General features: G+C 64.5%; 56 protein-coding genes and 4 tRNA genes (2 of these 60 running past the window's edge). 33 read left to right on the top strand and 27 right to left on the bottom strand.

The genetic code is table 11. The annotated features are described in order from the left end of the window. The 3 genes in view from tolB to ybgF are tightly spaced (at most 52 nt apart) and all read left to right on the top strand, a layout consistent with a single transcriptional unit that may run on beyond the window. Positions 1–383, top strand: partial view of a Tol-Pal system beta propeller repeat protein TolB gene (gene tolB / locus JVX91_RS26145; RefSeq protein WP_205336950.1) — the end only. The gene continues 916 nt to the left of window position 1, outside the view; 383 of the gene's 1,299 nt are visible here — the last part of the coding sequence; the start codon falls outside the window, past its left edge; the stop codon is at positions 381–383. A gap of 52 nt (positions 384–435) precedes the next feature. Next, positions 436–942, top strand: coding sequence for a peptidoglycan-associated lipoprotein Pal (pal, locus tag JVX91_RS26140; RefSeq protein WP_017522099.1), 507 nt, complete (start codon positions 436–438; stop codon positions 940–942). 6 nt (positions 943–948) lie between these two features. Further along, positions 949–1,791, top strand: a complete 843-nt coding sequence (gene ybgF, locus JVX91_RS26135; RefSeq protein WP_205336949.1) for a tol-pal system protein YbgF — start codon at positions 949–951, stop codon at positions 1,789–1,791. Positions 1,792–1,866: 75 nt separating this feature from the next. Here ybgF and JVX91_RS26130 read toward each other — a convergent pair whose 3' ends face one another. After that, complete coding sequence (locus JVX91_RS26130) at positions 1,867–2,070, bottom strand: DUF1508 domain-containing protein (RefSeq protein WP_205336948.1); 204 nt, start codon at positions 2,068–2,070, stop codon at positions 1,867–1,869. Positions 2,071–2,392: 322 nt separating this feature from the next. Here JVX91_RS26130 and queE point away from each other — a divergent pair, with 322 nt between their 5' ends. From queE to nadA, 4 genes are all read left to right on the top strand, one after another. Then, positions 2,393–3,040 carry a 7-carboxy-7-deazaguanine synthase QueE gene (gene queE / locus JVX91_RS26125; RefSeq protein ID WP_205336947.1) on the top strand — a complete coding sequence of 216 codons (648 nt, stop codon included), beginning with the start codon at positions 2,393–2,395 and terminating at the stop codon, positions 3,038–3,040. A gap of 38 nt (positions 3,041–3,078) precedes the next feature. Beyond that, positions 3,079–3,753, top strand: coding sequence for a 7-cyano-7-deazaguanine synthase QueC (gene queC / locus JVX91_RS26120; protein WP_205340105.1), 675 nt, complete (start codon positions 3,079–3,081; stop codon positions 3,751–3,753). Between the two features lie 59 nt (positions 3,754–3,812). Then, positions 3,813–3,888, top strand: a tRNA-Lys gene (locus JVX91_RS26115). A 158-nt stretch (positions 3,889–4,046) separates the two neighbouring features. Next, the gene (gene nadA / locus JVX91_RS26110) at positions 4,047–5,105 is read left to right on the top strand and encodes a quinolinate synthase NadA (RefSeq protein WP_205336946.1); all 1,059 of its coding nucleotides are present in this window, start codon (positions 4,047–4,049) and stop codon (positions 5,103–5,105) included. 62 nt (positions 5,106–5,167) lie between these two features. On the opposite strand, the gene JVX91_RS26105 is transcribed toward nadA, so the two are convergent. Beyond that, complete coding sequence (locus JVX91_RS26105) at positions 5,168–6,604, bottom strand: M48 family metalloprotease (protein ID WP_205336945.1); 1,437 nt, start codon at positions 6,602–6,604, stop codon at positions 5,168–5,170. A gap of 227 nt (positions 6,605–6,831) precedes the next feature. Between JVX91_RS26105 and JVX91_RS26100 the strand changes: the two genes are divergently transcribed. Beyond that, positions 6,832–7,083 carry a sulfurtransferase TusA family protein gene (locus JVX91_RS26100; RefSeq protein WP_205336944.1) on the top strand — a complete coding sequence of 84 codons (252 nt, stop codon included), beginning with the start codon at positions 6,832–6,834 and terminating at the stop codon, positions 7,081–7,083. 39 nt (positions 7,084–7,122) lie between these two features. After that, the gene (locus tag JVX91_RS26095) at positions 7,123–8,202 is read left to right on the top strand and encodes an AI-2E family transporter (RefSeq protein WP_205336943.1); all 1,080 of its coding nucleotides are present in this window, start codon (positions 7,123–7,125) and stop codon (positions 8,200–8,202) included. 66 nt (positions 8,203–8,268) lie between these two features. On the opposite strand, the gene JVX91_RS26090 is transcribed toward JVX91_RS26095, so the two are convergent. Together JVX91_RS26090 and JVX91_RS26085 are read right to left on the bottom strand one after the other, a co-directional pair. Beyond that, positions 8,269–8,742, bottom strand: coding sequence for a peroxiredoxin (locus JVX91_RS26090; protein WP_205336942.1), 474 nt, complete (start codon positions 8,740–8,742; stop codon positions 8,269–8,271). 24 nt (positions 8,743–8,766) lie between these two features. Continuing rightward, on the bottom strand, positions 8,767–9,324 hold the full coding sequence (locus tag JVX91_RS26085) for a glycine cleavage system protein R (protein WP_205336941.1): 558 nt from the start codon (positions 9,322–9,324) through the stop codon (positions 8,767–8,769). Between the two features lie 172 nt (positions 9,325–9,496). Between JVX91_RS26085 and dapA the strand changes: the two genes are divergently transcribed. The 5 genes from dapA to JVX91_RS26060 all read left to right on the top strand — a co-directional run bounded on the left by dapA (position 9,497) and on the right by JVX91_RS26060 (position 13,200). Next, complete coding sequence (gene dapA / locus JVX91_RS26080) at positions 9,497–10,375, top strand: 4-hydroxy-tetrahydrodipicolinate synthase (protein ID WP_205336940.1); 879 nt, start codon at positions 9,497–9,499, stop codon at positions 10,373–10,375. 12 nt (positions 10,376–10,387) lie between these two features. Beyond that, positions 10,388–11,578: an outer membrane protein assembly factor BamC gene (gene bamC / locus JVX91_RS26075; RefSeq protein WP_205336939.1), complete on the top strand. Its 1,191-nt coding sequence runs from the start codon at positions 10,388–10,390 to the stop codon at positions 11,576–11,578. Further along, complete coding sequence (locus JVX91_RS26070) at positions 11,517–12,275, top strand: MBL fold metallo-hydrolase (RefSeq protein ID WP_240201666.1); 759 nt, start codon at positions 11,517–11,519, stop codon at positions 12,273–12,275. The genes bamC and JVX91_RS26070 overlap by 62 nt, the downstream gene beginning before the upstream one ends. A gap of 29 nt (positions 12,276–12,304) precedes the next feature. Beyond that, complete coding sequence (purC, locus tag JVX91_RS26065; RefSeq protein WP_038803299.1) at positions 12,305–13,015, top strand: phosphoribosylaminoimidazolesuccinocarboxamide synthase; 711 nt, start codon at positions 12,305–12,307, stop codon at positions 13,013–13,015. 95 nt (positions 13,016–13,110) lie between these two features. Further along, positions 13,111–13,200, top strand: a tRNA-Ser gene (locus JVX91_RS26060). 115 nt (positions 13,201–13,315) lie between these two features. On the opposite strand, the gene JVX91_RS26055 is transcribed toward JVX91_RS26060, so the two are convergent. From JVX91_RS26055 to JVX91_RS26045, 3 genes are all read right to left on the bottom strand, one after another. Continuing rightward, positions 13,316–13,690, bottom strand: coding sequence for a hypothetical protein (locus JVX91_RS26055; RefSeq protein WP_205336937.1), 375 nt, complete (start codon positions 13,688–13,690; stop codon positions 13,316–13,318). Between the two features lie 99 nt (positions 13,691–13,789). Then, positions 13,790–14,134 carry a carboxymuconolactone decarboxylase family protein gene (locus JVX91_RS26050; protein WP_205336936.1) on the bottom strand — a complete coding sequence of 115 codons (345 nt, stop codon included), beginning with the start codon at positions 14,132–14,134 and terminating at the stop codon, positions 13,790–13,792. Positions 14,135–14,263: 129 nt separating this feature from the next. Beyond that, positions 14,264–14,746 carry a GreA/GreB family elongation factor gene (locus JVX91_RS26045; RefSeq protein ID WP_205336935.1) on the bottom strand — a complete coding sequence of 161 codons (483 nt, stop codon included), beginning with the start codon at positions 14,744–14,746 and terminating at the stop codon, positions 14,264–14,266. 125 nt (positions 14,747–14,871) lie between these two features. Here JVX91_RS26045 and JVX91_RS26040 point away from each other — a divergent pair, with 125 nt between their 5' ends. After that, a complete protein-coding gene (locus JVX91_RS26040) occupies positions 14,872–15,309 on the top strand; it encodes a hypothetical protein (protein ID WP_205336934.1) in 438 nt (145 codons plus the stop codon). Positions 15,310–15,321: 12 nt separating this feature from the next. Here the strand turns inward: JVX91_RS26040 and JVX91_RS26035 are convergent, their stop codons facing one another. Next, entirely contained in the window at positions 15,322–15,792 is a 471-nt protein-coding gene (locus JVX91_RS26035; protein ID WP_205336933.1) for an RcnB family protein, read from the bottom strand. 264 nt (positions 15,793–16,056) lie between these two features. Between JVX91_RS26035 and JVX91_RS26030 the strand changes: the two genes are divergently transcribed. From JVX91_RS26030 to rmuC, 4 genes are all read left to right on the top strand, one after another. Then, positions 16,057–16,425, top strand: a complete 369-nt coding sequence (locus JVX91_RS26030) for an antitoxin Xre/MbcA/ParS toxin-binding domain-containing protein (protein ID WP_205336932.1) — start codon at positions 16,057–16,059, stop codon at positions 16,423–16,425. Continuing rightward, positions 16,426–17,193 carry an RES family NAD+ phosphorylase gene (locus tag JVX91_RS26025; protein ID WP_205336931.1) on the top strand — a complete coding sequence of 256 codons (768 nt, stop codon included), beginning with the start codon at positions 16,426–16,428 and terminating at the stop codon, positions 17,191–17,193. A 76-nt stretch (positions 17,194–17,269) separates the two neighbouring features. Next, the gene (locus tag JVX91_RS26020) at positions 17,270–17,479 is read left to right on the top strand and encodes a hypothetical protein (RefSeq protein WP_205336930.1); all 210 of its coding nucleotides are present in this window, start codon (positions 17,270–17,272) and stop codon (positions 17,477–17,479) included. Positions 17,480–18,050: 571 nt separating this feature from the next. Continuing rightward, complete coding sequence (gene rmuC, locus JVX91_RS26015; protein ID WP_205340104.1) at positions 18,051–19,415, top strand: DNA recombination protein RmuC; 1,365 nt, start codon at positions 18,051–18,053, stop codon at positions 19,413–19,415. Positions 19,416–19,665: 250 nt separating this feature from the next. Here rmuC and JVX91_RS26010 read toward each other — a convergent pair whose 3' ends face one another. The 4 genes from JVX91_RS26010 to JVX91_RS25995 form a co-directional block, all read right to left on the bottom strand. Further along, positions 19,666–21,012 carry an FAD-binding oxidoreductase gene (locus JVX91_RS26010; RefSeq protein WP_205336929.1) on the bottom strand — a complete coding sequence of 449 codons (1,347 nt, stop codon included), beginning with the start codon at positions 21,010–21,012 and terminating at the stop codon, positions 19,666–19,668. 91 nt (positions 21,013–21,103) lie between these two features. Then, the gene (locus JVX91_RS26005; RefSeq protein WP_205336928.1) at positions 21,104–21,994 is read right to left on the bottom strand and encodes a metal-dependent hydrolase; all 891 of its coding nucleotides are present in this window, start codon (positions 21,992–21,994) and stop codon (positions 21,104–21,106) included. Between the two features lie 8 nt (positions 21,995–22,002). Then, a complete protein-coding gene (locus tag JVX91_RS26000; RefSeq protein WP_205336927.1) occupies positions 22,003–23,775 on the bottom strand; it encodes an SDR family oxidoreductase in 1,773 nt (590 codons plus the stop codon). Further along, the gene (locus JVX91_RS25995) at positions 23,772–24,656 is read right to left on the bottom strand and encodes a M24 family metallopeptidase (RefSeq protein WP_205336926.1); all 885 of its coding nucleotides are present in this window, start codon (positions 24,654–24,656) and stop codon (positions 23,772–23,774) included. The genes JVX91_RS26000 and JVX91_RS25995 overlap by 4 nt, the downstream gene beginning before the upstream one ends. A 391-nt stretch (positions 24,657–25,047) precedes the next feature. Between JVX91_RS25995 and JVX91_RS25990 the strand changes: the two genes are divergently transcribed. After that, positions 25,048–25,746 (top strand): MerR family transcriptional regulator, encoded by a 699-nt coding sequence (locus JVX91_RS25990; protein ID WP_240201798.1) that lies wholly within the window; start codon positions 25,048–25,050, stop codon positions 25,744–25,746. Here JVX91_RS25990 and JVX91_RS25985 read toward each other — a convergent pair whose 3' ends face one another. Then, a complete protein-coding gene (locus JVX91_RS25985) occupies positions 25,747–26,997 on the bottom strand; it encodes an MgtC/SapB family protein (RefSeq protein WP_205336925.1) in 1,251 nt (416 codons plus the stop codon). 35 nt (positions 26,998–27,032) lie between these two features. Further along, complete coding sequence (locus JVX91_RS25980; protein WP_205336924.1) at positions 27,033–27,977, bottom strand: LysR substrate-binding domain-containing protein; 945 nt, start codon at positions 27,975–27,977, stop codon at positions 27,033–27,035. A gap of 83 nt (positions 27,978–28,060) precedes the next feature. On the opposite strand from JVX91_RS25980, the gene JVX91_RS25975 reads away from it, so the two are divergent. Further along, positions 28,061–28,519 carry a DMT family transporter gene (locus JVX91_RS25975; protein WP_205336923.1) on the top strand — a complete coding sequence of 153 codons (459 nt, stop codon included), beginning with the start codon at positions 28,061–28,063 and terminating at the stop codon, positions 28,517–28,519. A gap of 187 nt (positions 28,520–28,706) precedes the next feature. Here the strand turns inward: JVX91_RS25975 and JVX91_RS25970 are convergent, their stop codons facing one another. Continuing rightward, on the bottom strand, positions 28,707–32,183 hold the full coding sequence (locus tag JVX91_RS25970; protein WP_205336922.1) for a PAS domain-containing hybrid sensor histidine kinase/response regulator: 3,477 nt from the start codon (positions 32,181–32,183) through the stop codon (positions 28,707–28,709). 261 nt (positions 32,184–32,444) lie between these two features. Here JVX91_RS25970 and JVX91_RS25965 point away from each other — a divergent pair, with 261 nt between their 5' ends. The 4 genes from JVX91_RS25965 (at position 32,445) to JVX91_RS25950 (ending at position 38,571) form a co-directional block, all read left to right on the top strand. Beyond that, positions 32,445–33,014 carry a GNAT family protein gene (locus JVX91_RS25965; protein ID WP_205336921.1) on the top strand — a complete coding sequence of 190 codons (570 nt, stop codon included), beginning with the start codon at positions 32,445–32,447 and terminating at the stop codon, positions 33,012–33,014. 283 nt (positions 33,015–33,297) lie between these two features. After that, entirely contained in the window at positions 33,298–34,149 is an 852-nt protein-coding gene (locus JVX91_RS25960) for an AraC family transcriptional regulator (RefSeq protein ID WP_205336920.1), read from the top strand. A gap of 206 nt (positions 34,150–34,355) precedes the next feature. Next, positions 34,356–36,527: a TonB-dependent receptor family protein gene (locus tag JVX91_RS25955; protein WP_205336919.1), complete on the top strand. Its 2,172-nt coding sequence runs from the start codon at positions 34,356–34,358 to the stop codon at positions 36,525–36,527. Between the two features lie 169 nt (positions 36,528–36,696). Then, a complete protein-coding gene (locus tag JVX91_RS25950) occupies positions 36,697–38,571 on the top strand; it encodes an MFS transporter (RefSeq protein WP_205336918.1) in 1,875 nt (624 codons plus the stop codon). A 64-nt stretch (positions 38,572–38,635) separates the two neighbouring features. On the opposite strand, the gene JVX91_RS25945 is transcribed toward JVX91_RS25950, so the two are convergent. The 4 genes from JVX91_RS25945 to rdgC all read right to left on the bottom strand — a co-directional run bounded on the left by JVX91_RS25945 (position 38,636) and on the right by rdgC (position 41,450). Continuing rightward, positions 38,636–38,845, bottom strand: a complete 210-nt coding sequence (locus JVX91_RS25945; RefSeq protein ID WP_024763416.1) for a cold-shock protein — start codon at positions 38,843–38,845, stop codon at positions 38,636–38,638. Positions 38,846–39,049: 204 nt separating this feature from the next. Continuing rightward, positions 39,050–39,364, bottom strand: coding sequence for a quaternary ammonium compound efflux SMR transporter SugE (gene sugE / locus JVX91_RS25940; RefSeq protein WP_205336917.1), 315 nt, complete (start codon positions 39,362–39,364; stop codon positions 39,050–39,052). A gap of 135 nt (positions 39,365–39,499) precedes the next feature. Continuing rightward, positions 39,500–40,456 carry a bile acid:sodium symporter family protein gene (locus JVX91_RS25935; RefSeq protein WP_205336916.1) on the bottom strand — a complete coding sequence of 319 codons (957 nt, stop codon included), beginning with the start codon at positions 40,454–40,456 and terminating at the stop codon, positions 39,500–39,502. Positions 40,457–40,529: 73 nt separating this feature from the next. Continuing rightward, positions 40,530–41,450 carry a recombination-associated protein RdgC gene (gene rdgC / locus JVX91_RS25930; protein ID WP_205336915.1) on the bottom strand — a complete coding sequence of 307 codons (921 nt, stop codon included), beginning with the start codon at positions 41,448–41,450 and terminating at the stop codon, positions 40,530–40,532. 178 nt (positions 41,451–41,628) lie between these two features. Between rdgC and JVX91_RS25925 the strand changes: the two genes are divergently transcribed. From JVX91_RS25925 to JVX91_RS25910, 4 genes are all read left to right on the top strand, one after another. Continuing rightward, positions 41,629–41,704 (top strand) — tRNA-Val (locus tag JVX91_RS25925). A 13-nt stretch (positions 41,705–41,717) separates the two neighbouring features. Next, positions 41,718–41,794, top strand: a tRNA-Asp gene (locus JVX91_RS25920). 238 nt (positions 41,795–42,032) lie between these two features. Next, positions 42,033–42,773: an FKBP-type peptidyl-prolyl cis-trans isomerase gene (locus JVX91_RS25915; protein ID WP_205336914.1), complete on the top strand. Its 741-nt coding sequence runs from the start codon at positions 42,033–42,035 to the stop codon at positions 42,771–42,773. 374 nt (positions 42,774–43,147) lie between these two features. After that, entirely contained in the window at positions 43,148–43,573 is a 426-nt protein-coding gene (locus tag JVX91_RS25910) for a YkvA family protein (protein ID WP_205336913.1), read from the top strand. Here the strand turns inward: JVX91_RS25910 and JVX91_RS25905 are convergent. Further along, positions 43,561–44,307 (bottom strand): transporter substrate-binding domain-containing protein, encoded by a 747-nt coding sequence (locus JVX91_RS25905; RefSeq protein WP_240201665.1) that lies wholly within the window; start codon positions 44,305–44,307, stop codon positions 43,561–43,563. The genes JVX91_RS25910 and JVX91_RS25905 overlap by 13 nt on opposite strands. A gap of 98 nt (positions 44,308–44,405) precedes the next feature. Here JVX91_RS25905 and JVX91_RS25900 point away from each other — a divergent pair, with 98 nt between their 5' ends. Genes JVX91_RS25900 through JVX91_RS25890 form a run of 3 tightly spaced genes read left to right on the top strand, consistent with a single transcriptional unit; the run spans position 44,406 to position 45,570 of the window. Then, complete coding sequence (locus tag JVX91_RS25900) at positions 44,406–44,723, top strand: helix-turn-helix transcriptional regulator (protein ID WP_205336912.1); 318 nt, start codon at positions 44,406–44,408, stop codon at positions 44,721–44,723. Further along, positions 44,720–45,085, top strand: a complete 366-nt coding sequence (locus JVX91_RS25895) for a hypothetical protein (RefSeq protein ID WP_205336911.1) — start codon at positions 44,720–44,722, stop codon at positions 45,083–45,085. The genes JVX91_RS25900 and JVX91_RS25895 overlap by 4 nt, the downstream gene beginning before the upstream one ends. Continuing rightward, positions 45,085–45,570, top strand: coding sequence for a sel1 repeat family protein (locus tag JVX91_RS25890; RefSeq protein ID WP_205336910.1), 486 nt, complete (start codon positions 45,085–45,087; stop codon positions 45,568–45,570). Before JVX91_RS25895 ends, JVX91_RS25890 begins: the two co-directional genes overlap by 1 nt. 1 nt (position 45,571) lies before the next feature. Here the strand turns inward: JVX91_RS25890 and JVX91_RS25885 are convergent, their stop codons facing one another. Beyond that, a complete protein-coding gene (locus JVX91_RS25885) occupies positions 45,572–47,320 on the bottom strand; it encodes a bifunctional diguanylate cyclase/phosphodiesterase (RefSeq protein ID WP_205336909.1) in 1,749 nt (582 codons plus the stop codon). Between the two features lie 89 nt (positions 47,321–47,409). Further along, entirely contained in the window at positions 47,410–49,488 is a 2,079-nt protein-coding gene (locus tag JVX91_RS25880; protein WP_205336908.1) for a carboxy terminal-processing peptidase, read from the bottom strand. Between the two features lie 138 nt (positions 49,489–49,626). On the opposite strand from JVX91_RS25880, the gene JVX91_RS25875 reads away from it, so the two are divergent. Continuing rightward, positions 49,627–50,589, top strand: a complete 963-nt coding sequence (locus tag JVX91_RS25875) for an NAD(P)H-quinone oxidoreductase (protein WP_205336907.1) — start codon at positions 49,627–49,629, stop codon at positions 50,587–50,589. A 66-nt stretch (positions 50,590–50,655) separates the two neighbouring features. Here the strand turns inward: JVX91_RS25875 and JVX91_RS25870 are convergent, their stop codons facing one another. The 5 genes in view from JVX91_RS25870 to JVX91_RS25850 are tightly spaced (each overlapping or abutting the next) and all read right to left on the bottom strand, a layout consistent with a single transcriptional unit that may run on beyond the window. Continuing rightward, on the bottom strand, positions 50,656–51,309 hold the full coding sequence (locus JVX91_RS25870; RefSeq protein ID WP_205336906.1) for an HAD family hydrolase: 654 nt from the start codon (positions 51,307–51,309) through the stop codon (positions 50,656–50,658). Next, entirely contained in the window at positions 51,309–52,304 is a 996-nt protein-coding gene (locus JVX91_RS25865; RefSeq protein WP_205336905.1) for an ABC transporter ATP-binding protein, read from the bottom strand. The genes JVX91_RS25870 and JVX91_RS25865 overlap by 1 nt, the downstream gene beginning before the upstream one ends. Beyond that, positions 52,301–53,089: an ABC transporter permease gene (locus JVX91_RS25860; protein ID WP_205336904.1), complete on the bottom strand. Its 789-nt coding sequence runs from the start codon at positions 53,087–53,089 to the stop codon at positions 52,301–52,303. Before JVX91_RS25860 ends, JVX91_RS25865 begins: the two co-directional genes overlap by 4 nt. After that, positions 53,073–53,915: an ABC transporter permease subunit gene (locus JVX91_RS25855; protein ID WP_205336903.1), complete on the bottom strand. Its 843-nt coding sequence runs from the start codon at positions 53,913–53,915 to the stop codon at positions 53,073–53,075. The genes JVX91_RS25860 and JVX91_RS25855 overlap by 17 nt, the downstream gene beginning before the upstream one ends. Beyond that, positions 53,912–54,111, bottom strand: partial view of an alkaline phosphatase family protein gene (locus tag JVX91_RS25850; protein ID WP_205336902.1) — the end only. It continues 610 nt past the right edge of the window; the window shows 200 of its 810 coding nt (coding positions 611–810); its start codon lies beyond the right edge, outside the window; the stop codon is at positions 53,912–53,914. Before JVX91_RS25850 ends, JVX91_RS25855 begins: the two co-directional genes overlap by 4 nt.

Genomic DNA, 54,111 nt, shown 5'->3' with positions numbered 1-54,111 from the left:
ACCGTGGCGGCAAACCGCAGATCTACAAGATGAACGTGAACTCGGGCGCTACCGACCGCGTGACCTTCATCGGCAACTACAACGCCAACCCGAAACTCTCGGCGGATGAGAAGACCCTGGTCATGGTTCACCGCCAGGACGGTTTCACCAACTTCCAGATCGCGGCGCAGGACCTTCAGCGCGGTAATCTCCGGGTACTTTCCAACACCAACCTGGATGACTCGCCCACTGTTGCGCCAAATGGCACGATGCTAATATATGCCACCCGCCAGCAGGACCGGGGCGTGTTGATGCTCGTGAGCATCAACGGACGTGTTCGGTTACCGCTACCCACCGCTCAAGGCGACGTGCGAGAGCCTTCCTGGTCCCCTTACCTGAACTGACGGTTGCCAACTGTTTCAAACTTATACACTGGGGTTCATTAGGAGTTACATGATGGAAATGCTGAAATTCGGCAAATTTGCCGTTATCGCCCTCGCCATGGCTGTTGCCGTAGGCTGCTCGTCCAAGAAAGGCGATGCTACTGGTGAAGGCGCCAATGGCGGCGTTGATCCGAACGCTGGCTACGGCGCCAACAGCGGTGCCGTTGACGGCTCCCTGAGCGACGAAGCCGCTCTGCGCGCTATCACCACCTTCTACTTCGAGTACGACAGCTCCGACCTGAAGCCGGAAGCCATGCGTGCCCTGGACGTACACGCCAAGGACCTGAAAGGTTCCGGCCAGCGCGTAGTCCTGGAAGGTCACACTGACGAGCGCGGCACCCGCGAGTACAACATGGCTCTGGGCGAGCGTCGTGCCAAGGCCGTTCAACGCTACCTGGTACTGCAGGGCGTTTCCCCGGCTCAGCTGGAACTGGTCTCCTACGGCAAAGAGCGTCCGGTTGCCACTGGCCACGACGAGCAGTCCTGGGCCCAGAACCGTCGCGTTGAACTGAAGAAGTAAGACGTGATGCCGATGCGCCTGCGTTTTCTGACCTTGATCGCATGCGGTTTGCCGCTCATGGCGGCAGCCGCGGTTCCGGTACAGGACGGTAATGGTGGCTATGCCAGCACTCCGCCCTCGGGTTATGGCACCGCAGGCGCTGATGGCGCCTACGCCGGAGGCGGGATGACAACTCCCGTCTCCGGTCAGGCTCAGCTGTTCATGCAGCTGCAGCAGATGCAGGACGAAATGTCCCGTCTGCGCGGCATGCTCGAAGAGCAGCAGAACCAGATCCAGCAGATGAAGCAGGAAAACCAGGAACGTTTCCAGGACATCGACAGCCGCCTTTCCAGCGGTGCCGGTGCAGGAGCGGCTGGTGCTGCCGTTCAACAGACTCCCCCCGTTGCCGGCGCCAGCGCCGGAGCTGCCGCTGGTGCAGGCGTAGCCGCCGCCCAGCAACAACAGCCCGCCGCCAGCAGCGAGCCGGGTGACCCGGCAAAAGAGAAGCTCTACTACGACGCCTCCTTCGACCTGATCAAGGCCAAGGACTTCGACAAGGCGAGTCAGGCCTTCGGCGCCTTCCTGCGCAAGTACCCGAACAGCCAGTACGCTGGCAATGCGCAGTATTGGCTGGGTGAAGTGAACCTCGCCAAGGGTGACCTGCAGGGCGCCGGCCAGGCCTTTGCCCGTGTCAGCCAGAGCTACCCGAGCAGCGCCAAGGTGCCGGATTCGCTATACAAGCTGGCCGACGTCGAGCGACGTCTGGGTAATACCGACAAGGCTCGTGGCATTCTGCAGCAGGTCGTGGCCCAGTATCCGGGCACTTCCGCCGCCCAGCTGTCGCAGCGTGACCTGAAGAATCTCAAGTAAGGTCAGCACCGAACTGAAAAGCCCGCGTATATCGCGGGCTTTTTATTGGGTGGGGAAATGTGTATGGGCTGGTGGCTACTTGTGCAGATGCATGAAGTGCTCGTCACCCTTGACCGGGGCGTTGGCGCCTTTCTGCACCAGGGCGATGGAGTGTTCGCAATCGGCGAGGTGGTGATAGCTCTCCGAGCTTACGGCAATGATCTTCGAGTTTGCGGCCAGGAACCGCCACCGCCACTCGCTCTTGGCATCCTTGTAAACGTGGAAATGTGCAACTGACATACTCGTCTCCTTGATAAGTAGTGCCGTCTGACTGATCGGCAATCCGACGCTATCAGCGCGCGCTGCACGCCGGAACCGGTGTGGAAGGGCTCCGACGTGGATAACTGAAAACGGCGACAGCCCTCTACCGCCAGGCCGAAGCTCGATCTGTCGGCTGGCACGCCTCTTCTCTGGTAGAATCGCCGCCTCTCCCAGGTTCGGTGGCGGTTTCAGCTCGGCTGATGTCTGCACCCGCCGGGGTATGCCGGGGCGCCATGGCGCACCCACGACTCCAACGCAACGGAGGCGGATGGCCTGTATCGCCGTCACGCCCGTGGCTGATATGCAACAGACCCTGCGAATTACCGAGATTTTCTACTCGTTGCAGGGGGAAACGCGCACCGCCGGCTTGCCGACGGTGTTCGTGCGCCTGACTGGCTGCCCCCTGCGCTGCAACTACTGCGATACCGCTTATGCCTTCAGTGGCGGCGAGATCCAGGCCCTCGATGCCATCCTCGCTCGCATTGCCGAGTACCGCCCGCGCTACGTCTGCGTCACGGGCGGCGAGCCGCTGGCCCAGCCGAACTGCATTCCTCTGCTGCAACGTCTCTGCGATGCCGGCTATGAGGTATCGCTGGAAACCAGTGGTGCCTTGGATATCTCCCTCACCGATCGCCGCGTCAGCCGCGTGCTGGATCTCAAGACGCCCGGTTCCGGTGAAGTCTCGCGCAATCGCTACGAGAACATCGGCGAGCTGACGTCCAACGATCAGGTGAAGTTCGTCATCTGCTCCCGCGAGGACTATGACTGGGCGGTATCCAAGCTGATCGAGTATCGCCTGGAGCAACGTGCCGGCGACGTGCTGTTCTCGCCTAGCCACCGTGAGATGGACGCTCGAGCCCTGGCGGACTGGATTGTCAGCGACAACCTGCCGGTGCGCTTGCAATTGCAGCTGCACAAGATTCTCTGGAACGACGAGCCGGGCCACTGAGCGCGGAGGAGACCTGTTTTATGTCCAACAAGAACGCCATGAACGGCAAGAAGGCCGTGATCCTGCTTTCCGGTGGCCTGGACTCCGCGACCGTGGTTGCCATGGCCAAGGCCGAGGGCTACGCCTGCTACACCATGAGCTTCGATTATGGCCAGCGTCACCGCGCAGAGCTGCAGGCCGCCGAGCGTGTGGCGCGCCAACTGGGTGTGGTCGAGCACAAAGTGATCGGCCTGAACCTGAACGGCATCGGCGGCTCGGCCCTGACCGATAGCAGCATCGATGTGCCGGAAGCGCCAAGCGACGGCATTCCGGTGACCTATGTGCCGGCGCGCAATACCGTTTTCCTTTCGCTTGCCCTTGGCTGGGCAGAGGTGCTCGGTGCGCGTGACATCTTCATCGGCGTAAATGCGGTGGACTATTCCGGTTACCCGGATTGTCGCCCCGAATTCGTCGAGGCGTTCGAACGGATGGCGAACCTCGCGACCAAGGCTGGTGTGGAAGGCGAGGGCTTCCGCATCCAAGCGCCGCTGCAGTTTCTTTCAAAGGCACAGATCATCCAGGCTGGCATGGCCCAGAACGTGGATTATGGCCTCACGGTTTCCTGCTATCAGGCTGATGATGACGGCCGTGCGTGCGGTAAATGTGACAGCTGTCGGCTGCGGTCTGAAGGCTTCTTCGCGGCCGGAATCGAAGACCCAACGCGATATTTCTGAAAAAAGTTTTCGCGGGGTGTTGTTTTTGCGTTAGAAATCAGTATTATACGCCTCGCGTTGGGTCGTTAGCTCAGTCGGTAGAGCAGTTGGCTTTTAACCAATTGGTCGTAGGTTCGAATCCTACACGACCCACCAACAAATCCTGTGAAAGCCCCGTGATCGAAAGGTCACGGGGCTTTTGCCATGTGCCGGAAAAAGTCCGCCGTACGGCCATCGCCGTAGCGTCGCGGGGAAGGCGGTGGTGATAAAATCGGCGGCATAATCAGAACCGTGCCTGTTGAGGTTTCCACACGATGACCCAGATTTCCGAACGCCTGCTGGTCCAGGCTCACCTGGCAGCGAAGCAGCCACGGGTGCTGAGCGCGCAGGAAGAGGCCGAGTACCGTGCAGCCATCGCCGCTGAGTTGAAGGCGCAGAATGCTGTGCTCGTCGCGCACTATTACTGTGATCCGGTGATTCAGGCGCTGGCCGAGGAGACCGGTGGCTGCGTCTCCGACTCGCTGGAAATGGCCCGCTTCGGCAACCAGCATGCGGCGCAGACCGTGGTGGTCGCGGGCGTGCGCTTCATGGGCGAGACCGCGAAGATCCTCAATCCGGAAAAGCGCGTGCTGATGCCGACCCTGGAGGCGACCTGTTCGCTGGACCTGGGTTGCCCGGTGGAAGAGTTCTCCGCCTTCTGCGACAAGCATCCCGAGCGCACCGTGGTGGTCTACGCGAACACTTCCGCCGCCGTGAAAGCGCGCGCCGACTGGGTGGTGACCTCCAGTTGCGCCGTGGAAATCGTCGAGCACCTGATGGACAACGGCGAGCCGATCCTCTGGGCACCGGACCAGCATCTGGGCCGCTACATCCAGCGCGAGACCGGTGCCGACATGCTGCTCTGGGACGGTGCCTGCATCGTCCACGAGGAGTTCAAGGCCAAGCAGCTGGAGGATCTCAAGGCGATCTATCCGGATGCCGCCATCCTGGTCCACCCGGAATCGCCGGAAGCCGTGGTCGATCTCGCCGATGCCGTGGGTTCCACCAGCCAGTTGATCAAGGCTGCGCAGACGATGCCGAACAAGCGCTTCATCGTCGCCACCGACCGCGGCATCTTCTACAAGATGCAGCAGTTGTGCCCGGACAAGGAGTTCATCGAGGCGCCCACCGCCGGCAACGGCGCGGCCTGTCGCAGCTGTGCGCACTGCCCGTGGATGGCCATGAATACCCTGGAGCGCACCCTGGCGTGCCTGAAGGAAGGCTCGGGCGAAATCTTCGTCGACCCGGCGCTGATTCCCAAGGCGATCAAGCCGCTCAAGCGCATGCTCGACTTTACCCAGGCGGCGAGGCTGAAGCTGGCGGGTAACGCCTGATCCGATTGCACGAATGAAAAAGCCCGGCAGATGCCGGGCTTTTTCATGGTTGGCAGCAAGGCTCAGCGCCCCATCATTTCCTTGAGGATGCGCTCCTGGTCGCGGAATTCCTGCTGGCGGGCATCCAGGCGAGCGGCCAGGGTGAAGTTGCCGCCGGCGCGACGCTTGGCGAAGTCCAGCTGTTCGATGGCCTGCTTGTAGTCGCCGGTGAGCGCGTAGTACTCCGCGCGGGCCTGGTACACGCCAATGGCGTTGCCGCTCAGGGTGCAGGCGTCGGCCAGGCGATTCCACACGTCCGGGTCCAGCGGGCGGCGCTGGGAGAGCTTGAACAGCGTCTTCTCGGCGTCGGCGGCGCGGTTGGTTTTCATCATCAGGTCGGCCTGGGCCTGTATCAGCGGGTAGCTGTCCGGATACTGGCCGAGCATTTTCTGCACCCGCGCCTGGGCATCGGGCAGTTTGTTGGCGGTGATGTCGACATCGGCCATCGCCAGGTTGTAGCTGATGTCGTTGGGTGCCTTGGCCAGCAGTTGCTGGAGATTGCCGCGGGCGTCGTTGAGCTGGCCGATCTTGGTCTGCGAGAGCGCCAGGCCGTAGCGGGCGGCGTCGTTCTTCGGGTCTTCGTCGAGCTGCGCGCGGAATTGCTTGCTGGCCATGCCCGGGGTGTCCTCGAACATCTGCTGGACGCGAGCGCGCATCAGCTCGTAGCGCAGTGAGTCTTCCTTGCCGCCCTTGGGATACTGCTCGGCGCGGTTGCGGGTGTCAGCGATACGCGACTCGGTCACCGGGTGGGTCAGCAGGAATTCCGGCGGCTTGCCTTCGTAGCGGTACTGTCGGGCCAGGCGCTCGAACATGTTGGGCATGGAGCGCGGGTCGTAGCCGGCGCGGACCATGGTGGCGACGCCGACGCGGTCGGCTTCCTGCTCGTTCTGCCGGGAGAAGCGCAGCTGGTTCTGGATGGCCGCGGCCTGGGTGCTGGCAATGGCGGCGATACCGGCGTCACCGGCTCCCGCTGCGGCGGCGACGATGCCGGCCAGCATGGCGGCCATCACCGGGACCTGCATGCGTTGCTGCGCCTCGATGCCGCGGGCAAAGTGGCGCTGGCTCAGGTGGCCGAGTTCGTGGGCCAGTACGGCGATGTACTCGCCTTCGGTCTGCGCGTAGATGAACAGGCCGCCGTTGACGCCGACCACGCCGCCGGGGGCGGCGAAGGCGTTGATCTGCTTGTCGCGGATCAGGATGAACGCCAGGCGGTGGTCCTGCAGTTCGCTGGACTCGGCCAGGCGGTAGACGCTGGATTCGACGTAGTCCTTGAGCTGCGGGTCATTGAGAGTGTCCACCTGATTGCGCAGCATGCTCAGCCATGCGCGGCCGAGCTGGAATTCCTGCTCCGGGGAGACAATGGACGAACTGGCGTCCCCCAGGGAGGGAAGGTCGTCCGCCATGGCTGGTGCGGCGAGGGTGACAGCGAGCGACAGCAGGGCAGGGCGGAGTACTTTCATGTACACGAGGCTCGATCCGAGAAAGGCTCTACTTTAGCCGTACGCAATTGCCTGTGCCTAGTTTGCAGGGAAGATGTGCGGCGTATTTCGAGGTGGGCATTTTCCGCAGCACGGCCTTTTTAACCCAGGATTGCTGACGGTGCGATTAACAAGTACCGCGGCGACAATCCTGGTTACTTTTCCAGTTCATTCGGTATTCTTGGGCGCCCTGCCCGGAGTTCGTTTCGATGTCCGATTCCACGCCGTCCGTCCCCGCCAGTGACGCGGAGCTGGACGCCAGCGGTCTCAATTGTCCGCTGCCGCTGCTCAAGGCCAAGCTCGAGCTGAACCGTCTGCCCAGTGGTGCCGTGCTCAAGGTGACTGCCACCGATGCCGGCTCGCAGCGGGACTTTCGTGTTTTCGCCGATCTTGCCGGGCACTCGCTGCTCCACGAGGAGGTCGAAGGCGGCGTCTATCGCTACTGGCTGCGCAAGAAGTAGCTCCTGATTCGTTAGCCCTTTCGTTTCGCAGGTCTGTTCATGCTCAAGGTTTTGCAGGACTGGATGCAGCGCTATTTCTCCGACGAGGAGGCAATAGTGCTGGCGGTCATTCTCACGCTGGGCTTCACCGTGATCCTGGCGTTCGGCGGAATGCTCGCGCCGGTCCTGGCGGCGATGGTCATCGCCTTCCTGATCCAGGGAATGGTCGGGGTGCTGGAGCGCCTGCGGGTGCCCCACCTGTTCGCGGTGTGGTTGGTCTATTCGCTGTTCCTCGGCATGTTTGCCGTGTTCCTGCTGGTGCTGGTGCCGCTGCTGTGGAAGCAGTTGTTCACCCTGTTCAATGAGCTGCCCGGCATGCTCGGCGAGTGGCAGGCGACCTTGCTGATGTTGCCCGAGCGCTACCCCGAGATGGTCACCGAGGAGCAGGTGCTGCGCACCGTCGAGGCCGCGCGCAATGAGTTGGGACAGCTCGGTCAATGGGCGCTGACCTTTTCCCTGTCGGGCCTTCCGGTGGTGGTCAACATCATGATCTACCTGGTGCTGGTGCCGATCCTGGTGTTCTTCTTCCTCAAGGATCGCCGCCGCTTCTATCACTGGTTCCGCCGCTACCTGCCCCGCGAGCGCGGACTGATGAAGCAGGTCTGGAACGAGATGAACCAGCAGATCGCCAATTACATCCGCGGCAAGGTGATCGAGATATTCATTACCGGCGTGGCGACCTATATCGCATTCGCCGTCCTGGGCCTCAATTATGCGGCGTTGTTGGCGCTGCTGGTCGGGTTGTCGGTGGTGGTGCCCTATATCGGCGCGGTGGTGGTGACGGTGCCGGTGGCGATGATCGCGCTGTTCCAGTGGGGCTGGAGCGACCAGTTCATCTACCTGATGGTCGCCCACGCGATCATCCAGGCGCTGGACGGCAACGTGCTGGTGCCGCTGCTGTTCTCCGAGGCGGTGAACCTGCATCCGGTGGCGATCATTTGCGCCGTGTTGCTGTTCGGCGGGCTGTGGGGCTTCTGGGGCGTGTTCTTCGCCATTCCGCTGGCGACCCTGGTAAAGGCGGTGCTGGACGCTTGGCCGCGCCAGCCGGCGCCGAGTCCGCAAGTCAGCCCGATGATGTAATGCCGGGAAAAGAAAAAGGCCGCTGATCAGCGGCCTTTTTCATGTGCGCATCATGCGGCGCGCGGCTCAGCCCTTGTTCAGCGCCTGGGCGGCGGCCAGCACGGCATCGACATGGCCCGGTACCTTCACGCCGCGCCATTCCTGGCGCAGCACGCCCTTGGCGTCGATCAGGAAGGTGCTGCGGTCCACGCCCATGTATTCCTTGCCGTAGAGCTTCTTCAGCTTGATCACGTCGAACAGCTGGCAGACCGCCTCGTCCTTGTCGCTGATCAGTTCGAAGGGGAAGCACTGCTTGGCCTTGAAGTTCTCGTGGGACTTGATGCCATCGCGGGATACGCCGAAGACCACGGTGTTGGCCTTGGCGAAATCGTCAATCTTGTCGCGGAAGCCCTGGCCCTCAGTGGTGCAGCCTGGGGTGCTGTCCTTGGGGTAGAAGTACAGGACGACCTGCTTGCCGGCGAGCTCGGACAGGCGGAATTCGACGCCGTTGGTGGCCGGAGCCTGGAAATCGGCGACGGGCTTGTTCAGTTCAACTGCCACGGGGTTATCTCCTTGAAGGCGTCCTTAAGGGTGCTGCGGGCGCCAGGGCTCGATCAGTGCGTCCAGGTTCAGGGCGTCGGCGAAGTCGAGGAACTGGTCGCGCAGCCAACTGATCTGGGTGCCGGCCGGCAGGGTCACGGTGAGCGTGGCGTTGAGCATGCTGGTGTTGGTGTGCGGCGCCTGGTAGGTGTCGCAGGTCAGGTTCTCCAGCTCGATGTTGTGATCGATGAAGAACTGGCACAGTTCGTTGAGAATGTCCGGACGGTATACGGCGCTGACGTACGCCACGTAGGGCAGGGCCTGGGCGCGGGTGACGTTGACGTTGCTACGGGTGACGCTGAGGGTGAAGCCGTGGCGCTTGGCCAGCGGAGGCAGGCCGCCTTCCAGGCGGGCCAGGGCATCCCAGCTGCCGGAGACCTGCAGGATCAGCGCGCTGAACTCACCGTGGCGGGTCAGGCGGCTGCTGACCACCGAGCACCGGTTGTCGACGCAGGTGCGGCACAGCACGCTGGTCAGCTCCATCGGGTTCGGGCCCAGCGCACTGATCAGAAGAAATTGTTCACGAGGGTGAGAGGTGGACATGCAGCTTTCCTGGGAGTGGCGGCCAAGCGGGCCGCATCGACAAAGGAGAAAGGGTAGCGAAAAGCGCCGATGAGGGGAATGACCGACCGCTCGCGCGTCGCTGCGCTCACCTTGTGCGGGGCCGGTGGCGACAGTACCATTACGGCTTTCTTTTTCCGGCAGGAGCGGTTGCATGATTGCGGGCAGTATGGTGGCGCTGGTCACCCCCTTCGATGCTCAGGGTCGACTGGATTGGGACAGCCTCGCGAAGCTGGTGGACTTCCACCTGCAGGAAGGCACCAACGCCATCGTAGCGGTCGGCACCACGGGTGAATCGGCCACTCTGGACGTCAGCGAGCACCTGGACGTAATCCGTCGCGTCGTCGACCAGGTCAACGGCCGCATCCCGGTCATCGCCGGTACCGGCGCCAACTCCACCCGCGAAGCGGTCGAGCTGACCGAGGCCGCCAAGAGCGGTGGCGCCGACGCCTGCCTGCTGGTGACCCCGTACTACAACAAGCCGACCCAGGAAGGCCTGTACCAGCACTTCCGCCATATCGCCGAAGCCGTGGCCATCCCGCAGATTCTCTACAACGTGCCTGGCCGCACCGCCTGCGACATGCTGCCCGAGACCGTCGAGCGCCTGTCCAAGGTGCCGAACATCGTCGGCATCAAGGAAGCCACCGGCGACCTGCAGCGCGGCAAGGAAGTGCTCGAGCGCGTCGGCAAGGACTTCCTCGTCTACTCCGGCGATGATGCCACCGCCGTCGAGCTGATGCTGATGGGCGGCAAGGGCAATATCTCGGTGACCGCCAACGTCGCCCCGCGCGCCATGAGCAACCTGTGCGCCGCCGCCATGCGCGGTGACGCCGGTGAAGCCCGCGCCATCAACGATCGCCTGATGCCGCTGCACAAGGCACTGTTCATCGAATCCAACCCCATCCCGGTCAAGTTCGCCCTGCACGAAATGGGGCTGATTCCCGAGGGCATCCGCCTGCCCCTGACCTGGCTCAGCCCGCGCTGCCACGAACCGCTGCGTCAGGCCATGCGCCAGACCGGCATCCTGGCTTAAGGAACTCCTCGCATGAAGCGACTGGCAGGACTGACTGCACTCGCCCTGGTCATTGGCAACACGTCCGGCTGCGGCTGGCTGTGGGGCCCGGAAGGCTACTTCCGCGACCGTGGCGACGATTACCTCAACGCTCGTGAAACCGCACCGATGAAGGTGCCTGAAGGCATGCAGAGCAAGTCCCTGGACCCGCTGCTGCCGATTCCGATGAACGTCGCCACCAGCACCGAGAAGGAAGGCGAGTTCGAAGTGCCGCGCCCGCTGCCGCTGGCCAGTTCGGGTGAAGTCAGCGACTTCAGCCTGCAGAAAAGCGGTGATTCGCGCTGGCTGATCGCCCAGCGTCCGCCGGCGGAAGTCTGGCCGGTTGCCCACCAGTTCTTCCAGGACAACGGTTTCTCCATCGCCGACCAGCGCCCGCAAACCGGTGAATTCAGCACCAACTGGCAGCCGCTGTCGCAGCTTTCCGCCCCCCTGGCGCGTCGACTGAGCAGCCGCGTCAGCGGTGTCGAGCCTGACAGCGAAGCGCGCGTTCGTGTGCGCATCGAGCCGGGCGTGCAGACCAACACCAGTGAAGTCTACGTGCTGAGCGAAACACGCCCGGCCGGCAGCACCGCCAGTGCCGACTGGCCGACCAAGCCGGTAGTGCCGAGCCTTGACGCCGCGCTGCTCGACGAAATGCTGGCGAACATGGCTACCAGTGCCGAGAAGGGCGGCTCCGTCTCCCTGCTTGCTGCGCACTCCGACTACGACACCCCTGGCACCGCCAACCTGAGCAAGGATGGCAGCGGCAACCCGGTGCTCACCGTCGATTCCGACTTCGACCGCGCGTGGGTCAGCGTGGGCCGCGCCCTGGATCGTGCCGACATCCGTGTCGACGACCTCAACCGCAGCCTGGGCGTGTACTACGTCAACATCGCCGAAGGCGCGAAGAAGAAGGATGAAGACAAGCCTGGCTTCTTCAGCCGCATGTTCGGTGGTGGCGAGAAGACCAAGGAAGAGGAAGACGCCAAGGCGCAGCGTTACCAGGTACGCCTGACCAACGTGAACAACACGGTGCAGATCACCGTCGACAAAGACATCAACACCTCCGCACCGGCTGACGTCGCGCAGGGCGTGTTGGAAAAACTCCAGGAGAGTATGCGCAGTGCACTTCGCAGTCCTGGGGAGCGGAAGCCGGGGCAATTCGGCCTTGGTGAGCAGTTCTGACACCCGAATACTGATCGATTGCGGATTTCCGCTGCGTGAAACCATCCGCCGTCTGGCGCGCCTGGGTGTAGAGCCCGGGCAGCTGGACGCGATACTGGTCACGCACGAGCATTCCGATCACGTCAACGGCGTCGAACTGCTGGCCCGGCACCATCGAATACCCGTGTACCTCAGCGCCGGTACCCTGCAGGGAATGCGCAAGCCGGTTGACCCGGCGGGGCTGCTCAGATGCGGCGACCGCCTGGTACTGAAAGACCTGGAAGTCACTGCGGTGAGCGTCTCCCACGATGCGCGGGAGCCCCTGCAGTACGTGTTTTCCGATGGCCGGAAGCGCTTTGGCCAGCTCACCGATCTGGGGGCAGCCACGGCGCAGGTGCTGGAATGCTATCGTGGCCTCGATGCATTGATCATCGAGGCGAATCACGATACCGACATGCTGGCCCGCGGTCCGTATCCCTACCCGCTGAAGGTCCGCGTGGGCGGCCAGTGGGGTCATTTGAACAACCGGCAGGCCGCTGAATTGGTGGCGCAGCTGGGCTGGGAAAGCCTGCAGCACCTGGTGCTGGCGCATCTCAGCGAAAAGAACAACTCGCCGCAGCTGGCCCGGCAAAGCTTCGTCGACACCCTCGGGTGCGACCCGGACTGGCTGCAGGTAGCCGATCAGCATTCTGGACTCGACTGGCGCACCATCGCCTGAGCCCACCCCCTAAGCAAGCGGAGCCCATCATGGAAAAACGCGAAGAACTCTATCGCGGCAAGGCCAAGTCGGTTTACACCACCGATGACGCCGACCGCCTCGTCCTGCTGTTCCGCAACGACACCTCGGCGTTCGACGGCAAGCGCATCGAACAGCTCGACCGCAAAGGCATGGTGAACAACAAGTTCAACGCCTTCATCATGCAGAAGCTCGAAGCCGCCGGCATCCCGACCCAGTTCGACGCCCTACTGTCGGACAACGAAGTGCTGGTCAAGAAGCTCGCCATGATCCCGGTCGAGTGCGTCGTGCGTAACTACGCCGCTGGCAGCCTGGTGCGCCGCCTGGGCGTGGAAGAGGGCTTGCAGCTCACTCCGCCGACCTTTGAACTCTTCCTGAAGAATGACGCCCTGGGCGACCCGTTCATCAACGAATCCCACGTCCAGGCCTTCGGCTGGGCGACCCTGGAGCAACTGGCCGAAATGAAGGCTTACTCCTTCAAGGTCAACGAAGTGCTGAGCAAGCTGTTCGACGACGCCGGCCTGCTGCTGGTGGACTTCAAGCTCGAGTTTGGCCTGTTCCACGGCAAGATCGTCCTGGGTGACGAGTTCAGCCCGGATGGCTGCCGCCTGTGGGACAAGGAAACCCGCAAGAAGATGGACAAGGACCGCTTCCGCCAAGGCCTGGGCGACGTCATCGAGGCTTACGAAGAAGTGGCCCACCGCCTCGGCGTACCGCTCTGATCCGACGAGCGCACGCAAGCGCCTGATACCACGCGAAAAAATCCTGAAAGAGGGCTTCGCCTTCGGGCTTCAAGCTGGTATCATGCGCGCCGCACGGAGAGATGCCGGAGTGGCCGAACGGGACGGATTCGAAATCCGTTGAACTGGCAACAGTTCCTAGGGTTCAAATCCCTATCTCTCCGCCATTATTGCAATGGCTGAAGCCCCTGAAGTTCCTAGAGTTTCAGGGGCTTCGTCTTTTCCGGGCCTGCCATTTAGGACAGATTTAGGACAAAAATCCCGTCCTTCCCTCGCCCGCTCTCACCCGCAATACCCATCCATCTTCTCCCGATTCTTCTGCGTCGGGTCAGCCTGATACTGCTGCAGCCAGAACTGACATGGCGCGCTGTTGAAGCGTTTGTCCTGTTCCGCTTTCTCGATCTCCCGATTCTGCCGTTCCTGCGCAGCCTGCTGGCGTTGCAGGTATTGCTGGAACATCTCTTCGTTGCTGTGCGGTGGCGTGGATGTCGCGGGCGTAGCCTCGGTTGATGGTGCGGGGCGGGCGGTGAGGAAGGGCGGGGCGGCGTGCCAGATCAGCCAAAGTGTCACTGCAACGGCCAGACAGCCGAACCAGATGCCGGCGGCGATGCTGAGGATGAGTTTCCAGGCGCTGAAGGTGACGGGTGTTTCGGGCATGGGATAACGGGCTCCGTGGGCGGACCTCACTGATACCCCATCGCATCCCCTGAGAAAAGAGGCAGGCCCGCGGCGCCGGGTGGCGTCGCGGGCACGGGCTTATTTCTGGGCAGCGGACTCGTAGGCTTCCAGGGCGCGCAGGGAGTAGATGTAGGCGGCGCCAGCGTTCAGCGAGATGGCGGTGGCCAGGGTCTGGGCGATCTCGGCCTCGGTGGCGCCGGCCTTGCGGGCAGCTTCGGCGTGGACGCCGATGCAACCGTCGCAGCGGGTAGTGATCGCCACGGCGATGGCGATCAGTTCGCGGGTCTTGGCATCGAGGGCGTCACCGTCAGCGGCGGCTGCTTCCAAAGCCTGGTAGGCGGCAATCATCTTGGGATGTTTCTTGCCCAGGGCACCGAAGGCTTTTTTCACGGCGGGAACGTATTCAGACCAGTTGAACAGCATGATACTTCTCCTTGGAGGCCAGGTTGGAAGGTGTGTGGCCTTGAAGCTTAGTCTGCGCCAGCCGGTCGGCCGGGTATTGTCCGTTCCGCTCGGTTTTTTCATCGATGTGCTCGACTGCGGCCGACACGATCAATAGGCGGCGAGGATCTCGTAGCGCTGCCGGGCGCTGCCGGTGCCCACTTCCACTTCATCGCCGGGGTGGCGATGGAGCAGGGCGCCGCCCAGCGGGGCGCGGCTGGTGATGACCAGGATCTCCATGCCGTCGTACTGCACCTTGACGCCGGCGCCATCCGGGCCGAGGAAGACCCAGCGCTGCTGGTCCTGTTCGTTGACCAACTGCACCAGGGCGCTGGTCTGTATGCCCAGCTCGTCATCGAAATCGCGCAACAGCAGGTTCTCGAACAGCGACAGCGCCTGGCGGATCTCCTCCACGCGGCGCGACTGGCCGGCGGCGAGGTAAGCGGCCTCGAGGCCAAGGGTGTCGTACTTGTTCTCGGCGACGTTCTCCTCGTGGGTCGCTGTTTCATGGGCCGTCCGAGCGGCGCGCACGATCACATCGAGGTCTTCGGCGAGGCGAGCGAGGATGAGTTGGTAGGCGCGTTTCTTGTCCATGACGGTAGGCTGAGGAATGAAGGCGCCTATCCTAGGGCCTTTGCCTGGCGGGTGGGAACGCTCTTTCAAGATTTCCCCGTAGCGGCCGATAGCGTGGCTGAATTCCCGGAAAAAGGACCGCGGGCATGAGCCTTTCCATCAACCCGGCGAACCCGATGTTCGCCAATCAGCTACGCGTGGCCAGCGATACCGGCACATCGGCTTCGGCAGCTACTGGCGAGGCAACATCCGAGGACGCGGCGAGCACTCGGATGCAAGCGGGTGGTGCGGCTGCTTCGGGCAAGAGTGCCAGTAGCTCCGGCGGCAAGGGCAGCTCCGTAGTTGAGCAGTTGCAGAAGCGCCTGAAGGAATTGCAGAAGCAGTTGCAGGAGGAGCAGCGCGAGCTGGCAGCCGCACAGCAACGCCGCTATTCCTCGGAAAGCGAGCGTACTGCGACGCTGATGGGGCTGCAGAGCCGCATCGCCAGCACCAGTGCCGCCCTGCAGCAGACCGCCGCGGCATTGGCCGAGGCGATTCGCAACGGCGGGGGCGGGGCCGGCGCGCTGCTCAGCGCCACTGCCTGAAGCTGGCCGGGATCAGTAACCGGCCAGGATATTGACGATCAGACCGCTGGCGATGGCGACCAGGACGTAGTCGCCATTGACATACAGCCAGCGGTGATCGCGCGGCGGCGCGTACAGGTGACGCGCGTGCCAGTCGGTGACCCAGTAGCGGTCGCCGCGGTAGACCGGCTGCACCACCACGCCGCGTCGCCAGTCACGATGCGGCACCGGCATGCCTGCTTGTGGGCGGTAGCTCGGATTGCGGTAGTAGCGCGGATCGGCATGTCCCGGCTGGGCCCGCCAATCGTGCCCATTGTGCGGGCCGTTGTGTGCTTGATGCTGCGGCGAGTGTGGCTGTTGTTGCGGGGGCCGCTGCTGCTGTTGCTGCGGGCGATTGTCCGGATGGGGCCGGGCATGGTCCGGGCCGTTCCCCGGCTGAGCGAAACTCGCCAGCGGACTACCGAGCATCAGGGCGGCACAGAACAGGGCGACGGTTTTCTTCATGGTGTTCTCCTTGCGCAGCCGATCATGTCGGCGCGAACTTCCGGCTTTCATTTCCCGGTCGATCCGGGTACTTCATGAGACCGAAGTGGCGGGTCAGCCAACGCCAAGGCCAGGTAAAGGTGTGGTAAAGAATCTGACCGTTCTGACAGCGCCAGAGACATGCCGTCGAGCCGAGGGTGTCGATATCCGATTGGGGCGCAGCGCTTTGTGTGAATACAGCATTTAGTGCTATGTTTGCATCAAATACACCAATGGGGCTTGGTCATGAGCGCTCTGCTGAAAGAAAATCCCGCCGCCGATGCCGTGCTGGCGAAGGCTGTCTTGACCGCACGCGAGCATCTGGCGATGACCCAGCAGGAGCTGGCCGCCATCGTCGGCGTGGATCGCAGCGCGGTCAGCCGCTGGAAGCAGGGCGGCCTGCGCGTGGACAGCAAGACGGGCGAACTGGCTCTGTTGCTTGTGCGTATCTACCGCTCTCTATTCGCGCTGTTCGGCGGCAACCTGGAGGATATGCGCCACTTCCTGCGCACCGCGAACCATCACCTGGGCGGCGCGCCGCTGGAGCTCATGGAGCAAGTGCAGGGATTGGTGGCGGTAGTCGAGTACCTCGACGCGATCCGGGGCAAGGCCTGAATGTCGTTCGAGGCTGGCGCCCGTCTCTGGGCTGAGTATGCAGACTCCGTTGTCGCACCTATGCGCGGGCGGCTGGTGCGACTGGTGGAAAGCCAGGGCCAGGTAGCGACGCTGCAACTGGTGGACACCCTGGAAGAGCAGGCACTGCTGGAAGAGTTGCTGGAAACCAGCAAGCCGCGCATGCCGATTCCTGCCGAGTCGCTGCACTATCTGTTGAAGACGCCCTTTCGTTATCCACCGCTGCGCTGGGGGTCGCGCTTTGGCCGGCGCCACGAGCCCAGCCTGTTCTATGCGGCGCTGAAGCTGGAAACCGCCATGGCGGAGTCGGCGTATTACCGCCTCGTGCTCTGGGAGGGGATGAGCGAGCCACCGCCCAGCGGCCGGATTCTCTCCGAACATGCTTCCTTTGAAGCGCGCTTCCAGGTGCAGAAGGGCGTCCGCTTGCAGCTGCCGCCGTTCCGCGAGCATGAGAGGGCGCTGTGCGATCCGCAGGATTATCGCGTCACCCAGGGGTTGGGAAGCGCCATGCGGGACGCTGGCATCGAGGCCTTCGAGTATCGCTCCGCACGCTGTCCACAAGGGGGCAGCAATGTGGCCCTGTTCGTGCCATCGGCCTTTACCGAAAAACGCCCGCGAAACCTTATGCCGTGGCTGTGCGAAACCACCTCGGGGTACGTCGCGTTCAAGCACGGCCAGGTTCCGGATAGCCCACGAATCTTCCGGCGCGAGAAGTATCTGGTGGCCGGAAAGCTGCCGTTTCCGGCCTGACCGTTCATCGTTTCGCTACAGTCGCGTCATGAGATGCGGTGTATGTTGCTGGATGGCCAAGCAGGGAGCGCCAACCATGGATATACGGATAGCCGTCCATCCCAGCGACAGTCGTCGCTGGCGTGTCTACCTCAACCAGTTCTTCTTCGATTGCAGCAGCCGCAGCACGGCTGAGCGCGTTTACGCGCGGGTCTGTGCCGCCGAGCGGCAAGCCATTCCGCTGCCTAACCCGCCCAAGGTCGCTCGCCCCCAGCGTTTACCGCGCCGCGAGGTGCAGATCGCATGACCTGTCTCAGGTAGTGGTGCCGGATACGGAGCGTACGGCGCGCGCTTCGCCGCGCTGAACCCCTAGCCTGCCTGAGAACCCTTCCTATCCACTGCCCTGAAACGGGGCGGTGGGCCGTTGCATGGCGCGCACTTGTGCACAATGCTGATGCGTCCTGTCAAGTCCCTGAAACATTGCATTTGGCCAGCTCGCAATTTTCCTTGCGTTTTTTAACTTATTGAAAAATAAGACAAATTTCTATTGGTGAAAAAATCACCAATCTGTCATGTGGCCCCAGTTCTCTGGGGGTAGGGCCTGTTTTAAGCAAGTTCTCCACTGAGTTATCCACAGCTTCTGTGGATTGTCCCGAGCGCTTGCTCTGGACCCTTGTTCCAGGGCCTTTGCAAGTGACAAAGCGTCTCAAGAGCGGTGGACTGTTAGACTGTCGGGATTGATTTTTGCCCCCTCGGAGTTCTGCATGCCCCTTGATCTGTCCGCTCTGTTGCTCGGTGCGCTAGCCGGATTGCTGCCCCTGGCGGCACTCGCCTGGCGCTTGCAGGCGCGGCGGGTGGAAGTCGAACAGGAGACGAACCTGCTGCGTGAACGCCTGGCCACCGCGCAGTTGGCGCAGGACGGTTTATCCGCCCAGGCTGATGCCGATCGCGAGGCGTTCCAGCGGTTGAGTGCCCGGTACGGTGAGCTCTCTGCCGAAGCGGCGGCTTTGCGTCGCGAGGTTGAACTGGGCAGGGAAGAGCGCTCGCGCCTGGGCAACGCCGAACAGGACTGGCAGGCCGAGCGTGCCGACAAGGAAGCCGAGCTGCGCCGCCTGTCCGCCGAGCATGCCGCGCTGTCCGCCGAACTGCGCGAACAACAGGAAAATCACCAGCAACGCCTGGGCGACCTGCAGGCCGCAAAAGACGATCTGCGCGCGCAGTTCGCTGAGTTGGCCGGAAAGATCTTCGATGAGCGTGAGCAGCGTTTTGCCGAGTCCAGTCAGCAACGCCTCGGGCAGTTGCTCGACCCGCTCAAGGAGCGCATCCAGTCCTTCGAGAAACGCGTGGAGGAGAGCTACCAGGCCGAGGCCCGCGAGCGCTTCTCGCTGACCAAGGAGCTGGAGCGCCTGCAGCAGTTGAACCTGCGCCTGGGCGAAGAAGCCACCAACCTGACCCGCGCTCTGAAGGGCCAGAAGACCCAGGGCAACTGGGGCGAGCTGGTATTGGAGCGGGTGCTCGAACATGCCGGCCTGGAGAAGGGCCGCGAGTACGAAACCCAGGTGAGCCTGCGCGCCCCGGACGGCGAGCGCTTCCAGCCCGACGTGCTGATCCGCCTGCCCGGCGACAAGCAGGTGGTCGTGGACGCGAAGGTCAGCCTGACCGCCTACCAGCAATTCATCGCCGCCGAGGACGAGGTCATCCGGCAGCAGGCGTTGAAGGCCCATGTGCTGTCACTGCGCAACCATGTGAAGGGACTTTCCGGCAAGGATTACCGGCGCCTGGAAGGGCTGCACAGCCTCGACTTCGTGCTGTTGTTCATGCCGATCGAAGCCGCTTTCTCGGCGGCATTGCAGGCCGAGCCGAATCTGTTCCAGGAGGCCTTCGAGCGCAACATCGTGATCGTCAGCCCGACGACCTTGCTCGCCACGCTGCGGGTGATCGACAGCCTGTGGCGCCAGGAGCGGCAGAACCAGAATGCCCGCGAGATCGCCGAGCGCGCCGGGGCGCTTTACGACAAGTTCGTCCTCTTCGTGCAGGACCTCGACGAGATGGGTACCCGCCTGCAGCAGATGGACAAGGCCTACGCCGCGGCGCGCAACAAGCTCAGCGAAGGGCGCGGCAACCTGATCAGCCGTGCCGAGCAGGTGAAGCTGCTGGGGGCGCGGGCGAGCAAGAGTCTGCCGACGGAGTGGCTGGAGCGTGCATTGAGTGACGATGCGCCGTTGGTGGAAGAGGGCGAATAACGGCGAAGCCATGTTGCCTCTTCCCCCCCGAACGCATTTTTCTCCCTGTAGGAGCAACTGTCTTTCAGGGGGGAGCTCCGTGCCGATACTTCCCCTCACCCCAGCCCTCTCCCCATGGGAGAGGGAGCCGTTCGTGCCGACTGACGCCGAAGAACCATCCTGCACCGAGCGGACCCCTCTCCCGCGTGCGGGAGAGGGCGAGGGTGAGAGGCTCTTGATCTTTGTCGGGGCAGGCAATGCCCGCGATGAGTCAGAACAGCGAGTAGGGCTTGCCCGCCGTGCCATCGGCGAAGCGACGCAGTCGGAACGCATGCAGGTCCATTCCCGCCTGACCGTGCAGCATCCACTCGCTCATCAGTTTGCCGACGATCGGCCCCAGGGCGAATCCGTGGCCGCAGAAGCCCGTGGCGATCAGCAGTCCGGGCACTTCCGCTGGCGCATCGAGCACCGGAATGCCGTCGGGCAGGACGTCGATCAATCCCGCCCAGCTTTCCACCACTTTCACATCGCGTAACGCCGGGAAGGCCTTCGCCAGGTTCTGCTGCGCGGCGAAGACGCGCGTGGTGTTCGCCTTCACCTGTGGATCGCGCTCGCCCAGTACCGGGCCGTTCACGTTGCGCTCGGAGCCCGGCAGGTGCTGGCGCAAGTCGTGGAAGAGGGCGCCGTTGAGCTTGAAGGAGAAGCTCGCGCGGTTGGCCGGCAGGTGCGGCAGGTAGTGCCTGGCCCCGCGCAGGTAATCGAAGCTCAGATCGATGTCGGCCTGGGTTTCGTCAGCGAGGTTGATGCTGCCGTCGGCGCGCTGGCGGAAGCCGATACCGTGGCCGATGAAGCTCTGCGCGCCGACATCCGGCCCCGGACTGGTGCGCGAGACGGTGCAGCGCACGGCCTGTTGCGGCAGTTCCAGGCCAAGGCTTTGCACCAGCCGCCAACTGCTGGCGCCGGCGCAGATCAACAGGTGCCTGGTCTTTACATAGCCACGCTCGGTCTGCACGCCGCAGACGGCACCGGCGGCACGATCGATACCGGTGACGCCGCAGCCTTCGACGAAGACGGCGCCGCGCTCGATAGCGCGCAGGGCGTAGCCGGGAGCGACGCGGCGCGGCTCGGCCTGGCCATCGTTGGCGGTATAGAGCGCGCCGAGGCCGGGATCGGTGAGGCCGGGCATCAGCTGTGCGACTTCGACGCGGCCCAGCAGGCGGGTGTCCAGGCCGAAGTTGGCGGCGACTTTCAGCCAGTCCTCATACTTCTGCCGCTGCTCCGGGGTTTCGGCGAGATACAGGCAGCCGCCCTGGCGCCACTCCAGCGGTAGCTGCAGCTCTTCCTCAAGACGTTCCCAGAGTGGAATAGCCGCCATCATCAGCGGCACTTCCGCCGGGTCGCGCGCTTGCTGGCGAACGAAGCCCCAGGCGCGGGTGGATTGCTGGCTGGCCAGCCCGGCCTTGTCCAGCACCAGTACGCTCATGCCTTGCCCGGCGAGATACCAGGCGGTGGCACAGCCCATGATGCCGCTGCCGGCGATGACCACGTCCACCTGCTCCGGCAGGCGCTCCACGCGGGAGGAAAGGGCGGGGTGAAGCGGATAGGTTCCCATCGGCATACGGCGGCATCCCTGTAACGACTGGAAGATGCCGCAGTATGCGTTTGGCGCGCGCCACGCATCCACTGCGCGGGCACGCGGGCAGAGGCGCTCAGGAAGCGCGCGCGGCCCGGCTGGCGGCCGGCGAGCGGGCCAGATAGTCCAGTGCTTCCTGGGTGTTGGCTTCATGGTCCGGGTGGTACCAGGGCTTGAAGTAGCGCAGGAAGCTGGTCGCCAGTGAGCTGATCTTCGGCAGTACGCCGGACTTCGAACCATCGCGCCAGATCGCGGCGAAGGAGCGCGGCTTGGCAATGGTCGGGTCCTGCCGCGACAGGGTGCGGGTGCCGAAGGCGAACAGGTAGATGATCAGCGGCCACACCACGAACATCCATAGCTGACGGCTGATGAAGGTGCCGCCCAGGTGCACGTGCAGGTCGTGGGCGACGTTGCGGTGTTCCACCTCCTCGGCGCCGTGCCAGCGGAACAGGTCGAGCAGCACCGGATCGGCCTTGGCGCGGTCCAGCGCATCGGCTTCGAGAATCCATTTGCCGAGGATGCAGGTGAAGTGCTCCACCGCCGCGACGATGGCGCAGCGCTGACCGATCCACCAGCGCTTGAGCCAGGGGGTGCGATTGAACAGTTCGATGCCCAGCGGCGTATCGCTGAGCAACTGCTCGAACAGGTAGTCCATGACTTTCAGGTAGCGCGTGGAGTCGATGCCATGGTGACTCAGGTAGCGCTCCAGCGCACCGGAGTGGGCGCGGGCGTGCATCGCTTCCTGGCGGATGAAGCCCTGCACGTCCTCGCGCAGCCGGCCTTCCTTCACGAAGGGCAGCGCCTTGTTGTACAGCCGGCAGAACCACAGTTCGCCCGCCGGCAGCATCATGTGGATGACGTTGATCATGTGGGACGCCTCGGGCTCGCCGGGAATCCAGTGCAGGGGCGAGTCGGTGTAGTCGAACTGCACCTTGCGTTGCACGAGCTTGTGATGATGGTCGTTCATGGCAGTTCTCAGGCAGTGAGATTGAGGCGGGCGAACAGGCGCGACAGCCAGGGCATGAAGCGCCATTGCAGGGCGCCCAGGTGCACTTCGCTACCGACTTTCACCACCGGCTGGTTGCGTTCCACCGCGCGGGTGATGCGCTCACCGACTGTGTCCGGGCTGAGCCGGCGCCGACGGTAGAAGCGCTGCACCTTGGCGCGGTGTTTCGCCTGTTGTTCGTCATCCAGGCCGGCGAAGCGCGTGGCCTGGACGATGCCGGTATCGACGAAGCCCGGACAGGCCGCGCTGACGCCGATGCCATGGCCGGCCAGTTCGGCGCGCAGGCATTCGCTGAGCATCAGCACCGCCGCCTTGCTGGTGGCGTAGGCCGGGTAGTTGCGCGACGGCGCGAAGGCCACACCGGAGGCAACGTTGACCAGGTGCCCCGGCTTGCCGGCCTCGACCATCTGCTTACCGAACAGCCGGCAGCCGTCGATCACGCTCCACAGGTTGATGCGCAGCAGGCGCTCCCATTCCTGCGGGGTGGTCTTGAGCATCGGCCCGGCCATGCCGATGCCGGCGTTGCTCACCACGATGTCGGGCACGCCAAGGCTGCTCTTCACCCACTGCGCGAAGCGTTCCATGGCGGCGCTGTCACCCACGTCCACGCAGTAGCTGCTGGCGCTGGCGCCGACCGCGCGGGCCAGTTCCGCACTGCGCTCGGCGGCGGCCGGGTCGATGTCCGCGGCCAGCACGCTGGCGCCGCGTTCGGCGAAGCTCAGTAGCGTCGAGCGGCCGATGCCGCCGCCCGCACCGGTGACCACCACCAGCTTGCCGGCGAAAGGTCCGGCGCCGGGTTTCAGCGCGGCGCGTTGCAGTTCAGGCGAGGCTTCGCTGCCTTCGATATGGCTGACGAATTCGTCGATCCAGTTGCCCAACTGGGCGGGCTCGGCGAGCAGTTGCCAGTGCCCGGCGGTGACATCACGGCGCCACAGGCGCGGCGCCCACAGCGAGAGTTGCTGGAACAGTTGCTGGCCGACGTAGCGGTCGCGGGTCGGCACGATGAGTTGTACCGGCACCTCGGTATGGCGCTTGCGCGGCTTGAAGATCGAGGTGATGAAGTTGGCCCGGTAGAGCTTCACGCCGTGTTCGCCATCGCTGGCCTGGTGCGGGTTGCGCACCGGATTGCGGATGCCTTCGACCTTGCGCAGATACTGCGGCCACGCCTTCGCCGCGCCGAAGCGCCAGGACAGCGACGGTAGCAGCGGCAGGTGGAAGTAGTAGATGTACCAGGAGTGCACCAGTTGGCTGAGCATCTGCAGCAGCGCGCGCGGCGTCTTGCGGCGCAGGCGGTCGCGCATCCAGAAACCGACATGATCCAGGCAAGGGCCGGAGACACTGGTATAGGACGCGATGCGTGAGCGCAGTTGCGGATCGGTGACGCTCTCCCAGGTCTGGATCGAGCCCCAGTCGTGGGCCACCAGGTGCACCGCGCGCTGCGGGCTGACGGCATCCAGCACGGCCTTGAGGTCCTGGCTGAGCAGTTCCAGACGATAATCCCGGGTCTTGCGCGGCTTGTCCGATTCGCCGGCGCCGCGCACGTCGTAGGCTACCAATTGGAAGCGCCCCGAGAGGTGGCGGATCAGCGGCAGCCAGGTTTCATGGTTGTCCGGATAGCCATGGACGAACAGCACCATCGGCAGGTGCGCCTCGCCCCAGCGCCAGACGGCCAGGCGCACATTGCCGGACTGCACGTCCAGCCGTTCCGGCGCCGGCAGGGTCTTCTCCAGCATGGCGTTCATGCCACCTCCCGCCGCGCCGGGGCGCTGATCAGGCCGCGCTCGGTCCAGCGGCGCACGTGGGGCAGGTCGTCGTCCAGCCAGTAGGCGTCGTCCTCGGTGACCACCAGCAGTTCCTCGAACTTGGCGCCCACGCCGCGCAGGCCCAGGTGCGGTTCGACGGCCCAGAGGCCGGGCGTCGGGGCGTGCTGCGAACGGTCGTTGCTCGACCACAGCGGCGACCAGCCTTCCTTGCGGCCGGTCACCAGGGCGTTCTTCATCAAGGTGGCGATGTTGCGCACGCCGAAGCGTGCCACCGACGGGCCGCTGTTACGCGCGCCGAGTTTTTCCACACGGTGTGCTAGGACCTCGAAGGGATAGGCCTTGTGCCGCGGCAAGGTGCCCTGGCGCTGGCAGAGGCGATCCACCGATTGGCTGACTTCGGCCAGCGGCAGGCGCTGGCGAACCTGCTCGAGGATCAGGTTGCGGTGCGCCAGCAGGTCGTCCATCAGGCGTTCCACCAGCAGGTTGTGGCCCAGTGCGCCGGAGTAACCGACATCGGCGGTGTAGGCGCCCAGGGTCGGCGCGCAGTCGAGGATGAAGGGCATGCCTTCCTCCAGGCGCTGCTTGCCGGGGTAGAAGGCCAGGTTGAAGCCGCCCAGGTGGCGCAGGCCATCGAAGCCCTTGAAGGAGGTGCGTGTGCCGAACCAGGCAAAGGGCTGGTGGAACCAGTCGCGCACGCCGTGATCGAGCAGCCAGGTCTTCATCAGCGCGGCGGTTTCGCGCTCGCTGATACCCGGGCGCAGTTCGCCGGCAATGGTTTCGCAGCAGCGGTAGGCCAGTTGCTGAATCTCGCGGAAGTGCCGCAGGTCTTCGGGGGTGGGCACCCAGGCGCCTTGGGACATGACTTTCTCCAGGCTGGTTGTTGTTATCGTTACATCGAGCGATGTCACAATCGATGCTGACCCATCGGCTGCCGTTGCGCCATGCGTGCGTAGCGGGCGTGGAGTGTTACCGCAGCGGGGAGCCGCTGGCGGCGCGGGTTGCGGCCGAGAGGGAGAAATCCGGCGGGTACAGTTCCCGTCTTTGGTTGGGCCGCCGGGCTGTGCGGCGGATCACTTTGGAACTAGTGCTTTCGATTGTTCTGAGGGCGGAACGGTGACTATCATCCGCGCCATGAGCACACCCCTGAACCTCCTGCAGCGCCTGCTGCAACGCCCGGACGACGCGCCCTCCGCGATGGAGGACGAGCGCGAGTATTCCGTGGATGAGCTGGCCCGCGAGGGCGGCACCACGGTGCGCAACCTGCGCGCCTACCAGGATCGCGGCCTGCTGCCGCCGCCGGAACGCCGGGGCCGTGCCGGGGTGTATTTCGCCAGCCACCTGCGCCGCCTGCGGCTGATCAACCGCCTGCTGGAGCGCGGCTACAACATCGCCAACATCAAGGAACTGCTGGAGAGCTGGGAGCGTGGCCACGACCTGGACCACGTGCTCGGCCTCGACGAAGCCATCGTCGGTCCGTGGAACCTGGAGTCGCCCGGCAACATCGAGTTCAGCGATCTGCAGGCACTCTTCGGTGACGAACTCAACGACGCCGTGATCGACCAGGCGCTGGCGCAGGGCCTGCTGGCCTTTGATGGCGAACGCATCAGCATCCCCAGCCCGCGGTTGTTCAACGCCGGCGTCGAGTTGTACCGCGCCGGTATCCCGCTGGCCGCGCTGCTGGACCATCTGGCCGTGTTGCGCACGGATACCGAGCACCTCGCCGCCGGCATCGTGCGGCTGGTGGTGACCCACCTGGTGGACAAGCCTGGCGTCGATCTGCTGCCTGGCGCGGAAGATCTGGAGCGCCTCGCCGAGGTGTTCCAGCGCCTGCGCCCGGTGGCGGAACAGGTGGTGCTGGTGGAGCTGGCGCGTGGCCTGAAACGCTCGGCCAACGAGATGCTCGGCGAGCGCGTCGGGGAGATCCTCCGGCGCCTGGAAACGCCCGACTGATCAACCGAGCAGCAACACTGCGCCGGCACACAGCAGGCCTGCCGCGCACACCGGCAGCGTCAGCAGCGCCAGCCGCCGTCCTCCCGCCATCAGGATCAGCGCGCCTTTCACCAGGCTGTTGCTCAGCACCGCCAGGGCGATGCCCTGGGCCGCCACCGTGCTGGCCAGATCACCCTGCGCGCCGCGGGCGAGGGACAGCGTGATGGCGTCCACGTCGGCCAGCCCGGAAATCAGCGAGACCAGGTACACGCCCACATCGCCGAGGTAGCGGCGGGACGCTTCGACCAGGAACAGGATCAGTGCCAGCAGCGCGGCGAACCGCAGCGCCGGCATGAGCTCGAAGGGGTTGCGCAACGGCGCTTCGCTGGCGGCCGCGCCATTCGTTTCCCGGGAGCGCCTCCAGTGGTAGAGCGCGCCGGCGGCGTAGACCAGCGTCGCCACGGCCAGCGGCGCGGCCAGCTTGCCCAGCAGCGCCGGGTTGAGCGCGCCGATTTCCAGCATCACCCGCGGAAACATCAACGCCGAGGTCGCCAGCAACCCGCTGGCCAGCAGCGGCTCCAACGCTCGGCGCTGGTGCATGCGGGCCAGGGTGAGGGTCATGGCGGTGGACGAGATGATCCCGCCGAGCAGTGCGGTGATCAGCAGGCCCTTGCGCTCGCCGACCAGGCGGATGGCCAGGTACGCGGCGAAGCCCAGGCCGGCGATCAGCACCACCATCCACCAGGTGGCGTAAGGGTTGAACACCTTCCACGGGCCGTAGCCCTGGTCGGGCAGCACCGGTAGCAGCACGACCGAGATGAACAGCAGCTTGAAGGCGCCGGACAGCTCGGCCAGGGTCAAGCGCCGAAGTGCCGTGCGCAGGGTTTCCTTGAGGCTCAGCAGTAGCGCCACGACCACGGCGCAGCCAGCGGCCAGCAGGCGCTGATCGGTCACGGCCAGGCTGCCGAGGACGAACGTGGCCAACAAGGCGATTTCGCTGGTCATGCCCTGGTCGCCGCTGCGCCGCAGGTCGCCCAGGTAGCCGGCGAGGGCGAGCAGGGCGATGGCGCCGAGTACCGCGACCCACACCGCCACGCCCAGATGGGCGCCCAGCAGCGCCGCCAATCCGCCGAGCAGGCCAGTCAGGGCGAAGGTGCGCAACCCGGCTATCTGCCGCAGGTCGTCGCTGTCGCGCTGGCGCCAGCCGCGCTCGGCGCCGATCAGCAGGCCGATGGCGAGGGCGGTGGTGAGGTCCAGGACGGTTTCCAGCATGGGGGGAGGTGCCTGTGGAATGGGCTTCCGGCAGTCTAGGTCAGGCGCCCGCGTGGCGATTGCCGTAGGTCAAGGCCGCTGGCCTGGGCCAACTTGCCGCGCAGCCAGCGACGTGCCGGATCGTCGTCGCTGGCGTCGGACCAGATCTGCACGAAGTCGAAGCGCGCCAGGTGCAGTGGCGGTTCGAAGCATGCCAGGCCGTGGGCGCCGAGATCGTCCGGGAGCATGCGGGCGGCAATGGTCAGGACCAGGTCGGTGCCCGCCAGCAAGGCAGGCGCGACGCTGAAGTGCGGCACGGTTGCGGCCACTTTGCGGCGCCGGCCCAGGCGCTCCAGGTGGCTATCGATCTCCTCGGCCGGATTCTGCTGGAGCGCTACGCGCAAATGGGGCGCGGCGAGGTATTCGTCCAACCCCAGGCGATCTCGCCCGCCCAGGGTGTCGGTGGCGCAGAGGCAGACGAAGCGTTCCTCGAACAGGCGTTGCGCACGCACGCCTTCGGGCAGCAGCGGGAAGACGCCGAGGGCGCCGTCCAGCTCGCCGCGGGCGACCTGCTCGGCCATGTCCAGGCGGGAGGCCTGGCGAACGTCCAGATGGATGCCCGGTGCCTCGCGACGGAGCATCGGCAACAGGGCGGGGAGTGCCACCCAGGCACCGTAGTCCGACAGCCCCAGACGCAGCTCCAGCTCCGCGCTGGCGGGATCGAAGTCGTCTCCCAGCACCAGCCGACGCACGCCGCCGAGCAACTCGCGCAGTGGCCCGGCCAGTTCGAAGCCGCGGCGGGTCAGCTGCATCTGGTTGCCAACGCGGATCAGCAAGGGATCGTCCAGCAGATCGCGCAGACGATTCAGGGCATGGCTGACCGCCGGCTGGGTCATGGCCAACCGCTCGGCGGCGCGGGAGACGTGGCGCTCATCGAGCAGGGCGTCGAGGATCACCAGCAGGTTGAGGTCGATGCGGCGCAAGTCATGAATCGAGTGCATTCAGGTTGTACCAATCATTCATTTCCATGCGCCAGATGGATAGCAGAAGCTGGTCGCCATCGACAAGCCATGGAGAATCTTCAATGTCGAAACTGCTTCTGCTCCTGCCCGCCATTGGTGTCGGGGCGCTGGTGGCGCTACAGGCCGGCAGCAACTCGTTGCTCGGTCGCCAACTGGGCCATCCGCTGAGCGCCAGCCTGACGTCGCTGGGTGTCAGCCTGGCGGCGGTGATCATCGCGCTGCTGGCGTTCCGCGTACCGCTCCCGGCCGCCGCCGGAATTGCCACCACACCCTGGTGGGGCTGGCTGGGCGGGCTGTTCGGCGCGGCGTATCTGACGGTGGCGGTGATGCTGGCGCCGCAGCTGGGGGCGGCGACTTTCCTGGCCTGCGTGGTGGCCGGGCAGATGCTGATGTCGGCCTTGTGCGATCAGTTCGGTTGGGCTGGATTCACGGTGCGGCGGTTGTCGCCGGAAGGATTCCTGGCTGTCGGGCTGATCATTGCTGGGGTGGTGTTGTTGCAGTGGCGGGGGAGGGTGGTTTGAGTCGAGCGCGGAGCGGCCGGGAGGACCCTCTCCCTAACCCTCTCCCTAAAGGGAGAGGGGACTGGTCCGGAGCGCGATGAAAGATCGGCGCTCGCAGGATGGCACATAACCAAGAACGGCACGGATAACTCCCTCTCCCTTCAGGGAGAGGGCGGGGGAGAGGGTGTCTGGCCCGCGCTGAGGACCATCACCGCAGGCTCAGATGCCGACTCAACAGCGCCCTCAGCGCCGCCGGCTTCACCGGCTTGGGCAGGAAGTCCAGCCCGGCCGCGTGGATCTGCGCCACCAGTTCGGGGCGGGCGTCCGCGCTGATCACCACGCCCGGCACCGGCTCGCCCAGGCGGGTGCGCAGCCAGGCCATGAGGTCGGTGCCCAGTTCCCCATCGTCCAGGTGGTAGTCGATCAGCGCCAGTTGCGGGCGCGCATCGCCGTCCAGCAGAGCCTGGCATTCCTCGCGGCTGCGCGCGGTGAGCACGCGGCAGCCCCAGCGGGTCAGCAGACTGTTCATGCCGGTGAGGATGCTGTCCTCGTTGTCCACGCAGAGCACCTGCGCACCGTTGAGTTGTTCCGGGGTTTCCACCTTGTGCCCGTTGAGCGCCGTCGGGGCTGGCTGGCGCGCGAGCGGCACGCTGACACTGAACACGCTGCCCTTGCCCGGCCAGGAGCGCACTTGCAGGCGATGGCCAAGTACCTTGCATAGCCGGTCGGCGATGGCCAGGCCCAGGCCAAGACCTTTCTCGGCGCGGGTCTGGTGGCTGTCCAGGCGTTTGAATTCCTCGAAGATCACCTGCAGCTTGTCCGGCGGGATGCCCGGGCCGTGGTCCCAGACTTCCAGGCGCAGATGGCCGGCCTCGCGGCGTACACCGAGCAGTACGTGGCCCTTGGCGTAGCGGAAGGCATTGGTAAGGAAGTTCTGCAGCACGCGGCGCAGCAGCTTGATGTCGCTCTCCACGCGCAGCTTGCTGCCGCGCACGTGGAAGTCGATGCCGTGCTCCTGGGCCAGTACGCGGAATTCCACGCCGAGGGTGTCGTACAGGTTGCTCAGCGGGAAGGCCGCGACGTCGGCGCTGACCCGGCCTCCCTCAAGACGCGAGATATCCAGCAGGTCGGTGATCAGGTCTTCCGCCGAACGCAGCGACGAGTCCAGGTGGCGCACCAGTTCGGTGGCCTCCTCGGGCAGCTGTTCCTGGTGGGAGAGGGCGGCGGAGAACAGCCGTGCCGCGTTCAGCGGCTGCATCAGGTCGTGGCTGACGGCGGCGAGGAAGCGCGATTTCGATTGGTTCGCCGCCTCGGCCGTACCCTTGGCCTCGGTGAGTGCCTGGTTCAGCTGCGACAGCTCGAAGGTGCGCTCCTGCACCCGCTGCTCCAGGCTTTCGTTGGCATCTTTCAGACCTTGCTCGGCATCGCGGTAGTTGGTGATGTCGGTGAAGCTCATGACGAAGCCGCCGCCGGGCATCGGGTTGCCGATCAGCTCGATCACCCGGCCATTGGGGAACAGCCGCTCGGAGGTGTGCGGCGTGCCCTGGCGCATCCAGTACAGGCGCTTGGCCACATGCAGGTCCGGGTCGCCCGGTCCGCACAGGTTGCGCTCGGCGTTGTAGCGGATGATGTCGGCGATGGGCCGGCCGACGTAGATCAGGCCTTCGGGGTAATCGAACAGCTCCAGGTAGCGGTGGTTCCAGGCCACCAGGCGCAGTGATTGGTCGACCACGCTGATGCCCTGGGTGATGTTCTCGATGGCGCCTTGCAGCAGTGCGCGGTTGAACTGCAGCACTTCGGAGGCTTCGTCGGCGATCTTCACCACGTCCTCCACCTGCATCTCGCGGCCTTCGATGGCGGCCTTCACCACGGCGCGCGCGGAGGAGGCGCCGAGCACGCCGGCGAGCAGGCGTTCGGTGTGGGCGATCCACTCGTCGTTGGCGTTCTGGCTGGGCGTGAAGCCCTTGCCCTGGCGGTAGGCGAAGCGGATGAAGCTCTGCCGCGCGCGCTCCTCGCCGACGAAGCGCGCGGCGAGCATCAGCAGGTCTTCCAGCTGCACCGCGAGCATCGAACGCGAGCTGAGTTTCTGCGAGATTTCCTGGCCGATGAAGCGGCTGGCCTGCCAGTGTTCGGAGACGCGGGTGCGGGAGAACACCGAGACCAGGCCGAACAGCGCGAAGTTGCCGATCAGCGAGAGCAGCACACCCAGGGTCAGTGGCTCGATCATCAGGCCGAACGGGCGGCCGGCGAGCCAGGCCAGGCCGGGGAAGCTTTCCAGCGACCAGCCGAGTCCCTTGGCGACCACCGGCAGCACCAGCGTGTAGGCCCAGAGGAAAGAGCCGGCGGCGAGGCCGGCGAACACGCCGCGACGGTTGGCCTGCTTCCAGTACAGCGCGCCGATCATCGCCGGGCCCAGCTGGGCGATGGCGGCGAAGGCGATCTGGCCGATGGTGGCCAGGCTTGCGGTGGACCCCAGCAGCCGGTAGCTGACGTAGGCCAACAGCAGGATCAGCGCGATGCTCACCCGGCGCACGGTCAGCAGCCAGTGACGGAATACCTCGAAGGGCTGTTCGGCCTCGCCTTTGCGGCGCAGCAGCCAGGGCAGCAGCATGTCGTTGGAGACCATGGTGGACAGCGCCACGCTGGCGACGATGACCATGCCGGTGGCCGCCGAGGCGCCGCCGATGAAGGCCAGCAGGGCCAGCGCCGGATGGGCTTCGGCCAGCGGCAGGCTGATCACGAAGGAGTCCGGCATCACGCCCGCCGGCAGTTGCATCTGTCCGGCCAGGGCGATGGGCACCACGAACAGCGCGGCGAGCACGAGATAGGCGGGGAATACCCAGCGTGCCAGGTTCAGGTCGCGCGGCTCGATGTTTTCCACCACCAGCACATGGAACTGCCGGGGCAGGCACATGATGGCGGTCATTGCCACGCCGGTCTGCAGCAGCATGCCCGGCCAGTGCACGGTTTCCTGCCAGTACTCGGTGAGCTGCGGGGCGACACGGGCCTTGTCCAGCAGGTCACCGAAGCCGTCGTAGAGGCCGTAGGTGACGAAGATGCCAACGGCGAGGAAAGCGGTGAGCTTGACCAGGGATTCGAAGGCGATGGCCAGCACCATGCCGCGGTGGTGTTCGGTGACGTCCAGGTTACGGGTGCCGAAGACGATGGTGAACAGGGCCAGGATCAGCGACACGATGAGCGCCGTGTCCTGGGCGCGGATGCCGCCCGAATCGGGCCCGGCGCCGATCAGCAGGTTCACGCCGAGCACGATGCCCTTGAGCTGCAGGGCGATGTAGGGCAGCACGCAGACGATGCAGATCAGCGCCACCACCACGGCCAGTGCCTGGGACTTGCCGTAGCGTGCGGCGATGAAGTCGGCGATGGAGGTGATGTTCTCCTGCTTGCTGATGACGATCATCTTCTGCAGCACCCAGGGCGCGAAGAGCATCAGCAGCACGGGGCCGACGTAGATCGGCAGGAACGACCAGAGCTGTCCGGCGGCCTGGCCGACGGCGCCGAAGAAGGTCCAGCTGGTGCAGTACACCGCCAGCGAGAGGCTGTAGACCCAGGCGCGGACACGCGGCGAAAGAGGGGCGCGACGGCGGTCGCCATAGAACGCAATGGCGAACAGGACCGCCATGTAGAGCAGGGCGACCGTTGCGATCAACCCACTGGACAACGACATGCTGACTCCGGAAATGAACTGGCTCCCCCGCAGGAGCGCTCGCAGCAGTTTCGCACCAAAGTCAGAAACTGTCAGACGCCTGCTACCAATGTCTCAGTGGCGCTGTGTCGCGCCTCACACTTGAGGGGCGGGCGCCGGGCTGGTAGCTTGCCGGCCTTTTCGCGGTCCGTCCGTCGCGCCCGTTCCGGTGCGCGGCACTTCAGCGGGCCGCTACGCTCTGATGTGAGCGATGATTTCGCGTTGAGTTTCGAGGAGGGCGCCATGTTCAGACCGCTACCGATCACCTTGCAGCGCGGGGCCTTGCGCCTGGAGCCGATGGTGGAGGCCGACGTACCGGACCTGGTGACCCTGGCGGAGCAGAATCGCGACGTCCTGCAGTTCATGAGCGCACCGGCTCGTCCCGACTGGTACCGCCAGGGGCTGGCGGACCAGCGCGAGGGCCGCGCGCTGCCGCTGGTGGTGCGCCTGGGCAACCAGATCGTCGGCACCACGCGCTTCATGGACTTCCTCCCGGCGCTGCCGGCCTGCGAGATCGGCGCCACCTGGCTGGACCAGAGTCAGCACGGCAGCGGTCTCAACGCCACCATGAAGTACCTGATGCTGCGCCACGCCTTCGACAGCTGGAAGATGGTCCGTGTGCAGTTCAAGACCGCCGCCAGCAACGAACGCTCGCAGCGCGCCATCGAGAAGCTTGGCGCGGTGCGCGAGGGTGTATTGCGCAATCACCGGCGCCTGGCCGGCGGGCGGCTGGACGACACCATCCTCTACAGCATCACCGATCAGGAATGGCCGCAGGTGAAGGCCGCGCTGGAAGCTGGTTTCGTCGGCTGAGTGATATTCTGTCTGCGGCATCTGAACCCCTCACCCTAACCCTCTCCCCATGGGAGAGGGGACTGATCGGCGCGGGATGAAACTCCCGAGTCAGCCGGTACGGGCTGCCCTTCTCCCGATGGAAGAGGGCTGATCGGCACAGGGTGAAACCACAGTTTCAGCCGGCACTGACTGCTCCCTCTCCCTCCGGGAGAGGGCTGGGGTGAGGGGGCACGAGCACGGATGCTTCGGACAACGCAATGCTCCCGGCCAAGGCGCCGGCGGAGCTGCAATGGGGTAGTGCATGACAGAACACGACGCAAGCGGTGAACGCACCCGCTTCTGGCGCGCCCAGGAGCTGGGCGGCGTCGAGTTGCTGCACGCGCGCTACATCGAGCAGGTGTTCTCGCCCCATGTCCATGAGGGCTTCGCCTTCGTGATGATCGAGCAGGGCGCCCAGCGCTTCCACCATCGCGGCGCCGAGCATTTCGCTCCGGCCGGCAGCGTGGTGTTGATCAACCCTGATGAGGTTCACACCGGCTCCAAGGCCGACGAGGCCGGCTGGCGTTATCGCGGCTTCTACCCGGAGCTGGCGCAGGTCTCCGGCGTGCTGGAGGAACTGGAGCTGGGCGCAGGCGGCACGCCGTCCTTCGACGCCAGCGTGGTGCAGGATCCGGAGCTGGTGCAGGCGCTCTTCGCCGCGCACCGTCTGGTGGATTCCGATGCCAGCGTGCTGCAGCGCCAGACCTGCTGGCGCGAGGCGCTGCTGTTGCTGTTCCAGCGCCACGCGCGGATTCCCGAGGCTCCGCCAGCCGGAAATGAGCCCATCGCCGTGGCACGAGCGCGCGAATTGCTCGGCGCGCGACTGATGGAGCCTCCCTCGCTGGAGGAGCTGGCCGCTGCCGTCGGACTTTCGCCCTTCCACTTCGCCCGCGTGTTCCGCAAGGCCACCGGTCTGCCTCCCCACGCCTGGCTCAAGCAGCGCCGCCTGGAGCAGGCGCGCGCGTTGCTCAAGCAAGGCTGTATGCCGGTGAACGTGGCGATGCAGCTGGGCTTCGCCGACCAGAGTCACCTTAGCAGGCAGTTCAAACAGGCCTATGGCGTCGGCCCCGGCGAATATCGCCATGCCTGTGCGCGGTCGTTTCGTTCCGCCTGAATTTTCGCTTCGTTCTTCTGAAAAAGCGCGCCCTTGAGGGGCTGTTGCCCTCTTGAAGCAACGGCGCTGAGCGCTCGTTCGATACGCCGAAAAGAGAATCCGAGTCAATCGGAATATTTTTTCATTTGCGATATATTTGCATTTACAAAATTTACATTCGGTTTTAATTTGCCGCCCCTTCACGAAGTACCCGGGGAGGGGGAAGCATGTCGCACGTTCGTTCGTGGTCGCGTCTGGCGATCGCCGTTGCCCTGGCCACGCCGCTGCTGCCGGCGCAGGCCGAAGAAGACACCAAGGAGCTGGAGACCGTCACCGTCGTCGGTGATTGGCTCGGCGAGGCCGACCAGCAGGTGGTGCAGAACCACCCCGGCGCGCGCACCGTGGTGCGTCGCGAGCAGATGATCGAAGAGGGCGCGCAGAACGTGCGCGACGTGCTGCGCGGCATTCCCGGCGTGCAGGTGCAGGACAACAACGGCACCGGCGGCAGCGATGTTTCCCTCAACGTCGGCGTGCGTGGCCTGACCTCGCGCCTGTCGCCGCGCTCCACCGTGCTCATCGACGGCGTCCCGGCCGCCGTGGCGCCCTACGGTCAGCCGCAGCTGTCGATGTTCCCGCTGTCGGTGGGCAACCTCGACAGCGTCGACGTCGTGCGTGGCGCCGGCTCCGTGCGCTATGGCCCGCAGAACGTCGGCGGGGTGATCAACTTCGTCACCCGCGCAATTCCCAAGGAATTCTCCGGCGACGTCGGCAGCACCGTGGAAACCGCTTCCCACGGTGGCTGGAAGAAGCTCTACAACGCCTTCCTCGGCGGCACCGCCGATAACGGCATGGGCGCCGCGCTGCTGTACTCGGGCGTGAAGGGCGCGGGCTACCGCGACAGCAACGATGCCACCGACATCGACGACGTGATGTTCAAGACCCACTGGGCGCCCACCGACGTCGACGAGTTCTCCGCCAACTTCCATTACTACGATGGCAGCGCCGACATGCCCGGCGGCCTGACCCAGGCGCAGTTCGACAAGGACCCGTACCAGTCGGTGCGCGATTACGACAATTTCACCGGCCGCCGCAAGGACGTCTCGTTCAAGTACAAGCGGCAGATCGACGACCTTACCCAGGTCGAAGTGCTGACCTACTACAGCGACAGCTTCCGCGGCAGCAACATCGCCAACCGCGATCTCAAGACCCTGGCGTCCTATCCGCGTGACTACCACACCTTCGGCATCGAGCCGCGCGTGTCGAAGATCTTCATGGTCGGCCCGACCACCCAGGAAGCCAGCATTGGCTACCGCTACCTGAAGGAAGCGATGCACGAGCGCGCCAGCCAGGTCGCTCTGGTCAACAATGTCCCGACGACGCTGCCGACTCCGGGCGCAGACGGCCACACCTACCAGGACCGCACCGGCGGCACCGAGGCGAACTCCATCTACCTCGACGACAAGATCGACGTGGGTAACTGGACCGTCACCCCGGGCATCCGTTTCGAACGCATCTCCACCGACTGGCATGAGCGCCCTGTGATCGACAACAAGGGCAAGCCGGTCCAGGAGAAGAACCGCAGCAAGGACTACAACGAGCCGCTGCCGGCGCTGGCGGTGATGTATCACCTGTCTGACGCGTGGAAGCTGTTCGCCAACTACGAGACTTCCTTCGGCAGCCTGCAGTACTTCCAGCTTGGCCAGGGCGGCAGTGGCAACGACACCGCCAGCGGCCTGCAGCCGGAGAAGGCGAAGACCTACGAAGTGGGCACGCGCTACGACAACGGCACCTGGGGTGGCGAAGTCACGCTGTTCTACATCGACTTCGACGACGAGCTGCAGTACATCAGCAACGACGTGGGCTGGACCAACCTGGGCGCCACCAAGCACCAGGGCATCGAGACTTCGGCGCACTACGACATGGCCGCGCTTGACCCGGTGCTTGCCGGCCTGACCGCCTATGGCACGCTGACCTACACCCGCGCCACCTACGAAGGCGACATCCCCGGCTTCAAGGGCCGCGACCTGCCGCTCTATTCGCGCCAGGTGGCAACCATCGGCCTGCGCTACGAGCACGACCGCTGGACCTACAACGTCGACGGTTTCGCCCAGTCGAAGCAACGCGCGCCCGGCCCGACCACCAACGCCAATGGCAGCTTCACCGACAACTACATCACCGAACCGACCGCCGACGGCCAGTATGGCGACATCCCCGGCTACGTGTTGTGGAACGCCCGGGTGGGTTACGACTTCGGTCCGCAGGCGTCGAACCTGAAAGTCGCCGCCGGGGTGAAGAATATCTTCGACCAGATGAACTACACCCGCTCCAGCGACAACAACGCCGGTATCTACCTGGGCGAGCCGCGCACCTTCTACGTGCAGGGCAGCGTCGGCTTCTGACCGCGTCCCGCTGTAACGAAAAAGCCCGTCCAGCGTGACGGGCTTTTTCCTGCCGGGATTTCGCCGCAGGAATGGAATTGTGCGGAAAATGTGGCTTTTCTTCACGCAGTTGCCGTCATATCCGTGCTGTCATTCCGGCTCAAGGCCGCTACGCAGGTATACAAGGACGATGTCTCAACACTCGCAATTCGCCCTGCTGGGCACCAAGCGATTCCTGCCGTTCTTCATCACCCAGCTGCTGGGTGCCTTCAACGACAACATCTTCAAGCAATCACTGATCCTGGCGATCCTCTACCACCTCACCGTCGGCGGTGACCGCAACCTGCTGGTCAACCTCTGCGCGCTGCTGTTCATCCTGCCGTTCTTCCTGTTCTCCGCCCTGGGCGGACAGTTCGGCGAGAAGTACAACAAGGACGCGCTCATGCGGGCGCTGAAACTGGCCGAGATCGTGATCATGGCGGTTGGCGCCACCGGTTTCGTGTTCGGCAGCCTGCCGCTGTTGTTCCTTGCGCTGTTCGCCATGGGCACGCACTCGGCGCTATTCGGCCCGGTGAAGTATTCGATCCTGCCGCAGCACCTGCGCGAGGACGAATTGGTGGGCGGTAACGCGCTGGTGGAGATGGGCACCTTCCTCGCCATCCTCTGCGGCACCATCGGCGCGGGCGTGCTGATGTCGCGGCAGGATTACGCTGCCGGCGTAGGTATCGCCGTGGTGCTGGTGGCGACCTGTGGCTACCTCGCCAGCCGCAGCATTCCTCGCGCTGCGGCCGCTCTGCCGGAGCTGAAGGTCGACTGGAACATCTTCCGCCAGTCCTGGAGCATTCTCCTGCTCGGCCTGCGCCAGCGCCCGGCGGTGTCGCGTTCGCTGGTGGGCAACTCGTGGTTCTGGTTCCTCGGCGCGGTCTACCTGACGCAGATCCCGACCTATGCCAAGGAGTTGCTGCACGGCGACGAAAGCGTGGTGACGCTGATCCTCACCGTCTTCTCGGTGGGCATCGCGCTGGGCTCGATGCTTTGCGAAAAGCTCTCCGGCAAGAAAGTGGAGATCGGCCTGGTACCCTTCGGCTCCATCGGCCTGAGCCTGTTCGGCATCCTCCTGTGGTGGCATTCGGGCGGCTTCCCGCAAGGTGAGCAGCCGTACAACTGGCTGGCGGTGCTGGAGCATTCGCAGTCCTGGGCGGTGCTGGCGGACATCCTCGGCATCGGCATCTTCGGCGGCTTCTACATCGTGCCGCTGTACGCGCTGATACAGGCGCGCACCGAGGAAGACAAGCGCGCCCGGGTGATCGCGGCGAACAACATCCTCAATGCGCTGTTCATGGTGGTGGCGGCGATCGTCTCGATCCTGCTGCTGTCGGTGGCGAAGCTGACGATCCCCGAGCTGTTCCTCGTGCTGTCGCTGATGAACGTCGCGGTGAACGTGTACATCTTCAAGATCGTGCCCGAGTTCACCATGCGCTTCCTGGTCTGGCTGCTGACCCACTCGATGTACCGGGTCGACCACCGCAACCTCGACGCCATCCCCGACGAAGGCCCGGCGGTGCTGGTGTGCAACCACGTGTCCTTCGTCGATGCGCTGCTGATCGCCGGTTCCGTGCGGCGTCCGGTGCGCTTCGTCATGTACTACAAGATCTTCCGAATCCCGGTGCTCAACTTCATCTTCCGTACTGCAGGCGCCGTGCCGATCGCCGGGCGCAATGAGGATGCCGCGACCTACGAAAAGGCGTTCGCCAAGGTCGCCGAGTACCTGCGCGAAGGAGAGGTGGTGTGCATCTTCCCCGAGGGCATGCTGACCCTGGACGGAGAGATGAACGAGTTCCGCGGCGGCGTGGAGCGGATCATCGAGGAAACGCCGGTGCCGGTGATCCCGATGGCGTTGCAGGGGCTGTGGGGCAGCTTCTTCAGCCGCGATCCGCAGAAGGGCTTCTTCCGTCGGCTGTGGTCGCGGGTCTGCCTGGTGGCGGGCCAGCCGGTCGCGCCGGAAGAGGCCAAGCGCCTGCTACTGCAGGAGCAGGTCGCTGCCTTGCGCGGTGCGGCCCGCTGAGTTTCCGCGCTGCAAAGAAAAAGCCCCGGCAATGCCGGGGCTTTTTCTTGGAGTCTGGCGTGGTTCAGATGACCTGAACTTCGTCAGCCTGCAGGCCTTTCTGGCCTTCAACAACGATGAAGGAGACCTTCTGGCCTTCCTGCAGCGACTTGAAGCCAGTGCCCTGGATGGAGCGGAAATGTACGAAGACATCGTTGCCGCTTTCCGGAGTGATGAAGCCGAAGCCCTTGGCGTCGTTGAACCACTTGACGGTGCCGGTCTGACGATTCGACATGGAAATACACCTTGAACAATTGAAGATTGTTGTGCGGAAAGTCCGCGCTCGTCCTGAGTTGCAAGGTGCAGTCGAAGCCGGGTGATGGGGAATGGCCCCACCAGGTCACGAGCCACAGTGACCCAAGCAAACACAGTGGCCCGCAGCATACCGACAAATTTTAGGGAAAGCGACAGCCCGCCCGTATCGAGAACCGATACAGCGTCAGTGGCTCATTTTCAGTCCGACCAGTCCGCACAGGATCAGCGCAACGCTGAGCAGGCGTACCGGCGCCATGGACTCGCCGAACAGCACGATACCGACGATGACGGTGCCAACGGCGCCGACGCCGGTCCAGATGGCGTAGGCGGTGCCCAGCGGCAGATTCCTCATGGCCAGGCCCAGCAATCCCATGCTGGTGATGATCGCCAGCACGGTGAGAATGGTCGGTATCGGGCGGGTGAAACCTTCGGTGTATTTCAGGCCGACGGCCCAGCCCACTTCGAACAGGCCGGCGACGAACAGAATGAACCAGGACATGGAGCTCTCCAGACGGTTGATGAGGATGGAGGGCCGTCCCCGCTGGAGCACCGGAAGGTGGTGAGGTCGTCCTCACAATGTGCATTATTTTGCACAAATCCAGCGCGCCGGGCAACCCGGCGCCGGATCTTCGTTCTATTGCGGGACTTCTTTCTGGACGGATGGCTCGTCGGTCATGCGGCGGAACCAGGTGGAAAGCGTGGCGCCGGAAATGTTGTGCCAGACGCTGAACAGCGCGCTGGGCACTGCCGCCAGCGGCGAGAAGTGTGCGCTGGCCAGGGCGGCGCCGAGGCCGGAGTTCTGCATGCCGACTTCCAGGGCCAGCGACTTGCGCTGCGCCAGCGGCAACCCGAAGACCTTGGCGGTGAAGTAGCCGAGCAGGAAACCGAAGCCGTTGTGCAGGATCACCACCGCCAGGATCAGCAGGCCGGATTCGGCGATTTTCGCCTGACTGGCCGCGACGACGGCGGCGACGATGATCACGATCGAAACCACCGAGACCAGCGGCAGCACATCCACCACGTGGCGCACCCGTGCGCCAAGCAGACGCTGAGCGACGATGCCCAGGACGATGGGAACGACCACGACCTGCAGGATTGACCAGAACAGCGCCCCGAAGGACACCGGTAGCCAGGCCGAAGCCAGCAGCCAGATCAGTGCTGGGGTCAGCAGTGGGGCGAGGAGGGTGGTGACGCCCGCGATGGCCACCGACAGTGCGAGGTCACCGCGCGACAGCCAGGTCATCACGTTGGACGCGGTGCCGCTGGGGCAACAGCCGACCAGGATCACGCCTACGGCGATCTCCGGTGGCAAGTGCATCAGTTGGCAGAGCAACCAGGCCATGCCCGGCATGATGACGAAATGCGCAACTACGCCGAGGGCAACGCGCCAGGGATGCCGGGCGACTTCGGCGAAGTCTTCGACCTTGAGCGTCAGGCCCATGCCGAACATCACCACGCCGAGCATGGGCACGATGGCGACGGTGAGCGGAGTGAAAAGGGAGGGGACGAAGAATGCCAGGATGGCGAAGAGCAGCACCCAGAGGGCGAAGGTGTTGCCCATGAAGCGGCTGAGCAGGATGAGAGCACGCATGGGCCATCCTTCTTATGAGTGGGGGCCTTTGTAGAGTGACAGGCGCCGCGCGGACGCGGCGCCGGTCGGGGCGTCAGATACCTTCCGGAATCGCCTCGCCGCCGAGTGCCTCGATCAGAGCCGGGATGAACTCGGCAAAGGTCAGCATCATCAGGGTGAAGCTGGCATCGAGCTGGCCGAGGGCGTCTTCGCCGCCATCCTGCTCGGCCTTCTCCTGCAGCAGATCCTCGAAGCGCAGGCGTTTGATCGTCACCTTGTCGTCGAGGATGAAGGACAGCTTGTCCGACCAGGCCAGGGAGAGCTGGGTGACCAGCTTGCCGGAGGTCAGGTGCAGCTGGATTTCCTCGCTGGTCAGGTCCTGGCGCTTGCAGCGCACCACGCCGCCGTCTTCGTGGGTGTCGCGCAGCTCGCATTCGTCGAGGACGAAGAAGTCGCCGGCGGCTTCCTGGGTCTTCACCCATTCGGTCAGGGTGGCGGTCGGCGCGACCTTTACGGTCAGCGGGCGAACCGGCAGCGAGCCCAGAGCTTCACGCAGGGTAGAGAGCAGGTCCTCAGCCTTCTTCGCGCTGGAGGAGTCGACCAGGATCAGGCCGAGGCTCGGTGCGATGGCGGCGAAGGTCACCGAGCGGCGGATGAAGGCGCGCGGCAGCAGGGTCTGGACGATCTCGTCCTTGAGCTGGTCGCGTTCCTTCTTATAGACCTTGCGCATCTGCGTGCCTTCGATCTCGTCGACCTTCTCCTTCAGCGCATCGCGTACGACGCTACCGGGGAGGATGCGCTCTTCCTTGCGCGCGCTGACCAGGAAGTAGCCTTCGCTGGCATGGACCAGCGGCGCGTCCGGGCCCTTGCCGAAGGGGGCGGTGAAACCGTAGGTAGTCAGTTCCTGGCTGGCGCAGGAGCGCGCCGGCTTACTGGCCAGGGCCTTCTCCAGGGCATCGGCGTCGATCTGCATATCCTGGGTGAGGCGGTATACGAGCAGGTTGCGGAACCACATGAGGGGCGAACTCCTGGACACAAAGTCCCCCATTATTCCGATCGGCGCCCTCCAGGCCAACCCCGTTTCGTCATTCGCCCTCTTCATCTAAGCCTTTGGAACATCTGAAAATTTTTTTCATCGGAGGGGTTGCCAGGTTCAAATGTCCTCCGTAGAATGCGCCCCACTTCGAGACGAAGGGTGATTAGCTCAGCCGGGAGAGCATCTGCCTTACAAGCAGAGGGTCGGCGGTTCGATCCCGTCATCACCCACCACTCGAGGTCCGACGCAGCGGTAGTTCAGTCGGTTAGAATACCGGCCTGTCACGCCGGGGGTCGCGGGTTCGAGTCCCGTCCGCTGCGCCACATTCCGAAAAGCCCTCAGGTAGCGATACCTGGGGGCTTTTTCTTTGCGTCCGCGTTTTTCGTGGCGATTTCTGTGACGTCGTGTTCCGACTTATCTTGTTAATTTTCCTATAACTTTGCTCAGGGAACTTATCCTCCGGCAGTGGTTCCTATTGCCCATAGCCACTGGCCACGAGCGCCTGATAAGCTCGCGGCTTCATCGACATCAGCCATGACGGCGCAAAGACAAGGATTCAGCATGAAACAACATCGGTTGGCGGCAGCGATCGCGCTGGTCGGCCTGGTTCTCGCGGGCTGCGATAAACAGGCCGCCGAAGTGGAACTCAAGACTCCCGCGCAGAAAGCTTCCTATGGCATCGGCCTGAACATGGGCAAGAGCCTGGCCCAGGAAGGCATGAATGACCTGGACTCCAAAGCCGTCGCCCAGGGTATCGAAGACGCCGTCGGCAAGAAGAAGCAGAAGCTGACCGACGAAGAGCTCACCGAAGCCTTCACCGCACTGCAGAAGCGTGCCGAAGAACAGGTCGCCAAGAAGAATGCCGAGGCGCTGGACGCTGGCAAGAAGTTCCTCGCCGAGAATGGCAAGCGTGACGGCGTGATCACCACCAAGTCCGGCCTGCAGTACGAAGTCGTGAAGAAAGCCGACGGCCCGCAGCCCAAGGCTACCGACGTAGTCACCGTTCATTACGAAGGCAAGCTGGTCGATGGTACTGTCTTCGACAGCTCCATCCAGCGTGGCAGCCCGATCGACCTGCCGGTCGGCGGCGTGATCCCGGGTTGGGTCGAAGCCCTGCAACTGATGCACGTTGGCGAGAAGATCAAGCTCTACATCCCGAGCGAACTGGCCTACGGCGCCCAGAGCCCGAGCCCGACCATTCCGGCCAACTCGGTACTGGTGTTCGATCTGGAACTGCTGGGCATCAAAGACCAGAACCAGCCTGAAGCTGCCGAAGCTCCGGCGGAGCAGCCGAAGAAGTAACTGAGTACCTTCGTACCAGAGAAAACGCCCCGTTACCCACGGGGCGTTTTCATTTGTGGTGCAAACGCTCTGGAACGGCTGGCTGACCGCTGGGTCTGAAAGGGAGTAACCTTCGGGCGCGGTGTTACCCTTATGCACATATTTGACGCAGTTGAAACAATGTCCGTCCCTTGACATTGATCGGCCCTTCGCTTAGCCGCAACTGCATGATTTTTAACGTATTTGTCAGGTGAACAAAAAATCGCCGATCTGTCTGCAGCCCTCGTGGTACGGGCGTTTTGGCGATATCGAAGGTCGCTTTCAACAGAGTTATCCACAGGAAAGGTGGATAACCTTAACGCGCCTTGTACGAATGTTCCGATCGAGGTGAATCGATGAAAAAGCCTCCAGGTTTTGATCGCTATCTGGCCCTGGCAAGCCGTTTTCTGGCCCGTGGCCGTGTCCCGGCGTTGCTGTTCGCGGTGGCGCGCAAAAGCGGGCGGGTGAAACTCGCACGCACCGATTTCAAGCTGCTGCAGGAGCTGCTGGTCGCCTGGGTCCGGGGCGATTATCGCGGCGTCAGCTCCCAAGCCCTGGTTTCTGTCGTGGCGGCTTTGCTGTACTTCCTATCACCTGTCGATCTCGTTCCCGACTGGCTGTTCGGTGTCGGCTTCCTGGACGATCTGGCGGTTCTGGCGTGGGTAGTGCGCCGTTGGCAGTCCGAACTGGATGCGTTCAAGGTCTGGCGGGACGGGCAAGGTGTAGAAGCCCGCGAAGCCCTGAAACAGTTGCCGCCGCCGGACGCGATTCAGCGCCTCTGACGTAGCCGCGCGGACTGCTCGCCAAGCAGCCGCTGGATGGCGCCGTCGTCCACCAGGGTCTGCAGCACCGCATCCAGCCGGTCGGCCGGGACCGGCAGCGCCGGGCCGTAGGAGCAGTAGATCGAATAACGTTGCACACCTTTACGGCTTACTGCCACGGGCAGGTTGACGTGCTCGGCCACCAGGAATTCCAGTGGTCGGCGCATATCGATCAGGGCATCCAGGCGACGGTGCTCGAGCATGTGCAAGCGGGTGTCCAGATCGCGGGCGTCGGTGCGTTGGATCCGCCCTTCGGCGAACGCCTGCATTAGTCGATTGGGATAGATATAGCCCAGACTGGTGCCGAGGCGAGTGCCGTTCAATGCCTCCAGGTCGTCCATCGGCGGCGCGTCTGTGCGAAAGGCGAGCACATCTTCCTCCTCGAACAGGCCGGGTGACCAATGCAGCTTGGCGGGTGCCTTCATCCATTGCGGATTGTTGATGCACAACAAGTCGATGCTGCCTTGTGCGAGCGCCGTTTCGATGCGTTTGTCCGGGGTTTCCACGAAGCGAACCTCGAGCCCCAGGCGCTGTCCGACGGTTTCGCCCAGATCGCGGATGAAGCCAGGCGCCAGTTCATGGTCGATACTTTCCGCGTAAGGCATGCCATTGCTGGGTGAATAGCCCCAGCGCAGTTCCTCGGCGCCGCACAGGCAGCTGGCCAGGCAAAGGCAGAACGAAAGGAGGCGCTGCAAGTCGGTCCCCATGTCTGGTGGCGTGACGGCGGTGCGCAGTATAGCCGGCACAGTCGCTCTCCAGACTGTTAAGATGGCTGCCTGCAAGGAGTGTTGTCATGAACGTTCAAGTCATCATGCGTGACGGCGAAGCGGAGTACGCCGTGGTTCCCTGGGGCGAGTACCAGGCGCTGCTGGCGGCTGCCGGCCGGGGTGCCGCGCAGGTCGTCAAGCCCACAGCCGCCCCGGCGCTCGACGAAGCGCCCGATTGGAAGGCGCTGCGCGAAGCCCGTGGTCTGTCTCTCGAAACGCTGGCGCGTTCGGTGGGCATCAGCCCGTCCTACCTCGAACTGATCGAGAAGGGCGAGCGCGAGGCCAGCGACGCCATCCAGCATGGCCTGCGTCGTGCCCTGGGCACTGGGGAGTCCGCTTCTTGAGCGTGCAGATCAGTCGCAAACATTGGGAAGGCCTGCTCGGCGAGCTGGAAGATGCTCGCCGGCAGCGCCATCTGTTGACCTACCGGGCGCTGATCGAGCGCCTGCAACTGCCCACCCCCGCCATGACGGTGCTGACCGCCGCGCTGGAGCACCTGGCCGCGCTGGATGCTCGCGCGGGCCGCCCATTGCGCAGTTCGTTGGTGATCAGCCAGGGCGCCAGTCGCCTGCCGCGCACCGGTTTCTTCGAGTGCGTCGAGCGCCTTGGCCGCTTCTCCGGCGCACCGGATGGCCCTGCGGCCGCCGGCTGGCACGCGGCGGAGGTGGTGCGCGTGTTCGAGTTCGAGTACCCCGAGGAGCCCTGATGGCCTCGCCCCGCGAGCTGTTCTGGCGCCTGCGCGCACGCTTGAGCTATGCCGTCGCGCGCCGACTGATGGGCTGGCCGTGGATGGTTCGCCAGCCGCGCTCCTGGGCCTGGATGCAGGGCCAGTTCTCGCGCATGGCCGCCCTTGGCGATGTCGGCGCGCAGAGCTTCTATGGACACCTGCTGCTGTTCCGCGGGCAGGGTTTCGGTGCTCGGGAGGAGGGACTGCGCTTGCTCCGTCTGGCTGCCGCAGCAGGCGACCACAAGGCGGCGTACCAGGTGGGGGTGCAATCGCTCAAGGGCGACACGCGCCATGCGGGCGATGCGCAGGAAGCGGCGCGTTACTGGAGCCAGGCCGCCGAGGCGGGCCACCCGTTGGCGGCGCGCAAGCTCGGCGAACTGTATCGCAGCGGCGGGCCGGGACTCGATCCCGACGAAGCCCAGGCCGAGCGCTTCGAGGAGCGCGCCCGCCAGCTGGGCCTCTGACTCATTCGGCCGTCAGGATGTGTACGCTGTAGCCGGGCATGTTTTTCGCGTGGCGTTTGGCTTCCGACGCCAGCCCGGCCAGTTGGCTGGCATCCAGCCGCTGCCCGGCGCCGCTCTTCACATGGACCACGCCGATCGATAGCGATAGCAGCGGATACTCCTCGCGCCGCCCCTGGCGGTTGTGCGCGACGAAGCAGCCCGCTTCCAGGTGCTCGCGGCTATAGAAGCGCCGGCACTGGCCCTGGAAATCTTCCAGCAGGTGATTGAGGCGTTCGCGCCAGTCCTGTGTCCCCAATACCAGCATGAAGTCATCGCCACCGATATGGCCAACGAAGTCCCGCGTCGGGTCCACCCGCTCGCCCAGGCACTGCGCCAGGCAGAGCAGCACTTCGTCGCCGCGTGCATAGCCGTAGAGGTCGTTGAAGGGCTTGAAACTGTCGATGTCGACGTAGCACACCACCGCCTCGCGGCCCTGTTGCAGCAAGCGCGTCAGGCACTGCTGGATCGGCACGTTGCCGGGCAGCAGGGTCAGCGGGTTGGCGTGGCGAGCCTGGCGGATCTTCTGTTCGGTGATCAGCTTGAGTACGTCGATTACCCGCCCCAGCCCCAGGTAGCGGCCACCCTGGGTGATGATGAAATCTTCCTCGATACGCTGCCGCGCGCGGCTGGTGAGCAGGCGGCTGACCTGCTGCAGCGATTGGCTGCGCTCCACCGCGAGGAAATCCTCGCTCATCAGCCGGCTGATGGGTTTGCGCGCGTACAGCTCCGGGGCGAACGGCTTGAGCAGGGCATCTGAAAGGGCATGGCGATGGACGATGCCCACCGGTTGATCGTGGCAATCGAGCACCGCCAGGGAGTTCAGGTTGGCCTGGGCGCGGAACGCCTCGAGCACGTCGCCTATGGGCGTGCTGTCGCGCACCGTCGGTTGCTCCAGCAGGAGCGGGGTGAGATCGGACTGTTCCTCGGCGAGCAGCGTTCCCGCGTTGTCCAGCTCCGGCAGAAGGGCGCGGGCGTCGCGCGGCGGCGTTTCATTGGGACGACCGAGCAGATAACCCTGCACCAGGTCGACACCCATCTCTGACAGCACTGCCAGCTCTTCCGGAATCTCGATACCTTCGGCGATCACCTGGGCGCGGGAGGCGTGGGCCATCTTCAAGATCGAGCCGACGAATTCACGCTTCACGGCGTCCAGATGGATGCCTTCGATGAAGTGACGGTCGATCTTCACGTAGTCGGGGCGCAGCTCAGACCACAGGCGCAGGCTGGAGTAGCCGGCGCCCAGGTCGTCCAGGGCGATGGAAAAGCCCATGGCGCGATAGTGGTGCAGCGCGGTGTCGAGGAGGGTGTAGTCCTCGATGGGCGTCTGCTCGGTCAGCTCGATCACCACGTCGTTGGGCGAGATGCCGAACGTCTGTAGCAGCTGCAGCGTGCGGCCGGGCTGGTGGGTCGGCTCCAGCAGGGACTCCGGCGAGACGTTGAGGAACAGCTTGCCTTCGAGTTTCAGGTCGCGAAAGCGTGCGCAGGCTTTGCGTCGGCACAGTAGTTCGAGCTGGCTGAGACGGCCGCTGCTGCGGGCGATGCTGAACAGCGTCAGGGGCGAGTGCAAGGGGCCGTTGGATGGGCCGCGGGTGAGGGCTTCGTAGCCCACCAGGCGCCTTTCCGAAAGCGACAGAATGGGCTGGAACAGGCAGTGCAGGTCGCCGTGAGCGAGGATCTGGTCCAGCGCGCTCAACTGCTCGGTGACGGTCATGACGGTTCTCGGTGGCTGGAAAAGCAAAGGGCCGGTTTCCCGGCCCTGTGCATTTCACGACAGCGTCATGACTGTTTGATTACATCCGATCAGTGTTTGGCGACCTGGGAGTCCAGATTCAGGTAGTCGATCAGGATGTGCCCGGACTCGGTGAGGTAGGCGTCGTCCTGCGGCTTGGTCTTGTCCTCTTCCGGCAGGGCGTTCTCGTCTTCCTTCTTCAGCTCCTTGAGCGGCTCCTGGCCCTTGGATTTGCGCAGGGCGTTCTCCATGGCCAACTGGCGGCTCTCGATGCTGGTCTGCTGGGCGCGACGTTTGGCTTCATTGAGGCTGACAGTCTTCTCCTTCATCAGCTCCTGGGCCAGGGCGAGGCGTTCGCGGGCATAGACGAAGTCCGCGTTGTGCTCGGTGCGCGTGTCATGGCGGGTGCGCAACTGGTCGAGGAACGGCTTGAACGGATCGGCCTGGGCCTTCAGCGCGGGTTTGATGGTGTCCCACGGCATCGAGTCGGGCAGCGCGCTCTCGCCGATTTCCTTGTCGTCGACGATGGACGGATAGCTGATGTCCGGGATCACGCCCTGGTGCTGGGTGCTCTGGCCGGAGACGCGGTAGAACTTGGCCAGGGTCAGCTTCAGCTCGCCATGGTTGAGCGGCTGGATGGTCTGCACGGTGCCCTTGCCGAAGGTCTGGCCGCCGACGATGAGCGCGCGGTGGTAGTCCTGCATGGCGCCGGCGAAGATCTCCGAGGCCGAGGCGGACAGGCGGTTCACCAGCACGGTCATCGGGCCGGTGTAGAAGGCCTTGCCCTCGTCATCGTTGAGCACGTCGACACGGCCGTCGCTGTTGCGCACCAGCACGGTCGGGCCCTGATCGATGAACAGCCCGGTCAGCTCGGTGGCTTCCTGCAGGGAGCCGCCGCCGTTGTTGCGCAGGTCGATGACGATACCGTCGACGTTGTCCTTCTGCAGCTCGGCGATCAGTTTCTTCACGTCGCGGGTGGTGGACTTGTAGTCCGGGTCGCCGGCGCGATAGGCCTTGAAGTCGAGGTAGAACGCCGGCACGTCGATGATGCCCAGCTTGTAGTTCTTGCCTTCGTGGTCGATGGTGATTTCCGACTTCTTCGCCGCCTGGTCTTCCAGCTTCACCGCCTCGCGGGTGATGGTGACGATCTTGCTGGTCTGGTCGTTGGGCGCGTTGGTCGACGGAATCACTTCCAGGCGGACCTGCGAGCCTTTCGGGCCGCGGATCAGCTTGACCACTTCATCCAGACGCCAGCCCACCACGTCGACCATTTCGCCCTTGCCCTGGGCAACGCCGATGATCTTGTCGGAGGTGGCGATCTGCTTGCTCTTCTCGGCGGGGCCGGCCGGTACCAGGCGCACGACTTTCACGTAGTCGTTGTCGCTCTGCAGTACGGCGCCGATGCCTTCCAGCGAGAGGCTCATGTTGATGTCGAAGTTTTCCGCGCTGTCCGGCGACAGGTACTGGGTGTGCGGATCGTAGGTCTGGGCGAAGGCGTTGATGTAGGCCTGGAAGATGTCTTCGCTGCGGGTTTGCTCCAGGCGCATCAGCTGGTTCTTGTAGCGCTTGGTCAGCTGTTCCTGGATGGCCTTGTTGTCCTTGCCGGCGATCTTCAGGCGCAGGACTTCGTCCTTAACCTTCTTGCGCCACAGGTCGTCCAGCGCGGCGCTGTCCTTGGCCCAGGGCGACTTCTCGCGGTCGATTTCCAGCGATTCGTCAGTCTTGAAGTCGATCTTGTCGACGCCTTTGCCGAGCATCGCCAGGGCGAAGTCGAGGCGTTCCTTCAGACGGTCGAGATGGCGCTTGTAGATGGTGAAGCCAGGCTCCAGCTCGCCGCTCTTGAGGAAGTCGTCGAACTGGGTGCGCCAGGGCGCGAACTGGTCGATGTCGGCCTGGGTGAAGTACATCCGCGCCGGATCGAGAGTCTTCAGGTAGCTGTCGTAGATCTTCGCCGAGCGCTCGTCGTTCAGCGGCGGCTTGTTGTAGTGATGGCGCTTGAGCAGCTCAACGATGTTGAGGCTGGCGATCACTTGATCCCGGTCAGGCTGCAGGCCGTCCCAGACATTCGGGCTGGTGGTCGCCGCGAACGAGGAAAAGGCGGTTGCGCCGAGGATGAACAACAGGGCGGTACGGGGCAAAAATCGCTTCATGCTGATTCGACTGATCGCGGAGTTATGACGCATATTAGGCCGTAATTGGCGACGCCGGGTTCAATCGCAATAGAAATCGGCGCGAAGAAAAGGCCCGACCTTACGGGTCGGGCCCTGCAAGGTCACTATGGAGGCAGCGTGAACGCATTGCAAGGCATCGAAGGGCGAGTGGAGTGGGCTGAGCGCCCGAACCCAACTTGCGCACAGGGACAGATCCGTATCCAGGTTGCTGCCGCAGGACTCAACCGCGCCGATCTGCTGCAGGTCGCGGGTCTCTATCCGCCGCCACCGGGCGCCAGCGACGTCATCGGCCTGGAATGCGCCGGCGTGGTAACCGAAGTCGGCGCCGGCAGCACCTGGCAGGTGGGTGATCGCGTCTGCGCCCTGCTGGCCGGTGGCGGCATGGCCGAGGAGGTGGTGGTGGACCAGCGCCACGCCTTGCCGGTGCCGGCTGGCCTGAGCCTGGCGGAAGCGGCCGCGCTGCCTGAGGTTTACGCCACCGCCTGGCTGAATCTGTTCATGCTCGGCGCGCTGCAGCCCGGCGAGAAAGTGCTGTTACATGCTGGTGCCAGCGGTGTCGGCTCGGCCGGCATCCAGCTGTGCAAGGCCTTCGGTAGCCCGTGCTGGGTCAGTGTCGGTTCCGCCGATCGGCTGGCCTACTGCGAGGGCCTGGGCGCCGAGGGCGGCGCGCTGCGCGGCGAGAGCCTCGAATCCTTGCGAGATTTCGCACCGTTCGATGTGATCCTCGACCCGGTCGGCGCGAATTACGCCGCGCTCGACCTGGAAATCCTCGGCCGTGACGGGCGATGGGTGGTCATTGGTCTGATGGGCGGTCGCAAGGCCGAACTGGACCTGGCGTTGCTGCTGGGCAAGCGCATCCAACTGATCGGTTCGACCCTGCGTTCGCGGGACGCCGACTTCAAGGCGCAGTTGATCGCCGAGCTGGGACAGAAGGTCTGGCCGTTGTTCGAAACCGGCAAGCTGAGTCCGCAGCTGGAGCGTACCTTCCCGGTCCGCGATGCGCAGAGCGCGTTCGATGCGCTGGCGAGCAACCAGGTGCAGGGCAAGGTCGTGGTGCTGATCGACGAGAGCCTGAGCTGAGGGGCGCCACGGACGACGCCGAAGAAAAAAGGGCCGCTGATGCGGCCCTTTTTTACAGGTAAAAAGTCACTTCCAGTCGAGAATATCCCAGCCCATTTTCTGCGCGTGTTCCAGCAGCACCGGGTCGGCGTTCACCACGTGCGGGTGGCCGACCAGCTTGAGCAGCGGCAGGTCGTTGCGCGAGTCGGAGTAGAAGTGCGCGTCGGCCAACGGGCTGTCGTCGCCTTCGAGCAGGTCGAGCAGGCGCAGCACTTTGCCTTCACGGTAGGTGAGGGTGCCGACGGTGCGGCCGGTGTAGTGACCGTTCACCACTTCCAGGTCGATGGCGAGCACGTCGTCGATGCCGATGCGTTCGGCGATGGGCTTGACCAGGTGCACGCCGGAGGCGGAGATCACCAGCGGGCGGTCGCCGGCTTCGCGGTGGCGGGCGAGGGTGGCGCAGGCGTCGCTGTGGATCAGCGGCTCGATCACGTCCTCGACGAAGGCTTCCACGTCACGCTCGATTTCTTCCACGCTGCGCCCGGCCATCGGCTCCAGGGCGAAGGCCATGTAGTCCTCCATGGGCAGCTTGCCCTGCGCGTACAGCGCCATCAGTTCGGCGTCGCGCTTGAGGAACGACTCCGCGTCGACCCAGCCGAGATCGGCCATGCGCTTGCTCCACAGGCTCGCGCAGTCGCCGTCGATCAGGGTGTCGTCGAGGTCGAATATCACCAGGGCCATCAGGCCACCTCCCGAATGCTTTCAATGTCTACATGCAGGCCGAGCGGGGTGCCGGCCGGGTACAAGCGCTCGGCGCTGCGGTTGAGGACGTCCACGGTCAGCCCGACGCCATTGGCGTCCACCCGGTAGCGGATCACGTTGCCCAGCAGGCTGTGGGAGAGTACCCGAACCGGAATGCCCTCGCTTGCTTCAGGGCTCAGGCGCAGGGATTCGGGGCGGATCGCCACCTGTTGGCGGAAAGGGCGGTCCAGCAGCCGAGTCGCCTGCGCCGCGTCGAGCAGGTTGTAGTTGCCGATGAAGCCGGCGGCGAAGGCGTTTTCCGGCGCGGTGTAGAGGGTTTCCGCGTCGCCGCTCTGGACGATGCGCCCGGCGTTCATCAGCACGATACGGTCCGACAGCGTCAGCGCCTCCTCCTGGTCGTGGGTGACGAAGACCGTGGTCAGTTTCAGTTCCTGCTGGATGCGGCGGATCTGCTCGCGTAGGTGCTTGCGGATGCGCGCGTCCAGCGCCGACAGCGGCTCGTCGAGCAGCAGCAGGCGCGGGCGGGTGACCAGCGAACGGGCCAGGGCGACACGCTGGCACTGGCCGCCGGAGAGCTGGTGCGGATAGCGCGCGGCAAGCGGCCCCAGTTCGACCATTTCCAGCACCTCGGCCACGCGCTGGGTGGATTCCGCCGCCGGCACCTTGTGCATGCGCAGCCCGAAGGCGACGTTCTGCTGCACGGTCATGTTGGGGAACAGCGCGTAGCTCTGGAACACCATGGCGATGCCACGCTTCTGCGGGCTCTTGGGCACGATGTCCTCGCCGTCCAGCAGGATGCGTCCGCTGTCCACCGCAGTGAGGCCGGCGATGCAGCGCAGCAGGGTGGACTTGCCGCAGCCGCTGGGGCCAAGCAGGGTGACGAACTCGCCGCTCTCGGCGGCGAAGTCGATGTCCTGGAATACCGTAGTGGTGCCGTAGCTCTTGTTCAGTGTCTCGACGCTGAGGAAGCTCATGCCTTGTCCTTGCTTAAACGGTTCGCCGCCCAGGTGAGCAGCAGGACGAAGAGGAAGTACGAAACCACTACCGCGCTGGTGTAGTGGCCGCTGCTGTTGCGCATGTTGTTGAGGAACACCTGCAGGGTTTCGTAGCGGGTGCCCACCAGCAGGTTGGCGAAGACGAACTCGCCGATAAGGAAGCTGAAGGACAGGAACAGCGCCACCATCAGGCCCTTGCGCAGGTTCGGCAGCACCACCAGCAGGGCGGCCTGCCAGGTGCTGGCGCCGAGCAGGTGGGCGGCGTCCATCAGGTCGTGCAGGTTGATCGCCTGCAGGTTGTTGCTGATCGCCCGGTACATGAAGGGCAGAGCGATGGTGAAGTAGCAGCCGATCAGGATCCAGGGCGTGCCCACGATGGGCACCGGGCCCGAGGCGTAGAGCTGCAGCAGGCCGACCGACGACACCACCGGCGGCACCGCGAAGGGCAGCAGGATCAGCACGTTCATCAGCGCATCCAGGCGCGGGAAGTAGTAGTGGATGACGAACATCAGCGGCAGCACCAGCACCACGCTCAGCACCAGTGCGCCAAAGCACACCAGCAGCGACTGGCCGAAGGCGACGAGGAAGCGCGGGTCGCTCCACAAGGACAGGAACCACTTCAGGGTCAGACCATCGGGCAGCACGCTGGCGCTCCACGAGGTCGCCAGCGAATAGAGCAGGGTGGCGGCCAGCGGCACCAGCAGGATCAGGAACAGCGCGCAGACCACCACGCGGTGGTACAGCGAACTAGCGTTTCTGGACATGGTAGCTCCGGCGCAGCAGCCACTGGTGGGCCAGGGTAATGATGGTCATCAGGCCGACCAGCACCATCGCCAGGGCGCTGGCCATGTTCGGGTCGAGGAACACGTCGCCCGAGACCAAGCCTGCAATGCGGATCGGCACCACGTTGAAGTTGCCGGTGGTCAGTGAGTACACCGTGGCGTAGGCGCCCAGGGCGTTGGCCAGCAGGATCACGAAGGTGCCCAGCAGCGCGGGGGTCAGCACCGGGATGCCGATGTGCCGCCAGAACGCCCAGTGGCTGGCGCCCAGCAGGGCGGCGGATTCGCGCCAGTCCTCGCGCAGGGCGTCGAAGGCCGGATAGAGCAGCATCACGCCCAGGGGAATCTGGAAGTAGGTGTAGAGGATGATCAGGCCGGTCTTCGAATAGAGGTTGAAGTCTTCGATGATTCCCGCCTGCTTCAGCAGCAGCGTGATGGCACCGTTGAAGCCCAGGATGATGATGAAGGCGAAGGCCAGCGGCACCCCGGCGAAGTTGCTGGTCATGTTGGCGAAGGCCATCACAAAGTCGCGCAGCTTGCTGTCCACCTGGCGCAGCGAGTAGCTGCCGAGCACGGCGATGAACAGGCCGATCAGGCTCGACCATACCGAGATTTCCAGGCTGTAGCGGATCGCCTGCAGGTAGAACGGCGAGCCGAAGATCTCGCTGAAGTTGGCCAGGCCCCAGCCGTCGCCCGTGCGCACGCTGTTGATCATCACCCACAGCAGCGGCGCGAGCTGGAAGGCGAAGAAGAACAGCGCGAAGGGCAGCAGGCAGAGCAGGGCGAAGAGCTTTCCGGTGTTCGATCTCATGCCTTGAGCAGCTCCCGGCAGACCGGTTTGTCGTGGGCGGCGCCGAGGATTTCGCACAGCGTGCCGCAGAGTTCGATCTGGCGCGGGCGGGCCTGGTCATCGAGGCTGAATGCGTCGCCGAAGACGAACAGCGGCACTTCGCGCTCCTCGGGGAGGATGCCGCCGTGGCTGCGGTCGTCGTTCATGCCGTGGTCGG

It is taken from the genome of Pseudomonas sp. PDNC002, assembly GCF_016919445.1.
Lineage (GTDB): Bacteria > Pseudomonadota > Gammaproteobacteria > Pseudomonadales > Pseudomonadaceae > Pseudomonas.
The sequence above is the reverse complement of the archived record's forward strand: the minus strand, read 5'-3'. Positions and strand labels throughout refer to the sequence as shown.

Excerpts from the sequence above, each read along its gene's own strand:
- pal (WP_017522099.1), top strand. The coding sequence starts at position 436 with ATGGAAATGCTGAAATTCGGCAAATTTGCCGTTATCGCCCTCGCCATG.
- ybgF (WP_205336949.1), top strand. The coding sequence starts at position 949 with ATGCCGATGCGCCTGCGTTTTCTGACCTTGATCGCATGCGGTTTGCCG.
- JVX91_RS26130 (WP_205336948.1), bottom strand. The coding sequence starts at position 2,070 with ATGTCAGTTGCACATTTCCACGTTTACAAGGATGCCAAGAGCGAGTGG.
- queE (WP_205336947.1), top strand. The coding sequence starts at position 2,393 with ATGCAACAGACCCTGCGAATTACCGAGATTTTCTACTCGTTGCAGGGG.
- queC (WP_205340105.1), top strand. The coding sequence starts at position 3,079 with ATGAACGGCAAGAAGGCCGTGATCCTGCTTTCCGGTGGCCTGGACTCC.
- nadA (WP_205336946.1), top strand. The coding sequence starts at position 4,047 with ATGACCCAGATTTCCGAACGCCTGCTGGTCCAGGCTCACCTGGCAGCG.
- JVX91_RS26105 (WP_205336945.1), bottom strand. The coding sequence starts at position 6,604 with ATGAAAGTACTCCGCCCTGCCCTGCTGTCGCTCGCTGTCACCCTCGCC.
- JVX91_RS26100 (WP_205336944.1), top strand. The coding sequence starts at position 6,832 with ATGTCCGATTCCACGCCGTCCGTCCCCGCCAGTGACGCGGAGCTGGAC.
- JVX91_RS26095 (WP_205336943.1), top strand. The coding sequence starts at position 7,123 with ATGCTCAAGGTTTTGCAGGACTGGATGCAGCGCTATTTCTCCGACGAG.
- JVX91_RS26085 (WP_205336941.1), bottom strand. The coding sequence starts at position 9,324 with ATGTCCACCTCTCACCCTCGTGAACAATTTCTTCTGATCAGTGCGCTG.
- dapA (WP_205336940.1), top strand. The coding sequence starts at position 9,497 with ATGATTGCGGGCAGTATGGTGGCGCTGGTCACCCCCTTCGATGCTCAG.
- bamC (WP_205336939.1), top strand. The coding sequence starts at position 10,388 with ATGAAGCGACTGGCAGGACTGACTGCACTCGCCCTGGTCATTGGCAAC.
- purC (WP_038803299.1), top strand. The coding sequence starts at position 12,305 with ATGGAAAAACGCGAAGAACTCTATCGCGGCAAGGCCAAGTCGGTTTAC.
- JVX91_RS26055 (WP_205336937.1), bottom strand. The coding sequence starts at position 13,690 with ATGCCCGAAACACCCGTCACCTTCAGCGCCTGGAAACTCATCCTCAGC.
- JVX91_RS26050 (WP_205336936.1), bottom strand. The coding sequence starts at position 14,134 with ATGCTGTTCAACTGGTCTGAATACGTTCCCGCCGTGAAAAAAGCCTTC.
- JVX91_RS26045 (WP_205336935.1), bottom strand. The coding sequence starts at position 14,746 with ATGGACAAGAAACGCGCCTACCAACTCATCCTCGCTCGCCTCGCCGAA.
- JVX91_RS26040 (WP_205336934.1), top strand. The coding sequence starts at position 14,872 with ATGAGCCTTTCCATCAACCCGGCGAACCCGATGTTCGCCAATCAGCTA.
- JVX91_RS26035 (WP_205336933.1), bottom strand. The coding sequence starts at position 15,792 with ATGAAGAAAACCGTCGCCCTGTTCTGTGCCGCCCTGATGCTCGGTAGT.
- JVX91_RS26030 (WP_205336932.1), top strand. The coding sequence starts at position 16,057 with ATGAGCGCTCTGCTGAAAGAAAATCCCGCCGCCGATGCCGTGCTGGCG.
- JVX91_RS26025 (WP_205336931.1), top strand. The coding sequence starts at position 16,426 with ATGTCGTTCGAGGCTGGCGCCCGTCTCTGGGCTGAGTATGCAGACTCC.
- JVX91_RS26020 (WP_205336930.1), top strand. The coding sequence starts at position 17,270 with ATGGATATACGGATAGCCGTCCATCCCAGCGACAGTCGTCGCTGGCGT.
- JVX91_RS26010 (WP_205336929.1), bottom strand. The coding sequence starts at position 21,012 with ATGCCGATGGGAACCTATCCGCTTCACCCCGCCCTTTCCTCCCGCGTG.
- JVX91_RS26005 (WP_205336928.1), bottom strand. The coding sequence starts at position 21,994 with ATGAACGACCATCATCACAAGCTCGTGCAACGCAAGGTGCAGTTCGAC.
- JVX91_RS26000 (WP_205336927.1), bottom strand. The coding sequence starts at position 23,775 with ATGAACGCCATGCTGGAGAAGACCCTGCCGGCGCCGGAACGGCTGGAC.
- JVX91_RS25995 (WP_205336926.1), bottom strand. The coding sequence starts at position 24,656 with ATGTCCCAAGGCGCCTGGGTGCCCACCCCCGAAGACCTGCGGCACTTC.
- JVX91_RS25985 (WP_205336925.1), bottom strand. The coding sequence starts at position 26,997 with ATGCTGGAAACCGTCCTGGACCTCACCACCGCCCTCGCCATCGGCCTG.
- JVX91_RS25980 (WP_205336924.1), bottom strand. The coding sequence starts at position 27,977 with ATGCACTCGATTCATGACTTGCGCCGCATCGACCTCAACCTGCTGGTG.
- JVX91_RS25975 (WP_205336923.1), top strand. The coding sequence starts at position 28,061 with ATGTCGAAACTGCTTCTGCTCCTGCCCGCCATTGGTGTCGGGGCGCTG.
- JVX91_RS25970 (WP_205336922.1), bottom strand. The coding sequence starts at position 32,183 with ATGTCGTTGTCCAGTGGGTTGATCGCAACGGTCGCCCTGCTCTACATG.
- JVX91_RS25965 (WP_205336921.1), top strand. The coding sequence starts at position 32,445 with ATGTTCAGACCGCTACCGATCACCTTGCAGCGCGGGGCCTTGCGCCTG.
- JVX91_RS25960 (WP_205336920.1), top strand. The coding sequence starts at position 33,298 with ATGACAGAACACGACGCAAGCGGTGAACGCACCCGCTTCTGGCGCGCC.
- JVX91_RS25955 (WP_205336919.1), top strand. The coding sequence starts at position 34,356 with ATGTCGCACGTTCGTTCGTGGTCGCGTCTGGCGATCGCCGTTGCCCTG.
- JVX91_RS25950 (WP_205336918.1), top strand. The coding sequence starts at position 36,697 with ATGTCTCAACACTCGCAATTCGCCCTGCTGGGCACCAAGCGATTCCTG.
- JVX91_RS25945 (WP_024763416.1), bottom strand. The coding sequence starts at position 38,845 with ATGTCGAATCGTCAGACCGGCACCGTCAAGTGGTTCAACGACGCCAAG.
- sugE (WP_205336917.1), bottom strand. The coding sequence starts at position 39,364 with ATGTCCTGGTTCATTCTGTTCGTCGCCGGCCTGTTCGAAGTGGGCTGG.
- JVX91_RS25935 (WP_205336916.1), bottom strand. The coding sequence starts at position 40,456 with ATGCGTGCTCTCATCCTGCTCAGCCGCTTCATGGGCAACACCTTCGCC.
- rdgC (WP_205336915.1), bottom strand. The coding sequence starts at position 41,450 with ATGTGGTTCCGCAACCTGCTCGTATACCGCCTCACCCAGGATATGCAG.
- JVX91_RS25915 (WP_205336914.1), top strand. The coding sequence starts at position 42,033 with ATGAAACAACATCGGTTGGCGGCAGCGATCGCGCTGGTCGGCCTGGTT.
- JVX91_RS25910 (WP_205336913.1), top strand. The coding sequence starts at position 43,148 with ATGAAAAAGCCTCCAGGTTTTGATCGCTATCTGGCCCTGGCAAGCCGT.
- JVX91_RS25900 (WP_205336912.1), top strand. The coding sequence starts at position 44,406 with ATGAACGTTCAAGTCATCATGCGTGACGGCGAAGCGGAGTACGCCGTG.
- JVX91_RS25890 (WP_205336910.1), top strand. The coding sequence starts at position 45,085 with ATGGCCTCGCCCCGCGAGCTGTTCTGGCGCCTGCGCGCACGCTTGAGC.
- JVX91_RS25885 (WP_205336909.1), bottom strand. The coding sequence starts at position 47,320 with ATGACCGTCACCGAGCAGTTGAGCGCGCTGGACCAGATCCTCGCTCAC.
- JVX91_RS25880 (WP_205336908.1), bottom strand. The coding sequence starts at position 49,488 with ATGAAGCGATTTTTGCCCCGTACCGCCCTGTTGTTCATCCTCGGCGCA.
- JVX91_RS25870 (WP_205336906.1), bottom strand. The coding sequence starts at position 51,309 with ATGGCCCTGGTGATATTCGACCTCGACGACACCCTGATCGACGGCGAC.
- JVX91_RS25865 (WP_205336905.1), bottom strand. The coding sequence starts at position 52,304 with ATGAGCTTCCTCAGCGTCGAGACACTGAACAAGAGCTACGGCACCACT.
- JVX91_RS25860 (WP_205336904.1), bottom strand. The coding sequence starts at position 53,089 with ATGTCCAGAAACGCTAGTTCGCTGTACCACCGCGTGGTGGTCTGCGCG.
- JVX91_RS25855 (WP_205336903.1), bottom strand. The coding sequence starts at position 53,915 with ATGAGATCGAACACCGGAAAGCTCTTCGCCCTGCTCTGCCTGCTGCCC.